The organism is Treponema sp. JC4 (assembly GCF_000260795.1).
In the GTDB taxonomy this organism is placed as follows: Bacteria; Spirochaetota; Spirochaetia; order Treponematales; family Treponemataceae; genus Treponema_D.
In genome coordinates, this window is the sequence record NZ_AJGU01000016.1 from 1 (window position 1) to 57,671 (window position 57,671).

At 40.1% G+C, this 57,671-nt stretch carries 42 protein-coding genes (1 of these 42 running past the window's edge); 9 read left to right on the forward strand and 33 right to left on the reverse strand.

What is annotated here, in order from left to right; all coding sequences use genetic code 11:
• Window positions 1-38: 38 nt before the first annotated feature.
• The 5 genes from MSI_RS07780 to MSI_RS07800 all read right to left on the reverse strand — a co-directional run bounded on the left by MSI_RS07780 (window position 39) and on the right by MSI_RS07800 (window position 3,901).
• Window positions 39-389, reverse strand: coding sequence for a hypothetical protein (locus MSI_RS07780; protein ID WP_009105527.1), 351 nt, complete (start codon window positions 387-389; stop codon window positions 39-41).
• Between the two features lie 51 nt (window positions 390-440).
• Window positions 441-755, reverse strand: coding sequence for a hypothetical protein (locus tag MSI_RS07785; RefSeq protein ID WP_009105530.1), 315 nt, complete (start codon window positions 753-755; stop codon window positions 441-443).
• 169 nt (window positions 756-924) lie between these two features.
• Window positions 925-2,235 carry an ATP-binding protein gene (locus tag MSI_RS07790; protein WP_009105532.1) on the reverse strand — a complete coding sequence of 437 codons (1,311 nt, stop codon included), beginning with the start codon at window positions 2,233-2,235 and terminating at the stop codon, window positions 925-927.
• Window positions 2,236-2,469: 234 nt separating this feature from the next.
• Window positions 2,470-2,694, reverse strand: coding sequence for a hypothetical protein (locus tag MSI_RS07795; protein WP_009105534.1), 225 nt, complete (start codon window positions 2,692-2,694; stop codon window positions 2,470-2,472).
• A 583-nt stretch (window positions 2,695-3,277) separates the two neighbouring features.
• A complete protein-coding gene (locus tag MSI_RS07800; RefSeq protein WP_009105535.1) occupies window positions 3,278-3,901 on the reverse strand; it encodes a flavin reductase in 624 nt (207 codons plus the stop codon).
• Between the two features lie 120 nt (window positions 3,902-4,021).
• On the opposite strand from MSI_RS07800, the gene pheT reads away from it, so the two are divergent.
• On the forward strand, window positions 4,022-6,334 hold the full coding sequence (pheT, locus tag MSI_RS07805) for a phenylalanine--tRNA ligase subunit beta (protein ID WP_009105536.1): 2,313 nt from the start codon (window positions 4,022-4,024) through the stop codon (window positions 6,332-6,334).
• Window positions 6,335-6,389: 55 nt separating this feature from the next.
• Here the strand turns inward: pheT and MSI_RS07810 are convergent, their stop codons facing one another.
• The 5 genes from MSI_RS07810 to MSI_RS07830 form a co-directional block, all read right to left on the reverse strand.
• The gene (locus MSI_RS07810) at window positions 6,390-6,902 is read right to left on the reverse strand and encodes a zinc-ribbon domain-containing protein (RefSeq protein ID WP_009105537.1); all 513 of its coding nucleotides are present in this window, start codon (window positions 6,900-6,902) and stop codon (window positions 6,390-6,392) included.
• Between the two features lie 70 nt (window positions 6,903-6,972).
• Window positions 6,973-8,070 carry a zinc-ribbon domain-containing protein gene (locus MSI_RS07815; RefSeq protein WP_009105538.1) on the reverse strand — a complete coding sequence of 366 codons (1,098 nt, stop codon included), beginning with the start codon at window positions 8,068-8,070 and terminating at the stop codon, window positions 6,973-6,975.
• A gap of 66 nt (window positions 8,071-8,136) precedes the next feature.
• Window positions 8,137-8,952 (reverse strand): KilA-N domain-containing protein, encoded by an 816-nt coding sequence (locus MSI_RS07820; RefSeq protein WP_009105550.1) that lies wholly within the window; start codon window positions 8,950-8,952, stop codon window positions 8,137-8,139.
• Window positions 8,953-9,009: 57 nt separating this feature from the next.
• Window positions 9,010-10,038, reverse strand: a complete 1,029-nt coding sequence (locus MSI_RS14005; RefSeq protein WP_081481370.1) for a GGDEF domain-containing protein — start codon at window positions 10,036-10,038, stop codon at window positions 9,010-9,012.
• Between the two features lie 67 nt (window positions 10,039-10,105).
• Window positions 10,106-10,855, reverse strand: coding sequence for a septal ring lytic transglycosylase RlpA family protein (locus MSI_RS07830; RefSeq protein WP_009105552.1), 750 nt, complete (start codon window positions 10,853-10,855; stop codon window positions 10,106-10,108).
• Window positions 10,856-10,962: 107 nt separating this feature from the next.
• On the opposite strand from MSI_RS07830, the gene MSI_RS07835 reads away from it, so the two are divergent.
• A complete protein-coding gene (locus MSI_RS07835; protein ID WP_009105553.1) occupies window positions 10,963-11,841 on the forward strand; it encodes an AraC family transcriptional regulator in 879 nt (292 codons plus the stop codon).
• Between the two features lie 30 nt (window positions 11,842-11,871).
• Here MSI_RS07835 and MSI_RS07840 read toward each other — a convergent pair whose 3' ends face one another.
• The gene (locus MSI_RS07840) at window positions 11,872-13,056 is read right to left on the reverse strand and encodes a TraB/GumN family protein (protein WP_009105554.1); all 1,185 of its coding nucleotides are present in this window, start codon (window positions 13,054-13,056) and stop codon (window positions 11,872-11,874) included.
• 13 nt (window positions 13,057-13,069) lie between these two features.
• Window positions 13,070-14,512 carry a lipopolysaccharide assembly protein LapB gene (locus tag MSI_RS07845; protein WP_009105555.1) on the reverse strand — a complete coding sequence of 481 codons (1,443 nt, stop codon included), beginning with the start codon at window positions 14,510-14,512 and terminating at the stop codon, window positions 13,070-13,072.
• Window positions 14,513-14,655: 143 nt separating this feature from the next.
• Here MSI_RS07845 and MSI_RS07850 point away from each other — a divergent pair, with 143 nt between their 5' ends.
• Window positions 14,656-16,443, forward strand: a complete 1,788-nt coding sequence (locus tag MSI_RS07850) for a hypothetical protein (protein ID WP_009105557.1) — start codon at window positions 14,656-14,658, stop codon at window positions 16,441-16,443.
• Window positions 16,444-16,463: 20 nt separating this feature from the next.
• On the opposite strand, the gene MSI_RS07855 is transcribed toward MSI_RS07850, so the two are convergent.
• From MSI_RS07855 to MSI_RS07885, 7 genes are all read right to left on the reverse strand, one after another.
• On the reverse strand, window positions 16,464-18,566 hold the full coding sequence (locus tag MSI_RS07855; protein WP_009105559.1) for a DEAD/DEAH box helicase: 2,103 nt from the start codon (window positions 18,564-18,566) through the stop codon (window positions 16,464-16,466).
• Window positions 18,567-19,065: 499 nt separating this feature from the next.
• Window positions 19,066-21,753, reverse strand: a complete 2,688-nt coding sequence (gene ppdK, locus MSI_RS07860; RefSeq protein ID WP_009105561.1) for a pyruvate, phosphate dikinase — start codon at window positions 21,751-21,753, stop codon at window positions 19,066-19,068.
• A gap of 230 nt (window positions 21,754-21,983) precedes the next feature.
• A complete protein-coding gene (locus MSI_RS07865) occupies window positions 21,984-22,856 on the reverse strand; it encodes a formate/nitrite transporter family protein (RefSeq protein WP_009105565.1) in 873 nt (290 codons plus the stop codon).
• Window positions 22,857-22,957: 101 nt separating this feature from the next.
• Complete coding sequence (gene nudC, locus MSI_RS07870) at window positions 22,958-23,707, reverse strand: NAD(+) diphosphatase (RefSeq protein ID WP_009105567.1); 750 nt, start codon at window positions 23,705-23,707, stop codon at window positions 22,958-22,960.
• A gap of 31 nt (window positions 23,708-23,738) precedes the next feature.
• The gene (locus MSI_RS07875) at window positions 23,739-24,560 is read right to left on the reverse strand and encodes a glycoside hydrolase family 16 protein (protein WP_192807747.1); all 822 of its coding nucleotides are present in this window, start codon (window positions 24,558-24,560) and stop codon (window positions 23,739-23,741) included.
• A 47-nt stretch (window positions 24,561-24,607) separates the two neighbouring features.
• Window positions 24,608-25,300, reverse strand: a complete 693-nt coding sequence (locus tag MSI_RS07880) for a putative ABC transporter permease (protein WP_237706495.1) — start codon at window positions 25,298-25,300, stop codon at window positions 24,608-24,610.
• 116 nt (window positions 25,301-25,416) lie between these two features.
• Window positions 25,417-37,557, reverse strand: coding sequence for a hypothetical protein (locus tag MSI_RS07885; RefSeq protein WP_009105570.1), 12,141 nt, complete (start codon window positions 37,555-37,557; stop codon window positions 25,417-25,419).
• Between the two features lie 253 nt (window positions 37,558-37,810).
• Here MSI_RS07885 and rsmI point away from each other — a divergent pair, with 253 nt between their 5' ends.
• The 4 genes from rsmI to MSI_RS07905 all read left to right on the forward strand — a co-directional run bounded on the left by rsmI (window position 37,811) and on the right by MSI_RS07905 (window position 40,961).
• Window positions 37,811-38,518, forward strand: coding sequence for a 16S rRNA (cytidine(1402)-2'-O)-methyltransferase (gene rsmI / locus MSI_RS07890; protein ID WP_009105571.1), 708 nt, complete (start codon window positions 37,811-37,813; stop codon window positions 38,516-38,518).
• Window positions 38,519-38,541: 23 nt separating this feature from the next.
• Window positions 38,542-38,832 carry a flagellar biosynthesis anti-sigma factor FlgM gene (locus MSI_RS07895; RefSeq protein WP_027728223.1) on the forward strand — a complete coding sequence of 97 codons (291 nt, stop codon included), beginning with the start codon at window positions 38,542-38,544 and terminating at the stop codon, window positions 38,830-38,832.
• A gap of 120 nt (window positions 38,833-38,952) precedes the next feature.
• The gene (locus MSI_RS07900) at window positions 38,953-40,101 is read left to right on the forward strand and encodes an iron-containing alcohol dehydrogenase (RefSeq protein WP_009105573.1); all 1,149 of its coding nucleotides are present in this window, start codon (window positions 38,953-38,955) and stop codon (window positions 40,099-40,101) included.
• Between the two features lie 26 nt (window positions 40,102-40,127).
• Window positions 40,128-40,961: a TrmH family RNA methyltransferase gene (locus MSI_RS07905; RefSeq protein ID WP_009105574.1), complete on the forward strand. Its 834-nt coding sequence runs from the start codon at window positions 40,128-40,130 to the stop codon at window positions 40,959-40,961.
• 59 nt (window positions 40,962-41,020) lie between these two features.
• On the opposite strand, the gene MSI_RS07910 is transcribed toward MSI_RS07905, so the two are convergent.
• The 7 genes from MSI_RS07910 to MSI_RS07940 all read right to left on the reverse strand — a co-directional run bounded on the left by MSI_RS07910 (window position 41,021) and on the right by MSI_RS07940 (window position 49,541).
• On the reverse strand, window positions 41,021-42,523 hold the full coding sequence (locus MSI_RS07910; RefSeq protein ID WP_009105575.1) for an HDOD domain-containing protein: 1,503 nt from the start codon (window positions 42,521-42,523) through the stop codon (window positions 41,021-41,023).
• 81 nt (window positions 42,524-42,604) lie between these two features.
• Window positions 42,605-44,050 carry a TrkH family potassium uptake protein gene (locus MSI_RS07915; protein WP_009105576.1) on the reverse strand — a complete coding sequence of 482 codons (1,446 nt, stop codon included), beginning with the start codon at window positions 44,048-44,050 and terminating at the stop codon, window positions 42,605-42,607.
• Window positions 44,051-44,083: 33 nt separating this feature from the next.
• Window positions 44,084-45,541, reverse strand: a complete 1,458-nt coding sequence (locus MSI_RS07920) for an NAD-binding protein (RefSeq protein WP_009105578.1) — start codon at window positions 45,539-45,541, stop codon at window positions 44,084-44,086.
• 227 nt (window positions 45,542-45,768) lie between these two features.
• Window positions 45,769-47,493, reverse strand: coding sequence for a carbon starvation protein A (locus MSI_RS07925; protein ID WP_009105579.1), 1,725 nt, complete (start codon window positions 47,491-47,493; stop codon window positions 45,769-45,771).
• A 40-nt stretch (window positions 47,494-47,533) separates the two neighbouring features.
• Window positions 47,534-48,052, reverse strand: coding sequence for a hypothetical protein (locus MSI_RS07930; RefSeq protein WP_009105581.1), 519 nt, complete (start codon window positions 48,050-48,052; stop codon window positions 47,534-47,536).
• Window positions 48,053-48,225: 173 nt separating this feature from the next.
• The gene (locus tag MSI_RS07935; RefSeq protein ID WP_009105583.1) at window positions 48,226-48,873 is read right to left on the reverse strand and encodes an epoxyqueuosine reductase QueH; all 648 of its coding nucleotides are present in this window, start codon (window positions 48,871-48,873) and stop codon (window positions 48,226-48,228) included.
• Window positions 48,873-49,541 (reverse strand): TetR/AcrR family transcriptional regulator, encoded by a 669-nt coding sequence (locus MSI_RS07940; protein WP_009105585.1) that lies wholly within the window; start codon window positions 49,539-49,541, stop codon window positions 48,873-48,875. Before MSI_RS07940 ends, MSI_RS07935 begins: the two co-directional genes overlap by 1 nt.
• A gap of 91 nt (window positions 49,542-49,632) precedes the next feature.
• Between MSI_RS07940 and MSI_RS07945 the strand changes: the two genes are divergently transcribed.
• Window positions 49,633-50,490: a GNAT family N-acetyltransferase gene (locus tag MSI_RS07945; protein WP_009105587.1), complete on the forward strand. Its 858-nt coding sequence runs from the start codon at window positions 49,633-49,635 to the stop codon at window positions 50,488-50,490.
• 2 nt (window positions 50,491-50,492) lie between these two features.
• On the opposite strand, the gene MSI_RS07950 is transcribed toward MSI_RS07945, so the two are convergent.
• The 7 genes from MSI_RS07950 to ilvY form a co-directional block, all read right to left on the reverse strand.
• Window positions 50,493-50,807 (reverse strand): hypothetical protein, encoded by a 315-nt coding sequence (locus MSI_RS07950; RefSeq protein ID WP_009105589.1) that lies wholly within the window; start codon window positions 50,805-50,807, stop codon window positions 50,493-50,495.
• Window positions 50,808-50,903: 96 nt separating this feature from the next.
• Window positions 50,904-52,886 carry a molecular chaperone HtpG gene (gene htpG, locus MSI_RS07955; RefSeq protein WP_009105591.1) on the reverse strand — a complete coding sequence of 661 codons (1,983 nt, stop codon included), beginning with the start codon at window positions 52,884-52,886 and terminating at the stop codon, window positions 50,904-50,906.
• A gap of 139 nt (window positions 52,887-53,025) precedes the next feature.
• Window positions 53,026-53,595 carry a hypothetical protein gene (locus MSI_RS07960; RefSeq protein ID WP_009105593.1) on the reverse strand — a complete coding sequence of 190 codons (570 nt, stop codon included), beginning with the start codon at window positions 53,593-53,595 and terminating at the stop codon, window positions 53,026-53,028.
• Window positions 53,596-53,731: 136 nt separating this feature from the next.
• Window positions 53,732-54,904: an SLC13 family permease gene (locus MSI_RS07965; RefSeq protein WP_009105596.1), complete on the reverse strand. Its 1,173-nt coding sequence runs from the start codon at window positions 54,902-54,904 to the stop codon at window positions 53,732-53,734.
• Window positions 54,901-55,545, reverse strand: a complete 645-nt coding sequence (locus MSI_RS07970; protein WP_009105598.1) for an HAD hydrolase-like protein — start codon at window positions 55,543-55,545, stop codon at window positions 54,901-54,903. The genes MSI_RS07965 and MSI_RS07970 overlap by 4 nt, the downstream gene beginning before the upstream one ends.
• A gap of 10 nt (window positions 55,546-55,555) precedes the next feature.
• The gene (locus tag MSI_RS07975; protein WP_009105600.1) at window positions 55,556-56,350 is read right to left on the reverse strand and encodes a hypothetical protein; all 795 of its coding nucleotides are present in this window, start codon (window positions 56,348-56,350) and stop codon (window positions 55,556-55,558) included.
• Entirely contained in the window at window positions 56,343-57,236 is an 894-nt protein-coding gene (gene ilvY, locus MSI_RS07980; RefSeq protein ID WP_009105604.1) for an HTH-type transcriptional activator IlvY, read from the reverse strand. Before ilvY ends, MSI_RS07975 begins: the two co-directional genes overlap by 8 nt.
• A gap of 66 nt (window positions 57,237-57,302) precedes the next feature.
• Between ilvY and MSI_RS07985 the strand changes: the two genes are divergently transcribed.
• Window positions 57,303-57,671, forward strand: partial view of a hypothetical protein gene (locus tag MSI_RS07985; protein WP_009105605.1) — the 5' portion only. It continues 462 nt past the right edge of the window; only the first 369 of its 831 coding nucleotides appear in the window; its start codon is at window positions 57,303-57,305; its stop codon lies off the right edge, out of view.

A 57,671-nucleotide genomic window follows, 5' to 3' on the forward strand; every position in this document is an offset into this window, starting at 1 on the left:
TCCTTTTACATATCCGTACAGCCGAAGTAGTTTCTGTATTATACAGATAATCTTTTTTCTATATTTACAGGTCTTTTCTGTTCAATATATCTCAAATAGCTGTTGAGATTAAAACTTCGCCTAAATAGTTCATTTTTAAAAACTTTTATTAGCTTTTTAGACATAATTCCGTTACTTACTTCTGCAGGAAGATTCTCATCAAGTTTATATAAAAGATTAGTGTAATCCCAAAAAGAAATTACAGTTTCTTTGTTGGCCTCAAAAGAATCAGTCGTATTTCTTTTTAGACGAATAAAAATTTTATCTATGGTTGAAATAATAATAAAAGCCGAAGTTCCAGAAAGCTCTTTGTGATTATCTTTTCTACAGAAAAATTTTTTATATAACATAGGCAGGACTCCTTTTATATCATTATTTAGCAGAACATACCGATGATGTATCTATATAACATTAGGAGTCTGGCATTTCGTGGGAGTGTAATTCTTTTTTTTGAGCTTTTCTTCAATTTCTTTGATATTTGATTCATGAATATCCAGAATATACCCCTCATCGTTTTCTTTTTCTTTCTCTTTCTCTTTTTCTTTTTCTTCTTCTGTTGTTATCGAAACAGTAACAAGATCTGAATAATAATGTTGCCGTCTATAAGAATTCCCTCCAGTTCCAGGACCTCCATATGATTTATCATTTTTGCAAATCATATATGCAAAACCAAAAATTACGAGAATAATTCCGCCAAGAATAATGTATAAAATCATACTTAAAGATTTTAATGAATGCCTTTTTCATTTCATGATAGAGTGGACATAAAAGAAGCAAGTAAAAAAAGCCTCCAAACTCTCTCCAATGACCAGGTTTGGAAGCTTTTTGATTGTGGGGGGGAGCGTAATGTTCATCACGCCCGCAATTCTTCTAATATTTATCCAACTATTTCAAAAACATTCTTATCATCGGGAGTGCATACAAAGGCACATCCTTCAGTACACCATGATTTACATAATCAGATAAAGAAAATCTAAAGGCGGTCTCTGGGCTATAAGTTTCGCGGTATTGTTTCAGACTTTTTGCCTTTAAGTTAATTCTTGCCTTTACTTCAACAGGAATAATTTCGTCTTCATTCTGGAAAATAAAATCAATTTCCGCTGTAGCGTCTTTTGAAGACCAGTAATATGGGGTAATTCCAAATTCGCTTATCAGCTGCTGGCAGACAAACTGCTCTGTAAGAGAGCCTTTGAACTCAGTAAAGAGTTTATTATCTTCAAGCAGAACTTTTGCACTAAGATTTGTCATACTGCATAAAAGGCCGGTGTCCAGAATAAAAATTTTGAATGCATCTAGGTCTTCATAAGCTTTAATCGGAATTCCAGATTTATTTATTCTGAAAACCTTTGTAAGCAATCCGGCATTAGAAAGCCAGTTTATTGCATTTTCATATTCACGAGCACGGGCGCTTTCCTTTACAACAGAATATAAGAATTTCTTATTCTCTCTTGCAAGCTGACTCGGAACTGAATCCCAAACCTGTTTTATCTTGTTTGCCATTTCATCAGAAGTATGTTTTGAAACATCATTCTCATAAGTTCGCAGAAGTTCTTTTTGAACTCGGCGCACTTCATTAAAATCTTTTGTCTCAATCCATGTAGAAACAACTTCCGGCATTCCACCAATGAAAAAATAATAGCGAAGGAATTCTGTAAAATCAGCTGAAAATGATTTTATAAGTTCTGCATCAGGATTACTTGAATTGATTAATGCAGCATGCTGTTCTTTTCCAATCGCCATCAGAAATTCTGAAAAAGAAAGCGGATAAAGATTCAGAAAATTAACCTTTCCAACTGGAAATGATACGCCTTCATGCAGTGAGACTCCTAAAAGTGAACCAGCACAGATTATGTGATATTCCGGAGCCTGTTCATAAAAAAACTTAAGGGCTGTAATTGCCTTTGGAATATCCTGAATTTCATCAATGATGATAAGAGTTTTTTCAGGTTCAATTTTGAATCCGCACAAAAGCTGAAAACCGTTCAGAAGCCGCTCTTTATCAAATGGAGCTTCAAACAGATTCTGTAGGGTCTGATTTTCCTGGCTAAAAAGATATGCAGTATTCTGATATTCCATTCTGCCGAATTCCTTCATAATCCAGGTTTTACCGGTCTGCCTTGCCCCCTGCAAAATCAGAGGCTTTCTGTGCTGAGAATTCTTCCAGTTTTTCAGGTCTTCTATAATTTTTCTGTACATAACACTCCAATATTATCACGAAAATCTAACGTATTTACATATTTATCATCACGAAATTCTAACGATATTTTACATATTCGCTCACGAAATTTCAACGAATTTTGTCTCATTTGAACCATATGCAAGCCTAAAGAACTTGGGAGGTTCATCATCTAATCTTTAATCCCAAGCCCTGAAGACTTCTGCTTTTTCAGGATTACTGTTTGCGGTCTTAACAGCACCCATACCAGACACCTATATCACCCCCTGTATTTGATTTTTATTTGTAGTGAGGCTGCACTTTTTCCGCCTCATCAAATGCTCACAATAAGCTGTATTCAGCTTTACAGGCTGACCTTCGTACATCGTAAGAGTTACACAGATATCACCGTATGTTTTTTCACAAGCAGTTTTTTTCAGATACGCAGAAGCTTCTCTCACAGCCTCTTCCACAGACAAACCTCTCATCTCACCATTCATATTTTTTAATTCCTCCTTAAGCAGTATTAATAACCCGGATAACGTTTACTAAGAGTTTACATTTCCAGATTTATCCCCAAACTTTTTTTTAATCTGCTCATATAATAAATCAAATGGTGTGTACGGGAAGGCATATGTTTTAGTACCCAGAGGCATATATATTAGTACCTTTCCGTATATTTTTTTAAATTTTTATTCCTGACTTGCCTAATCCTACGTAGTAAAATTCTTATTTTTCAACAAGTAAACTTCAGCAAAAGAAAACTAAAAAACGTTATTGCTTAATCATATACACGTTAATACTAACGATTGTACTAAAACTGAAAGATACTCAATTACAATCAAAATAATTCAGTTGCATAACTCAAGATACTGAACTAAAATACTATTAAGACATCTATAACTTGACTATCACTGACTGATTTTGAAATAAACCGCGAATTCCTGCGGAGGTGGGGGTCGCACGTTCGAATCGTGTCAGTCTCAAATAGAAAAGGCTTACAAGTGATTGTGAGCCTTTTTTGTTTTAAAACTAAAGTATTAAAAATCCAGAACACGATTCGAAACGTAGTGAGCACGCCTCCTACTCCTCATACACCGGTTCAAAATCTTCGGCAGGATGACCGCAAATCGGACATTCAAAGTCAGCTGGTAATTCAGAACCTTCGTAAACATATCCGCAGATTTTACATTTCCAGGCAACAATCTTTTTAGACGGCGCTGGTGTATCAGATTTTTTAGGTTTTACATTTGCCTGATAGTCAGCATAGGTTAAAGGCGGATTCGTGCTTACAACTTTTGCATCTGTAACTTCTGCAACAAAAAGGGTATGACTTCCTAAATCCTGGCTGGAAAGAACCTTACATTCAAAAACGGAACAGACCTGCGAAGTAACATAAGGGCAGCCGTTTGAATCCAGGGAATGCTCAAAATCTGCAAATTTATCTGCATCGCGGCCACTCTGGTAACCAAAACGAGAAATTGTATCAAAAGTACAGGTCTGATCCAGAACTGAAAGCGAAAATACCCCCGATTCCTTTATCATCTGGCAGGTAAGATTCTGATTAATACAGGAAATTGCCACCCTTACCGGGTTCGCAGCTGCCTGAAAGCAGGTATTTGTAATGCAGGCATTAATTTTATCGCCCGATTTTGTTCCAAGAATAAAAACGCCGTAAGAAAGATTATAAAAAGCTTTTTGTTCCATAAAGACCTCCACATTAATTTTACACCGACCTTTTGGATTTTTAAAGAAGTCGAATTGAATTAACCCTCTCTTTTAACTATAATAATTTATCTATATAGAAGATTTTTTAAGGATTTTAAAATGCCAAAAATTGAATGTAACGAAAAACTGTTTTTTGATGCTATCGGAAAAAAATACACTTATGATGCACTGGAAGATGTGCTTCCCTGCGCAAAGGCTGAACTTGACGAAAAGCCAGATATGTCGCTCCCAGAAAACGAGCGCGTTGTAAAAATTGAATTGAACGATACAAACCGTCCTGACCTCTGGTCAACAAACGGTGTTGCCCGCCAGATTAAACTTCACGAAGGCGGAAAAACTGTTGATTACATGAAGCTGATGACAAACCGCGGAAACAATGATTATGCTGACCGCGTTGTTGACGTTGATCCAGAGCTTAAAAATATCCGTCCTTACATGGTAGCATTTATGATTGCCGGAAAACCAATCGACGATCCGATGCTTAAGGACATTATCCAGACACAGGAAAAACTTGCATGGAACTTCGGCCGCAAGCGTAAGTCACTTTCTATGGGTGTTTACCGTATCGACCAGATTAAATTCCCTGTAAAATATCATGCTGTTGACCCTGACAAAACTTCATTTGTTCCTCTTCAGTGCGAATCTCCTATGACTTGCCGTCAAATTCTTACAGATCATCCAAAAGGAAAAGACTTTGGCTGGATTCTTGCTGACAAGTCTAAGTTCCCTCTTTTGAGCGACGCTAAAAACGAAATCCTTTCTATGGCACCAATTATCAACTCTGCAACTTTGGGTGCCGTTCAGGTTGGCGACAAAGACCTTATGGTTGAGCTTACCGGTGATAATATTGAAAACCTTATCCTTTCTGCTAACATCGTTGCCTGCGACTTTGCTGATCAGGGCTACGAAATTAAACCTGTTCTTGTTCGCCATCCCTATGACACAGGACTTGGAAAGGACATCATGGTTCCTTACTACTTCCAGCCGACAACAAAAACAACTTTGGGCGCTATCAACAAGCTTTTGGGTTCTGATTTTGACATGCCAAAGGTTGTAGACGCTCTTACCCGCATGGGAAGCAGTGTTGAAGTTAAAGGCGAAGAAATCACTCTCAGCCCGGCTCCATACCGCAACGACTTCCTCCACGAAGTTGATATCATTGAAGACGTTATGATTGGTGCAAACGTTGCAGCCTTCCCGCCGGTAACTCCATCTGACTTTACTGTTGGACGCCTTCTTCCACTTACAGAGTTTAGCCGCAAGGCAAAAACTTTGATGGTAGGTCTTGGCTATCAGGAAATGATTTTTAACTATGTAGGTTCTAAAAAAGACTACATCGACAATATGAGAATTGACGGCTCTAAGGTTATTGAAATTGCAAACCCTATGAGCGAAAACTATCAGTTCATCAGACCGGAAATTCTTTCTTCACTTCTTCGTGCAGAAAGCGGAAGTGCAAATGCCGTTTACCCTCACAAAATCTTTGAAATCGGTAAGGTTGCTTACCTCAAGGATGATGAAGTTACAGGTACAATCACACGCCAGCACATCGGCTTTATTACAAGTGCCGCTAACGCAAACTTCAACGATATGGCAAGTGAAGTTTCAAGCCTTCTTTACTACCTTGACCACGAATACAAGGTTGTAGAAACAGAAGATCCTCGCTTTATTGTAGGACGTCAGGCTGGCGTTACAGTAAATGGCGAAGTTGTTGGTGTATTCGGCGAGATTCACCCACAGGTTCTTGAAAACTGGGGAATTACAACTCCTTGTGCCGGCGGTGAACTTGACCTTGAAAGCCTTATGGCAACTGCAGATACAAAAACTGACGCTCAGAAAAAACAGGAAGCAAAAAAAGCCGCAGGTGACGCTGCTCCTAACGGCGGAAACCAGAAGTCAGAAGCAGAGACAAATCCTGCAAAATACTTCAACGAGCACATTGAACTTCTCGTTGCAAAAATCACAAAGGTTGAAACAAACCCACAGGGCGACAAGCTTTATATCGAAACTCTGGATGACGGTTCTGGAACAGAGCGCATTATTCAGAGCGGTCTCCGCCCATATCTTAAGGAAGACGAGCTTCTTGGTCAGCATGTAATCATCGCCGCTAACCTTGCTCCACGTAAGATGAAGGGTGTAGAAAGCCGCGGAATGCTTCTTGCCTGCGACTACACAGAAGATGGAAAAGAAAAGGTTGAACTTCTTACCGCTCCTTGGGCTGCTCCAGGAACAGTAATTCAGCTTGAAGGTAACGAATACACAGGCGAAAAACCTGCAAAAATCGATATCGACCACTTCTGCAAGGTTGAATACCGCGTAAGCAACAAATGCTTTACAATCGCCGGAATCAAGGCCCTCGCAGACGGCAAGCCTGTTACAACAAACAAAGCAGATAACTGCGAGGTTTGCTAATTTGGCAATTATAGCCTGAAAAAACGAACGCCTGGTAATTATGCCAGGCGTTTTTTTATTCTATATATTTCCATCCGTATCCACCAACGCTATCTTTTTTACCTTTACAAACAGATGTAATATTTGAAGAACTTTTAAATCCGCAATCTTTTGCTGCTTCTGTTATGGAATTGTATATTTTTTCAATTTCTTTTGTTTTCAGATTTATTCTTGCAACTTTCTTGCATTTATTATGCCAAAATCTATCCATAGCACATTTGCGGCAGCCTGTTCCGTTTACTCTACTAGCAATTGTTGCTTCGTATTCATTACCACAATCTGGACATATCCACCAAGCCTTAAAATGAGTTCCACAAGAAAACATATATGGTGTAGCAGGATAATTTTTTTGTGTATGCCATTGTTTTGCTAATTCAGGATATAATTTTCCAAATGAATTTGTATATTCTTTGTCCATATTTTTTGTAATTTTAAATTTATCTTCTTCGATATTTATCTCATACTTATCACAACCTAAGAATTTCAATAAATCATAAATTGTCTTTTCTAAAATTTCGTGTTCCCACATTGTATAAAAAACAAAGTCACAACTCTTTAAATCAGAATCTTTTTCTTTGTTTCTTTTAATCGAATTAAAGTTATTCCATTTTCTTTACATATAAGATATTTTCTTTTTCTCTTTCGAATAAGATTTCTTTATGCCAGGCTTTTCCATCGTATTCAATAGCAATCTTTTTTTCTGGAATATAAATATCAAGTTCAAAATCATTAAGAAATGAATCTTTATATCGATTTATTGTATTTGGAAAACTCTTTTTTACATAAAAAAATACCGCCTGTTCAGCAAATGAAGTATGTCTTCTTGCATCACATATAGGACAACAGTTCCCATTACCTTTTTTCCTTGTCCTATTCAGAATTGTTGATTGATATTCATGTCCAACCGGACATATCCACCAAACTCTTTTTGCATTTCCATAAGAAAATTGAGTAGGTTTCAAATTACCATTTTTTGTTGGGTGCCATTGTGCTGCTATATCAGGATGTGTTGTTTTTAAATCATTAATTCCTGCAATAACAACTCTGTTTGTACATACTGGACAATATAATGCTTTACTTCGATTGTTAATTCTATCTTCAAATTTGTAATGACAAACATGGCACTTCCACCATACTTTTTTGTTTGATGATGGCGTAAAATCTGATGGTGTTAGAGGATAATTTGCATCATAATCCCAATCTTCAAGTAATTTTGGATTTGAAATGCATCCAGTTTCAATTAATTTCTGTTTATATCGCTTTTTCCATACATTTTTACGTGCACATGATGGACAACCTGTCTTTTTTGATCTGGTTCGATCCCGAATACTTGTTATCCATTCTGATTTGCAAATATGACAGATCCAATGAACCCTAATTGGTGAACCTTCTGTAACATCATCAGGTTTTAAATTTCCATTTTTTGCAAAATCCCAATCTTGTATTAACTCTGGATGTGTTGTTTGAAGATCATTTTTCCCACGATGTAATCGTCGATTAGAGCATATTGGACAGTTATAACCATCTATTCGTTCTTTTAAAGTAGCATGCCAAGAATGATTTTTTTCACAGATCCACCATATAGGTTGTTTATATTCTAAGGAAAGTTTTTCTATTTTAATTTCTTTATTTTTTGAATGGTCAAATTCCTTAGAGAGAAAAGGATATAATTCTATGATAGTAAAATCTAAAAACAACTTAAAAGACTCTTATTCAATAAAATAATAATCAAAGATATTTATAGATAAGGATACAAGTTTCAATTATTCTGTCAGTAATTTCCTATCTTCAATATTTTCCAGAACTTCCATTTGCTGAATTGCGATTTTATTTAGTTTTTCAAGACGTTCAGTTTGTGGAAGTCCATCATTTATAAAAACTGCATTTAAGTTTTCCATATTTGAAAGACATATTAACTGATTTATTGTTGCATAATCGCGAATATTACCTTTTAAATCAGGATTAGATTCTCTCCACTCTTTTGCTGTCATTCCGAACATAGCAACATTTAACATATCAGCTTCATCAGAATATACAAAAGATATTTGTTTTGATGTAAGTTCAGGAGGTATAAGATTTTGTTTTATGGCATCAGTATGAATACGATAATTTATTTTTGCCAGTTCGCGTTTTGCAGACCAGCCGAGTTGTGCTTGCTCAGCATCCTTTAGTCGCTGAAATTCTTCAATGAGATATAACTTAAATGGAACACTAATTGCAGAACCAAATTCAAATGCAATATCTTTATGAGCATAAGTTCCGCCATAACGTCCTTTTTTGACAATAATTCCAATCGCATTTGTTTTTTCAATCCATTCACTACAACTTAATACAAAAGAAGGTAAACCTGCCTGCATTTTAAAGTGGTCAAATTCGACCACTTTAAAATCTGGATTATGTATCATTTCCCAGGTTCCAAGAAATTCAATAGTATATCTGTTTCTTAGCCAGTTCTTTATGATATCTGCAGCACGACTATCATTTTCTTTAGCACCAGCCATATCAGTAAGACTGATATAATCTCGTTCCTCAAAATTGATAACTGTAATATCTGTATTTTCAACTGTAATTTTTGCCATTATAACTCTCCGATTTTATTTTAATAAATATAACTATATTATATAAAATCGAAAAGCTTATCTTACCACGCAGTTCTTACCGTGCCGCTTGCCGTAATAAAGCTTATCGTCGGCCTGGCGGATAACGGATTCGTAATTGGTAAGGTCGTTGCCGGTGCACATGCCGACAGTAACTGTTACGGAGATATTCTGCTCATCAAAAGTCACTTTGGTATCGCTGATTTTTTGGCTTAGGGCAGTCAGGATTTCGTAGGCGCGGTCGCCGTTTGTCTGAGGCATGTAAAGGATGAACTCTTCGCCACCCCAGCGGACTGCAATATAATCATCTTTTGCATTTTCTTCTATTAAATTGCTGACAACTTTCAGTACACAATCGCCGGCATGATGACCGTAAGTATCATTTACCTTTTTAAAATCATCAATATCAAAAATAGCGATAGAATATTCGTTTTCATTTTCACTTTTATTACGCTGCATGATAAATTCAAAAAAGCGGCGGTTAAAAAGTCCGGTCAGCAAATCATGATTACTGAAATAATTAAGTTTTTCGTTAGCAGAATTAAGCTCGAAGATGTACAAGTTGAAAATATAAAAAAGCGTGAAAAGAGTAATGCAAAGGTTTAAAAAGCCAATTTCCCGGGCGCATCCTTTAATAATTTCGGAATATTCAGGGAAAAGGCAGACATCATTCATGTACATAACGTAAATTGCAATCGCATAAACAATTCCGATTACCTGAAAAAGATGCTTCATGCGTTTTTTAGGTGGCAGCAGATAGCAGACAACAGAAATCATTCCGATAACGTAAAAAATATAGCAGAAGACTCCACCAGCAAAAAGTTCACTCAAAAAAGAAAAGGTAATTATTTCAAGATAGGAGAAAATAATGTAAAAATCCGGGTGCTTTTTAAAACTCAATAAAACTACGGCGTAAAAAATCGTGCTGAAAACATTCAGAACTGTAAAAGGATAGAGCCCCAGATAATAAAAAAGGCAGGCATTAAAAGCATGCACTATAAGGCACATGATCAAAAAAAGCAGAGTTTTCTTTTTAGAAAGGAATTCCAGAAATTTTTCGCCCATCATTACTCCAAAATCCTACCACCGCATAACATTATTTTATCACAACTTGCAGATATTTCAATTTTTTGTTTTAGCGGCGCTTTACCAGATAGTCCTTAAAGCCTTTTTCTTCCAGCCGGTTCAAAACAGACTGCACCTGGTCAGTTGCCAGATCGCGGATTACAACACGGGTAATTGCTCCAGCCTTCTGATAAACTACATTTTTGAATCCAGCCTTCAAAAGCTTCTGTGCCAGAGCCTCAGCATTAGCGCGCTCTCCAAAAGAGCCCACCTGAATATCCCATCGCAACTCCTCCACAGGCTCTTCCTTAAGCACGGCAATTTCTTCTGTGACATCATCTTTAGATGATGAAGGCGCCGGCTTCGCCGCCGCGGTAGGATTAGGCTCCCTTCCAGAACTTCCACTTGGAACACTTGTTGCAGCTTTTTTTGCCGTAGCAGCAGAAAGTGCAGTTTCAGCCCCCTTCTGCAATATTTCTATACTAACCTGGGCAGTTCCGGCACCAAGCATATCAAGCTTTTCCGCAGCCGCTTTAGAAAGGTCAATTTCCCTTCCTGCAACAAAAGGCCCGCGGTCATTTACGCGCACAGTAACACTCTTTCCGTTAGCAATATTGGTAATCTTAAGAATTGAATTAAAAGGCAGCGTTTTGTGAGCCGCCGTAAAATCATACATATTAAAAATTTCGCCGTTTGCAGTCTTGCGCCCATGAAATTTGTCCGCATAATAAGAGGCTTCAACATTAGCCTTATACATTTCAGCAAAAATTCCTGTTACGCCTGCCAGGCAGATCAGTAAAAATAAAGTCAGCTTTTTCATATTTTCTTTATCGGCGATTTGGAAAATCCATTTTAGAAATTTATTAGTAGTATTTTGTGGCAAAGCGTGTTAAAATCATTGATAATTAGTAGTATTTTGAGAAATCTATGCAGATAGAAACTAATGCCATACAAAAAGAAACAAAATCTCACGGAAATTATAATTTTCCGGTTCTCGTAAGCCACGAAAGTCTTCGTAAATACGAGTCAGGTTCTTTTTTGTGGCACTGGCATCCGGAAATTGAACTTACCCTCATCACCAGCGGAAAAATGCGTTACAAGGTGAACAATGAAGAGTTTATTCTGAAGGAAGGCGATGCCATTTTCTGTAATTCCGGCGTTCTACATTCCGGCTCCATGATTGCCCTGGAAAACTGCGATTATATCGCTACTACCTTTGATCCCAAGGTGATTTATGGTTTTGAGAACAGTATCGTCTACACAAAATACGTAAAACCCGTTGTTCAGGATTTTTTCTTTCCGGTTGTTGTTTTTGACGGCTCTGAAGACTGGCACAAAGAAGTCATTTCTATAATTAAAGATTTAATCGAAAAAAACAAACTTGAAACAGAAGAAAAGGAACTGGAAATAATCATCTGCCTGCAGAAGTTCTGGAAGCTGCTCTTTCAACACAGAAAGTCCTTTATTAAAGCTGAAGTGGAAACAAACCTTGATTTTGAGCGCCTGCGCTCAATCATCACTTATATCGAATTGAACTACGAAAACCGCATCACCCTTGATGATATTGCGGGAAAAATAAATCTCTGCAAGGAAGAATGCTGCCGTCTTTTTAAGCGCTGCATGAACACCAGCATTTTTGACTACATCATTCAGTTCAGAATAGAAAAAAGTGCCCGTCTCTTAAAAGAAACAGACACTTCTATAACAGAAATTGCTCAAAATGTAGGGTTTAACGACGCCAATCATTTTGCCAAGATTTTCCGCCGCGAAAAAGGCATGTCACCCACACAATTCAGAAAGGGATAGGACTTATCAACGTCCCCTTCTTACACCAGCCTAAACTGCTTCGCTAAACTGCCTGATTACATCCGCGCCGCCGGCAAAAGTTCCGATTGAACTTCCTACCGATGACAGAATAAATACCAGAAGCACGCGGAGAATGCGGTTGCGGTAAAAGCCCTTGATTGACTGAACGTCTACGCTAAGATTTTCCATATCACGAACGCGAGGCTTACAGATTACTGCCTGTACAATTCCGCTCACAAAGCCCACGCCAATAAAAGGGCAGAGGGAAGTAAATGGCGCTGCCAGGAAGGAAACGATAATTGTAACCGGATGAGCAAGCGCTACAATAGAAAGCACCGCACTTGGAATACCGTTCCACAGCACCCAGGTAGAAAGCATTGCTGTTCCCGCCTTGCGGCCACCGTAAATAAAGCCTGCAGCAATAAAACCAATAATAACGGCAGGAATAAGCCAGCCTATAAACTTTGCAATAGATTTCTTTGCAGGAAGCTCGCTGATTTCTGAAACGTCGCTGCTTTCACCACCAGCTGCAATCTTATTAAGGTGTGCTTCAACACCTGCAAGATGACCGGCTCCTAAAACTGCAACAATATTATTTCCCTGTGATTCCCAGATTTTGCTTGCCAGGTACTTATCGCGCTCATCAATTAAAACTTCCTTAATCACAGGCATTTCTTTTGAAAGCTCGCCCATCATACTGTCCATTTCGTTTTTCTGCTTAAGCGCTTCAATTTCGGACTCATCAATGTCTTCTTTTGAAAAGGCACTTGCCAGCAAAGAAGCCAGAAGTCCCATCTTCCCCATAAAGCCGTTTTTTGCCCAGGCGCGGCGCAAGGTTGTCTGAACAGGCCGGTCTACCATGCTTGTAGCAATGCCCATTTCTTCGGCAGTTTTAATTGCCGCAAGCATTTCGTCTCCAGGTTTTACCCCGATATTCTGTCCCATGCGTTTCTGAAAACTTGCCAGCATAAGGTTTGCAAGAACCAGGAAAACCTTGCCCTCGCGGATTACCTTTACAATATCAAGGTCGCTGTATCGCTGATCATTCTGAATTGAATCGGCCCGCTTTTCATCAAGCTCTACCGCCACACAATCCGGCTTAAGCTCTTTAATTGTATTTGTTACTTCTTCAATACTCTGCGCACTTACGTGAGCGGTTCCCACCAGAGTAATTTTCCGTCCGCCCAGTTCCAAAATTTTTTGTGTCTGACTCATCTAAGATGCCTCTTTACTGTGCATTAGCCTGCTTTTCTTTCTGGGCTTCAAGACCTGCCTTCATTCCCCATTCAGCAATTCTGAATTCAAAGAACATTGGAGCCTGCATTGCGGCAACTTTAGAATACATTTCTACAGCACCATCTTCACCACCCATAATTTCATAGAAGAGACCCATATAAAACTGCATCTTTCCTTTTTTCTGGCTGTTTTCTTCCTTATTAATACGCTGAACAAGTGCTGCTTCTGCATTGCGGTTAAAGTTATCAACCCAGAAACGAGCCATCATATACTCAAGGCTTTCGCGATCCAGAGTTTTAAGAACTGGATTCAAAACATTCTTTGCATCCAGAGGCTTTTTCAACTTGTAATAGCAGGCTGCGATCATCAGTTTGTAAGAAAGACTCTGGCTGTATTCATAGGCTTTTTCAAAATACTTGATTGCTGCCTGGTAATTTCCTGCATGATACTCAAGAATTGCAGTTTCTTCGTAGGCATAAAAATATTTTGGATTTGTCTGAATTACCTTATGGTAGTTTTCAAGTGCCTGTTCAAACATATCACGCTCATCATAAACACCGGCAAGATATGCATAGGCAAGGAAGTAAGTAGGGTCAAGGCTGGCAGCTTTCTTCCAGGCAGTAGTAGCCGCATCATATTTTCCCTGAGAACGAAGGTAGCTTCCCAAATCCATATAAAAATCGTAATTAGAAGGTTCAAGCGCAATAGCTTTTTTTACAAGACTTTCAGCCTTAAGATAATTCTGGTCTTCTGCAGAAAGTTTTCCCAGATAAGAATAGGCAATTGCACTTTCCGGATTCTGATTAAGAAGGCGTTCGAATGATGATTTTGCAGTCTGCATATCATCCAGGTAATAGCACATCTGGGCAAAACCAAAGAGGGCATCTTCATTTTTGCTGTCGCCCTTCAAAGCCTTTGCATAACTTGTGCGAGCCTGCTTGTATTTTTTTGCAACTGCGTAATCCTGCCCCTGCTGAATATTTACAGAAGGATTATAAGGGTCAACTTCAAGAATGCGCTTTGCAGTTTCCTGATAAGTTTTTCTATCACCCTTGGCGTGAGCTGCCATAGAAATCAGTTCCAGGGCTTCAACATTTTTGCCATCAATCAAAAGAACTGCTTCCGCACTTGAAATTGCCTTATCATACTGACCGTCTGAATAATAAAGTGCGCCCAAAAGATTTTTGAGCCCTGTATCATTCTGAAGGCTTGCAGGCATTTTTTCAAAAAGGGCAATTGCTCCCTTAAGATTATTTGCGTTCAATTCCTTCTGAAGTTGATTTGCAAACCGTACATTTGCAGACTGTCCAGCAGCCCCACCCTGAACAAAGTCAACACTACCCGAAACGCTTTCTTTTACTTCTGTAGTCGAAGCGTTAGCTGCAAAACAAAGTGTAAAAAATGCAGCACATGCTAAGATTTTGCTTTTTTTCATATCTTCCCCTTGACAGAAAATTCGGCTAAACTGTAATAACTATGCAAATTCGTGTTATCAGAAAAGCCTTAAGAATGCTTCTAGTCGATTTCGTTATAATAATCGGCATTTTTATTCTTCAATTTAGAACAGATTCAAGCATAATGGAAAAAATAAGAAATCTCCATATAACTTTGGAAAAATCTGATGAAAGCGGGGCAGAATTTCCGCTCAAGAACAGAATGCAGATTTCTTACAATGGTCTCAACCTTTTTATTGATGACCAGAATCCTGCTACAATTACCAAAGCGGGAACAAATCAGAAAACTCCCGTACGCCTTAAATACTGGGAAAAGGACGATGATTCCTTCACCCTTTATTTTACTGATGATGTAAAATTTTCTGCAGGCCTGAACATTTCTGATAATGAAGAGGCAAATGCAAACGCTTCTGACACATCATCTTTTTACGCCTTTGCAGAACTGCCTGAAAATATTTCAACTCTTTACATTCCATTTAAATTCAATTCCTACATGAAGATTGAAGGAAGTGAGGGAACAAAAACTATACTTTCCGGTAAAAAAATGATGTGGGAGCTTAATACTCCACTTACAAATGAAAAACTTATCGGCTTTTCAAAGAATAATTCCCGCATTTCCTATGCAATTCACAATAACGTTAAGAAGTTCAGCTTTGACTCTATTACAGAAGTTGCACTTGCCAGCCAGGAGCTTTACCACGATTCCCGCAGCGCAATTAAGTCTAATTTAATCAGTGCCTTCAAGGCAAATACACAGGAAGCAAACCTCAGCGAACAGGTTGCCATTTCCTATGTAGCGGCTCAGGCCGAAATCGGTAACTACACAAGCGCCATTGAAGAAATTCCTGTTTCCCTCAAAAAGAGTAAGACAAGAACCTACCTTTCAACACCATACTTCAACTCGCTTGTTGATATGTATAAGATTCTTGAAACTTACATTGCCAGCACAGAAGTTCAGATTTCCAAGGCTGCCGCAACTAATTCCCTGGATCTCTTTACCGTCCGAAATATCGCCTGCTTCCTCTGTATCAGTTCAAACAAGGCTGCTGTAGTTCAGATTTTACAGAATGCCGCTGCCGCAGATATTTCTCACGCTTCTCTTGCTCAGGCAACCGGAATCATTCAGACTTACATTGATTTGTACAAGCTTTTGCCTGAATACGCCGCTCTTCTTCTTCCGGCAGTAGAAAATTGTGTTTCCCGCATTGCAGACGCATGTAATTACGACGGAAACGCCCTTACAATTTCAGAAAACGACACCTTTGTTTCTGTAATTCAGGCCGCAGAAACCGGAATGGCTATGCTTCGCTATGGTCAACTTTCTCAGAATCCTGTTTACGAAAAATCAGGCTATGTAATCGTAAACTCTTATCTTAACGGAACAAATTCCTTTGACCTTCGCACCCTTGCAAATCTCTATCCGATTTTGTTCTATGATAATTCTTATTATCCACATTTTGCTAAAATTGACCTTACAGACGGCAACTGGACCTGGGCCTGGACCTGCGCTCAGGATATCCGCTATAAAAAGGATACAGACGGCTCTATCACGCTTTCAATCGACTTCCCGACAACCTACACACATTATCTTATTATCAAGGGAATTCCACGCTTTACTTCTATTTATATCTATGATATCAGCTTCCGTACTGACCCTCGTTTTGAAAACTACAACTCTTCAGGTTATGTTTATCAGCCAGAAAGCAAGACTCTTCTTCTTAAATCCCGCCACAAGCAGGCTACAGAAGATATCCGCCTTGATTACACTGTGCGCCCTGTTGTTGTTGAACCGGAGCCTCGCCCTGGCGTAATTGATATTTCTCCGGAAGCTGCTTCTGAATCAGACTCTGAAAATGAAGAAGCGGAGCCCTCTGATGAAGACTCCGCTATAAATGAAGATCACTTACGTTAATTCGCTAAATCTTTACAAGGCTAAAATCTTTCAGCTTTTTTTCCGCTCTTCACAAATGCGCTTGCACCTTTACGACTTGCGGCGCGTGGTGAATTACGTTCTGTGTGGGAATGTGTATTAGGACGTGAAGAGCGGCTTCCTTCGCGGGCTTCTCGACGGCCACGTTCACCAGAAAATCCTTCGCTGCGTCTGCGTTCTCTTCCACCAAAATCGCCCTTAGCACGACCACCAAAGTCATCGCGTCCACCACGTCGGCTTCCACGACCTTCTTCCTTGTTATCAACGTGCATATGAGGCAGGCTTCTATCCGATTTAGAAAGTTCAATTGCCTTTTTTGCCGACGCAATAGGAAGACTTACAAGACTGAACTGCTGAGCAACATCAATCTGATCAACCATGCGTCCCGGAATATGAAGCAGCTTGCTGAAATAATCTGCAATTTCTTTTGCCCGGTAACCGTCTTTCTTTCCCAGAGAAATAAAAATACGAGTCTGATCGCCGCGCGGTGCAAAATCCCTGTCCTTAGAAACAGAAATGCGTCCGTAATGCTTTGGCGAAAGTTTGTCGCCGTACATAACCGAAAGCACAGCCGCCAGCACCTGATTAGCCTCGCGACCATTGTTAAGCTCTTCTGCCAGACGGATAAAAGCAGGATTTACACCAGAAAGATCAATATTTTGGAGAGCCGACTCACTTCCAGCGTTCAAAGTCTCCTCTCCAGCGGCAGTATCATCACCTGTGCGACTAACCTCGTCACCAAGAGCGCGACCGTCTTCTACATTTACAAATATTTTCTTCCTAAGTTCTTCAAAGAGACGGTTCTGTTTTACACTTAAAACTTCTTCTACAGTCGGAATTTTACCGTCTTTAAGTTCGCCCTTACTTGCCTTTGCCACAGCCTGAGTCAAAAAGCGCAGCTTTCGTCTTTCTTCCGGGCGAACGAATGTAACTGCAACACCTTCTTTACCTGCTCGTCCTGTACGACCAATTCGGTGAACGTAAGTTGCAGCGTCAAAAGGAAGTGAATAGTTTACAACGTGAGTCAAATCTTTAATATCAATACCGCGGGCAGCAACGTCAGTTGCAACAAGAATGCGGGTCTTTTTCATCTTAAGGCGTTCAAGTACCTTTTCGCGCTGATTCTGCATGATGTCGCCATGGAGGGCGTCTGCCTCGTAACCGCGCATATCAAGCTGGCGGGTAACGTTATCAGCATCCATCTTGGTCTGAGTGAATACTACACCGTAAAAATCAGGTGAGATGTCGATAAGGCGGACAAGAGCTTCGATTTTTTCGCTTTCCTTTACAACCCAGTATTTCTGGTCAATAAGAAGCGGTTCTTCTACAACCTTTGCTTCCTCAATGATGTCGTATTCGCCCATAAAGTCAGCAGCAATTTTAAGGATTGGAGCCGGCATTGTAGCACTGAACAAAAGAATACGGGCATCCTGATTTGCCTGCTGGAAAATCTCACGGATATCGTCGATGAAGCCCATATCAAGCATTTCATCGCCTTCGTCCAGAATAAAATATTTGATTTTAGAAAGGTCTAATGTTTTGCGTTCAAGATGGTCTTTAATTCGGCCTGGAGTTCCTACAACAATTTCACAGCCCTTTTTAAGCTCGCGGATCTGAGAAACGTAGCTTGCACCACCGTAAAGCACTGTTGTGCGTGGAAAGCTTTTTGAAGCAAATGACTGCATTTCTTCGCAAGTCTGAATTGCAAGTTCGCGGGTTGGTTCAAGAATAAGAGCCTGAACTTTATCTGATTTTTCTTTGATTGACTGAATGATTGGAAGTCCGAAAGCGGCTGTTTTACCGGTACCTGTGCGGGCACGGGCAATAAGGTTTGTGTCACCGTTCAAAAGGCGAGGAATTGCCAGCACCTGAATTGGAGAAGGAACTTTAAATCCTTTCTTTTCTACGGCTTTAAGTGTATCTTCGTCGAGGCCAAGGTCTGCAAAGCTTACTTCGCCGTCGTCATCTTCATCTTCTGTGTCAGCGTCTTCGCTGTCAGCCTCGTCTTCCTGTAATGGAATAACTTCATCGTCTTCCAAAAGCTCTGAAGACAATACAACTTCGTCAGAAGCCACTACAGCTTCATTCATTTCTTCGATTTTCATAAATACCTCTGTTCGTGCAGGAATTTCCCTGCGTAATCCAATCGAAAGCAAAGTTATTTATGAACTCTCTGAAACAAAAGAACCTCGCTTCCGTGCCGCCCCTCAAACAATTTTGGCAGCGAAGTTCACTATAAAGGAAAGTAATGAATATTACAAGCAAATATTAGAATATTTCGCATTTATTGTTAAATATTTGCAAATTAGAAGCGCTCAAGCATAGCTTGAGCGAGCGCAATTAGTAGGTAAATCCTAAACCGACCCTATTCGGCTCGGCTTTTAACGGATTTCCTATTTTGCGCATTTAATAACTGCCTGTGCGCCTGATGATAATCGAAAATCCGTTAAAAAAAGGTTGCCAGTGGCAAGCTTTTTAGGATTATCGATAAAACATCTCGCCAGATTAATCTGGCGGCGACCCGACAGGGTGACCGGAGTTCAGGCAAAAAAAAAGCGCTTTCCATTTCTAGAAAGCGCTTTAATTAAGCAAATTTATCTAAACTTATTTAGAAGCCTTAATAACTGCCTGAGCTCCGGCCAAACGAGCAGCTGGTACACGGAATGGTGAACAAGATACATAGTTCAAACCAAGCTTGTAGCAGAGAGCGATAGAAGCTGGGTCTCCACCGTGCTCACCACAGATTCCGAGGTGAAGGTCAGATTTAACTGAACGTCCCTTTTCTTCTGCGAGGCCGATCATTACGCCAACACCATCTTCGTCCAAAGTCTTGAATGGGTCCTGAAGAAGAACTTTCTGATCCAAGTAAGAATCGATGAACTTAGAGTAGTCATCACGGCTGAAGCCGAATGTTGTCTGTGTAAGGTCGTTTGTACCGAATGAGAAGAAGTCTGCATATTCAGCAATCTGGTTAGCTGTAGCTGCAGCACGTGGGAATTCGATCATAGAACCAATCTGGAACTTGAGTGAAACTCCGAGTTCTTTGTTTACATTTGCGATTACAGCTTCTGCCTGAGCACGAATCTGTTTCAATTCAGCGAATGTAGTTACGTTAGGGATCATGATGCGAACGTCGTGTTTAAGACCTTCTTTTTCAGCCTGAGCTGTTGCACGAGCAATAGCTTCAACCTGCATTTCATAAATCTCTGGATATGTGATAGCCAAACGACAACCACGGTGACCGAGCATTGGGTTGTGTTCGTTAAGTTCAGAGTATTTCTTGTTGATGAAGTCAACTTTAACACCAAGTTTCTTAGCCAAAGCTTTAGCCAAGTCTGGAGTTTCAGCCTGTACGAATTCGTTAAGAGGTGGGTCAAGAAGACGGATTGTTACAGCGCGTCCTTCCATAGTCTTAATGATTCCGTAGAAGTCTTTCTGCTGAAGTGGAAGGATAGCAGCAAGGTTAGCCTTTCTTTCTTCAGTTGTATCAGAAATAATCATCTTCTGGAATGAAGTAAGTTTTGGTTCTTCGAAGAACATGTGTTCTGTACGGCAGAGACCAATACCAGCAGCACCAAAGCGGAATGCCTGTGGAGCTTCGTTCTGTTCAGCGTTAGCAAGAACTTCGAAACCTTTTACAGTTTTTCCAGATGGAGTTGTGCGAACAGATGCAGCGCGAACTTCGTCAGCCCATCCAAGGAATGTTTCGAGGTCGCCAGAAACTGAAGCAGGAGTTACAGGGATAACTTCACCGTAAACTTTACCTGTTGAACCATCGATAGAAATGAAATCACCTTTCTTGAATTTCTTTCCGCCGATTGTTACAGCATCTTTTCCTGTAAATACAACGTCTGAACATCCACATACACAAGGTGTACCCATACCACGTGCAACTACAGCTGCGTGTGATGTACGTCCACCAGTAGAAGTCAAGATACCCTGAGCAACATACATACCAGCGATATCATCTGGAGATGTTTCTTTACGAACGAGGATAACTTTCTTTCCTTTCTTGTCTTCTTCAACAGCTTCTTCTGCAGTGAATACGATTTCACCACAACCAGCACCTGGTGAAGCGTTAAGAGCAGCTGCCAAAGGTTTAGCAGATTTAAGAGCCTTAGCTTCGAACTGTGGGTGGAGGAGCTGATCAAGCTGATCTGGCTTAACGCGGAGAAGAGCCTGTTCTTTTGTAATCATTCCTTCAGCAACCATGTCTACAGCCATCTTAACAGCTGCTGGACCTGTACGTTTACCATTGCGGCACTGGAGCATAAAGAGTTTTCCTTCCTGAACAGTGAACTCCATATCCTGCATATCATGGTAGTGAGCTTCAAGGCGGTCACGGATTGTAGAAATTTCCTTGAAGATTTCTGGCTGCTGTTTTTCGAGAGCAGAAATATCCATTGGAGTACGGATACCAGCTACTACGTCTTCACCCTGAGCGTTGATAAGGTACTCAGCCATGAAGTGGTTCTCACCAGTTGAAGGGTCGCGAGAGAATGCTACACCAGTTCCTGATGTATCACCCATGTTACCGAATACCATAGCCATTACAGTAACAGCAGTTCCCTTAATTACGTTTTCATCAATGTTGTTGAGCTTGCGGTAAATGATAGCGCGTTCGTTCATCCAAGAACCGAATACGGCACCGATAGCACCCCACATCTGAACCTGTGGATCCTGAGGGAAATCTTCACCTTTTTCCTGTTTGTACATTGCCTTGTACTTCTGAACGATTTCCTGGAGTTCTTCAGTTGTAAGATCAACGTCTTCTTTGATTCCGCGGTGTGATTTTACTTCGTCAATGATAGCTTCAAATTTGTCATGATCAACACCCATAGCAACGTTACCGTACATCTGGATAAAGCGGCGGTAAGCATCCCATGCGAAACGTGGGTTGTTTGTCTTGTTAGCAAGACCAAGAACTGATTTGTCGTTAAGACCGAGGTTGAGGATTGTATCCATCATACCAGGCATAGATTCAGCAGCACCAGAACGAACAGAAACCAAAAGTGGATCGTTTTCATCACCAAGTTTCTTTCCGAAAGTTGTCTCAAGTTTGTTAAGGTATTCTGCAACTTCCTTATCAAGTCCTTCAGGATATTTCTTACCGAGTTTGTAATATTCCTGACATACGTCAATAGAAATTGTGAATCCAGGTGGAACTGGAAGACTTAAAGGAGCCTTTGCCATCTGAGCAAGGTTAGCACCTTTACCACCGAGAATTGGACGCATTGATTCATCGCCTTCTGCGTCACCGTTGCCGAAAAAGTAAACATACTTTGTAGCCATCGATTTTTCTCCATTTATAAAAAAAGATTTGCTAATGTTAATAGAATTATTTTATAGGTTTAAAGAGATTGTTACAAGTGTCGGCCGGTCAAATAGACCGGCTAAATGATAAGCGTTGAGAGAAGATTATTTCTTAAGTTTACAGCAGGCACGCAAAATTACAGCAGTTACTGCAACGCCGGCAAGTTCAGCAAGCAGTACAAGCAGAGTTATACCTAAAACATGAAGCATTATGCCACCTCCTTTGATTTTCCATCGATTACAGTTTTATTTCCATTGCTAATGTTCAGATAAACAAGCGGAAGTCCAAGACAAAGGGCCCCGCCGATAATGTTTCCAAAGGTTACCGGTACAAGATTTCCGATTAAATAAGATTTCAGATTAAGAGCCTGAAGGCTTTCGGCAGTAAGACCATAGTGGTCAAGAAAAACCTGAATATAATCAGTCTGATGAGCCGCAATCAGACCTGCGGTAATGTAATACATGTTTGCAACACAGTGCTCAAAACCTTCTGTAACAAAAAGCATGATTACAAAAAAAATTGCAAGAAGCTTGCCGGTAACATCCTTTGAAGCGCCTGCCATCACAATTGCCGCACAAACAAGAATATTACAGAGAATTCCAGAAATCAGGGCACTTGTAAAAGAAAGATTTACCTTTCCAAGAGCCACCTTTATAGAATAAGCACCAAGAAGACCTGCTGAATAATTAAATTGTCCGCTTAAAAAGGCTCCAAAGGCAACAAGGCTTGCTCCTGCCATATTTCCAAAATAGACAATAGCCAGAACTTTGAGAATATTGCTTACAGACTGTTTTTTAGTCATACAGCTCATAGCCATAAGACAATCGCCGGTAAAAAGTTCACCGCCGATTAAAACAATCATCATAAGACCAACAGGGAAAACAACAGCGCTTGCTACTCGGGCAAGGCCAACATTAGAGATAGCATGAGAAGCAACATTTCCGGCACAGGCACCAAGTGCAATCATTGCGCCGGCTAAAACTGCTTTAATGAAAAGTTTTGAAAAAGGGCATTTTACTTTACTTTCACAGCCGCAAATATAATCTTCAACGACCTGCCCAACATTTTTTAATCCGTCCATTTCTTCACTCTTTTTAAATTTCTTGGGCAGATTTTATTCTTAGAGAAGGTCTTTCTCAATTCTATTTGAAGTTAAATAAGTAAAATAAGTATTTAAAGCGCTTAAATCTCTCCGTGAATAAGCTGATAGGCGATTGAGCCCGGTTTTGGACTTGCAGGACAGTTATTCCTGTCAAACCACTGGGCATCAGAAAGTTCTTCCTTCTGTAAAACTATATCGCCGCTTTCGTATTCAGCTGTGAATCCAAGCATAAGCTGGGCAGGGAAGGGCCAGCTCTGACTGCCACGGTACTGAATGTTTTTTACACGGATTCCGGTTTCCTCAAAAATCTCGCGTGCAACTGCATGCTCGGCAGATTCTCCGGCTTCAATAAAGCCCGCAATACAGGCATAAATATCCTGATTTCGCTGAGTATGACGGGCAAGAAGGATTTTTTCACCTTTTGTAACAAGCACGATAATGCAAGGTTCAATGCGTGGGAAAAAGACGTTTTTGCAGGAAGGACATATTCTTGCAGTTAGCAGAGGATGTTCATCAAGCTTCTGACCGCAGAAGTGACAGAATTTTGCAGAAACCCGCCAGTTCAAAAGTGATTTAGCCCTGAAGGTCTGGAATCTGATTTCATCATCAGCATTTTCTGCAAAAAACTCTCGCATAGGAATTACTTTATAAGAAGCATCAAGTTTTTCTGCAGAAGAAAGTCCAAGAACCTTAATTCCTGTATTTTTTTCTTCAAAATACTCAAGAAGCGGATTATCTGTCTTTATTTTTTCAAATTCAGAAAACTCAGGCAAAGAACCGTCAGCCTTCAAAACAATATTTGAGTCACACAAAACAAAACATCTATCCATTGTAGTACCTCGATTTTAGGCAAACTCTTTATTATTGATAAACCCTCACGTAATCAACTTCCATCTGGCAGCTTTTTAATTTTTCCGGAATATCCATGCCCAAAGTTCCGCCCATAGCTACATTCATAATAATGTAGAATGGCTGATCATAAGGCCAGGCCTGCCAGGCATCTTTTTCATTATGAGGATTTTTGTATTCTGTAAGGAATTCTCCGTCGTAATACCATTTAATTGAATCTTCTGTCCACAAAACAGCGTAAGTATGCCATTTTCGAACGTCAGAAATTTCGCGGTAATCGCTGTTAACGGCATTTCCGCCAGATCCGGCCTTACAGTGAACTGTTCCGTATGCTTTTTTACCCCAGAAGTTTGTTGCATATTCCATTACATCAATTTCACCGCTGCGAGGCCACTGACCGTAAGTTGTAAACTGTGGCATCATCCAGAGTGCCGGCCAGGAACCTTTTTCTACAGGCAGTTTTGCACGGAATTCAACATAACCGTAAGTAAAACTCTTTTTAAAAGAAGTGATAAGGCGGGCACTTGTCCATTTATTTTTTTCATTTTTGTGGGCAACAATTTTAAGAGTTCCGTCACTTACGAAAGAATTTGTTCGGTCGTTAGTATAATACTGACGTTCACCGTTACCCCAGCCGCCGCCACCGGTATTGTAATCCCAGAATTCAGGATTTGGCTCTGCAGAGTCACCATCAAACTCATCAGCCCAGACAAGAGACATATTTTCCTTTACATAATCAGGTCTCATATCCTTTTCGCGGGAAGATGACAAAAGGCTGCAGGAAGTTAGAAAGCCTGCGGCAAGACATAATGCGATAAAATAGTTTTTCTTCATACTTTCAATATAAGTTAAAATTTTCATAAATTCAAAATTTTTCAGATTTACTTTCGGATTTTTTCAAAAATCACGCGAAGATGTTCTGGAAGCTGGATTTGCTCGGACTTCATGGTCAACCAGAAGTGAAGTTTTTCCTTGTTTTCTTCGTTTTTAAGGCGAATCTGCTGCTGAAGCTCAACCAAATGAATGATTGTTTTGTTTTCGCGGGCAAAGTGACGGATTCGGGTCATGATTCGCAGGGAATAAGTAAGGTCAACGCAAAGGACTCCGTAGAAGAAGCCGACTACAAAACTGAACTCGATGTGATTTGTAAACCAGAAGAGCCATTCCAGGATTTTTGGGTGAATCAGAAAGTAGTAGATGGCACTCAAAAGCCACCAGTAGAAGGTAAACTGCGGACAGATAATTCCTTTGATGTTGCCCCAGTTTTTGGAATAATCCCAGAGGCGGATTTTCATGCCGACAATAAAAATCATTCCGGCAATGAATTCAAAAAAGGTGATGCAGAGAGCCATAAGGCCAAATAAAACCAGCTTCTGCAGATGGGGATTTTCTATAAAACTTACATCAATATAGGAAAGCAAAAACAAAATCACCAGGCTGAAGCCATAAAGCGGAAGATAGGGGCCTGTCAAAAAGCCCGGATTAATCCACTTCCGCTCCTGATTATTTGCCGAAAAAAAGCGGCGGAATACCAGCTCAATTCCCCAGCCAATCAGACTGCCAGCAAAAAACAAAAAGTAATTACCAAAAAGAATTTCATAGTTTATCTCCGCTCCTATTATACCCCCAAAATCTCCGCAGACCAAAAGAAAACTGACGTGCGGAGAGGATGGGGCAGAAAAGAGCGATTTTAGCGCATCTGGGCGGTTTCGATAGCGTCGGAGCTTGAACTTACCTTAATTGCGTATCCCAAAACTGCGTTACTTGTTCCGTTTCCGTATACAAATCCATAAGAAGTTGAGTTATAACTGTTAGGATTATTTGTATACGATGAAGTTCCGCTTGTGCTTTCTTTTACGACACCTGTTGAACTGTTCTTCCATACACCAACATTAATCTTGTTGTACTGGTTACTCTGCATATTTACACTGCTTTCTGTAGGAACAACGCTACATTCCCAGGCTCCTGTATAGACTTCATCATCTGCTCCTGCTGAAGCTGTAGAACTTGTATTAACGAGGTATGCAAGTTTAGGACGGATACAACTTGTTGCATAATAACCAATACGTGGAATTGCGTTATTACTTGAATCCAGAGCAACATCAATTGTAAGGTTAGAACCAATTACACCTGAACTGTCGACAACACAAGTAACTGGATTTGCTGAATAGCTTGAAAGATAAGCATAAACCAAATCACAGTTTGTTCCGTCATAAGCCGCAATATGAATACCACCTTTTGCATCTACCGCAAGCTGACAGTATTCACCTGCGTTTTCCATATCACCTGAGAATACCTGAACTGGATCGCTCCAGCCAGAGCGGTCTGTTGTACCATTGCGGTCTGTCAAAGGTGATGTGTTATAGCTGTACCAGAGCACGCGGCTTGTTTCATCATACCAGATTGCACAAACTACATCAGTTGTAGCAGTACTTCCAGAAACTACTCCAAGACTTATATAACTTCCAGCACCGTAAGATGTACCGTTACCAGCAAGCATACTTACTTTTTCATTACGATATATATAAGGAGCTCCTTCTGTATCATAATCAGTAAATGAACCAAATCCTGTAGTTGATGTAGAGTTTGTAGAACCAGCCTTAAAGCGAATTTCATCATTCATGGCATCATAGTAAGCAAGATAAACATTGGTATAATTATTATGAACAGAAGTTGTAAGACTTGGAGATTTTATACGCTGCTTATCAAAATAGTATGTTGAATCACTAGTATTAGATTTTGTTCCCTTCATACCAATAGACTCAAGACGCAGGGAACTACTGCTGCTGTAAGAACCATTCTGTGCACGGCTAGCTCTTCCCCATCTGCTTGTCATGAACTGGAATTTATCAGCACTACTTGAGTTAATATCACCACCGGCTGCAACACCATAAGTGTAACCAAGACTGTCGTAAGCAAAACCTACAGAAGTAAAGAAATCGTAACTTCCCATCCAGTAATCATAAGAGGTCTTTGTGTTATCTTCTGTGCTGCCAGCCATACTAAAGTACAAAGGACCATTTACAAAGGCAAAACCAATTTGACCAGTTATCGGGTCAATTGCCATGTGAGGCTGTTCTATTTTTCCGCTGATTGGCACAACTGCATCGCTGTCAAATGACCAGACATCCAGTATAAGGTCATCTGTCAAATTATTGTTGTTATCATTATTCGGCTGACGGTTATAGTAATTGCTGTAAATTGTATAATCACCGGTTGAAGCAGCTGTAGTTGTTGTATAAGCTCCTGATGAAGCATTGTCATTCTTGTTGTTCAAGGAAATTACGCCATTTACAGTTACGCTGACTTCGCCAGAGGTAAAGTCTGAAACACTTGCTTCATAAGCATTTGGATAAGTAAAGTATGAGGAACTGTACCAACTGTAAGTTGTTGAAGGCGTTACTTCACTCAGATTTACTGATGTATTTGCACTGTCACTCAAAGCTCCTCCGGCAAGGTTAAATCCATAAAGGTAAACTTTATCTTCACTTCCTGTCGGGTAATGACCGAGTGCGGTTCTGTCATAAACAGAGCTATTTTTCTTTTTGAGTGAAGAAAGACTTGTCTTTACACCAGCAACATATGGAACTACGTCAACTTTGTAATAAGCAGTAGCCTTGCTACTTGAGGTCTGTGTTGTGCCAGGAGTATTATTCTGCGCGCTTGTATAAGCTGGATCAGCATAGTAAGTAGTTCCATCAATACTTAAATTGCTTGAACCACTTTCGGCACAGGTTGGAATACCCTGATTATATGCTACAACTTGAATAGCAACATCTGTAGCAGCAACTGTGCTTATCTTAGAAGAATCCCAGTAAAGTTTCCAACTGACATCATGTCCGCTATCTGACTGTGCATCACTTGTAATTTCCAGTTTATAACCAGAATCATCCCAGTCATCTGTTCCTTCAAGTTTTTTATTTTCGCTGCTATATGAGGCAAGCTGATAGAATACTGTTCCACTTATGGTTTTAGTTGTACTTCCCATAGTCATACCAGGAATACTTACATAAAGATAATCAATTCTCTTATCATCATGAGAAGTTCCTTCAATAACAATCTGTCCTGAAACTTTAGGATCACGATCATTAACTCCTGTAGCAGAAGTTGTAAACGTATCAGGCAAATCACCTTCAAGTTCTATATGGCCGTTAGAGGTGCTGTTACCATACAAACTGTTTGAAGAACTTGAATTCCAATAGAAAGGAGTTATTTCTACTGTTGGCTTACTATTTTCTGCTGCATTGATTGCAAGATATACGGTTAATGTAGCTGTCTGACTGTCGTCAAATTTTTCTGTACCATCTGTACTATCCCAGAATGTAAATTTAAAAGGAACTCCTGTATCAGAATCTCCAATCTTAAGCAAATCTCCAAGTTGAATATTGATTGGCGTTACATCATTAATTGTATAATCTGTACTTCCTTCAGTAACAATTGCGGTTGAATTTTGTCCAGAAAGTGTATTTGTTCCAGTAACATTATATGCATAATAAATTTCTCCATTGCCACCAACAATTTCCGGTGTAATTGTAGTATATCCTCTGATCTTTTTTATTGGCGCCGATGTAGAACCCGCTTCTAAAGATGTTAAAAGAGGATTTGTTGTTGATTTTCCTGTAGGCTTTTCAAAAGGATTATATACATTTTTTGAACCACTTGTTCCCGTTACAGAAGCCGTTGAAATAGCAGCAGCATTGTAATCGTTATAGGTTTCATCCATTTCGTTATCGCCGTCATAATCTGTTTGCAGAATAAAACCTGCCATACGAGGCGCATTATTACTTACAAACGCGGCTGCTGCAACTGAAGAATCTTTATAGTTTGAAGCTGAAGTCTGAATTCCATTATATGTAGAATAAGATTTATCAACATAAAGAACATTACTTGAATCACTTGCTTTTAGCGTAGAGTAATCAGATCTATCATCTGTTAATGCATAGTTTTCAGTAGATGTAGAAGCAAACAGACTTTCCAGCATATTTCCCATAATGCCAATAGAATAGTTTCCAGCCTTATCAAATACAACGTAGTGAAGTTCAACAGGACCATCTGGAATATTTGAAGAAACAATTGATGCAGACCATGTATAATTTGAACTTGATTTTTCTACATATTCTACCATGCCATCTCCATCATCATTAGTGATTGATGATGGATAACCATAACCATCTGTATCTGTTTTTACAGTGCTTCCACCTGTTTCCTGGATTGTATTATTAATTGTAAGTGCATAAGCAAAATATGCTTCTGTATAATCAATTGATGGATAACCGTCTAATGTAATTGTACTTCCGCTTATTGCCGAAATCTTATAGAATGCACCGCCTATTTTTACAAGGCCATTTACTCTTATATCAGAATCTACATTTGCTGTAATAACATTGAGATTTGATGAATCACGTGTTACCGTTTGTTTTTGCCAATACAAACCTGAATCGTAAATCAAAGAAGATGACAATGTTGTTGCCTTTCCACCTTTAATCATTGGATTAAAAATAGAATCAACTTCACTTGTTCCCTTAATATTTCTTCGCATAAAGAAGAATGCTACACAGTCAAAACCACTCTGAGAATAAGTTCCAACGGCAGCTTCAGTTGCTAAGGAACCAAAAGAATAATAGCCGTTACTTTGCTGTACATTTGGATTTATTGCATACGATGAATTTTCTGCACCAGCAAGTACAGGTGCAACATTATCAAAGTTTACTTTGATTGTAGAACTTGTTTCTCCAGCAGTTCCTTCGGCTGCATCTATTACATCATATATTAATGAAATAGAACCCACACTTGTTGAAGTATCCAATTTATACTTAAAGTAAACTTTAGGATAAACTGCTGCTGTTACATTCTTTGAACCATCATCTTCATCCGGGAAAGTTTTTGAGGTTGATGTTCCTGATGTTACGACCGCCCAATTACTGTTAGTTTTTATTTCTCCATTTTTAATAAGGCTATCTGTTCCGATTTTTAAGGTTTTGATAGCATCATTATCTTCCACACAACCTGTCAGCCACCATTCACCTTTAACAAACATATCTTCCTCATACTGACGGGAAGCTGTTGCACTATAATTTGGTGTATCCGATGTTACAGAAAGACTATTGTCTGATGTTTGAATTAAATACAAATTACTTATTACAGGATTTGATGAATCAAAAATAATATACTTATCAGTATTTATACTAAATTTTCCATCGTTATCCATTGCATAAACACGGATAGCAAGACTGTTAGTTCCTGAGGTTTCCGGATTAAATTCATTCTTAGAGTTAATTGTTAAACTCCATGACGAACCAGAAAGTGTCGCAGGAATTGCATAATTAGAAGCACTTGCTCCATCTGCAATTGTTCCACTGTAGGCAGTATGAGTACTTTCTGTTGCATAACTCTTCATGTTGTAAAGGGTATAACCAGAAGCCAGAAGATAATCCAAATCGTTTTTGCTAGGAGTGAATGCAGTAATTATATTATCTGTCTGTGTAAAGGTTCCAAATGTAGTTTCTCCAGTATATGCTTCATATTCATGAGAAGAAGAAATAATCTGTACCCATACCTGATTTACACCTATATTCGTTCCGCCAGTATCTTCCGCAGAACCGGCAATACGAACTTTTCCTCCCAAAGTCTGTCCATCTACTGACGGATAAGAAATACTTACAGTTGGTCTATCTCCCTGAGGGTCTAGCTGAACTAAATGTGCTGTTTCTGAATAATTTCCTACGCTATCTACAGATTTTATCCATACATATAAATTAACAATTGTTTCAAATGCATTTGTTGTAGATTTTAGTTCATCATTTGTGGTAATACCAAAATTTACAAGATAGTCATTTAATGTAACAGAATGAGTAGTCTCTGTTGCAGATGTTGTATCTCCATCAAAGTAAACAAACCAGGAAAGACTGGCATCTTCAATCTGCGTATAAGAAACCTTTGAAGCAATATCACTTATTATTCCCGAAGTTGCATTACCATCAGAATCTTTTCCAGACCAGGTTGTTATAGCAGTAGTTTCATCAGGTTTTACTTCATTTGAAGTAGAAACTGCAAAATATGTTGTTGCTTCACAATCTACAGTTCCGTAAATTGTTATGCTTCCACTAGAAGTATTAGAACTTGAAGGACCTGTAACTTTTATAACAGGAGCCGTATTATCAATTGTTACATAAATACTGGTTGGTGTAGTTTTTACACCATCAGAAACTGTAACTGTAAAGCTTCTTGAACCACTTGCTAAAGATGAAATATCAATTTCACCTGATCTCCATTCATAATAAGTGTTTTCATTAAGTGTTTTTGTAGTTGACTGTTTTGTAAATTCATATGTATAAACTGAATCACTTTCATCTTTTTCATTAGATGCAATTGTTAATGTTACACTTTCAACATCATTTGCATCATAAGCATATTGATGAATATAGAAGCTACTGTTTGTTCCTCCGAAAGTTTGTGAAGAAATTGCCGTACTCCATTCTGCATTATCTGCACTTGGATCAAGACAATATTCAATAGAATCTACACTTGGCGCTATTGTGTCCACCTTTATATAACTAACTGTTGGTTTAGTGTAAGTTACTGTACTTGTATCTTTATATCCATATTTGTTAGTACCATCCGTAATTTTTGGAGACGAAATATTATATTCATCCTCAGCAGAGGATATAAAATCATTGCTGTTTACATCAGTTACCTTAAAATAAAGATTCTTTTTTCCATCTTCATCAAATGTCAAAGTGAAAGAACCATTATTTAATGTAAGAGTTTTCCATCCAGAATCTGTCAAAGCAGAATCTGATACTGCTGTTTGATATGCGAGGGTTAATCCTGTAACTCCGTCATCATCACTAATTGAACCGTATAGTTCATTTGTATCAAATGCTAAATAAGAACTTGAAGACATAGATTCTCCAAGCGTAAGGTTTGTATATCTGATTACCGGTCTGTCTGTATCCTGACTCACAAAAACCGGCAGGCTTGCTGAATAGCCGATATTACCAGCCGCATCCTTTGCTGCAACCCGGATATAGTACTGTTTTTCATCTGTAAGTTTTGTTGTGTCAAATCCAGTTACTGTATAGCTGTAAGAACCAGAAACTGCATAATCTGACATTAATTCTGTAGTAACATCCGACCAGTTTGCAGTATCTGTAGAATACTGAACTGCATAAACTGCGGAATCTGGCAGTGTATTTGCATCAGAAATAGTTCCTGTAAGACTGATTGTGCCGTTAATCTGAGTTCCGTCTGTATCAGAATCTGCATCAGTTGGAGTTGAAAGTGTTACAGTTGGAGCAATTGCATCCAAAGTAACCGTTGCAACACTTACAGTCTTTGAATTTCCATCACCGGCTTTATCCGTTAACTTTGCATAAACCGAAACATTACCGCTCGTAAGGTTACCAAAGGCTGCAGGTTTGATTATTACCTTCCAGAAGGTATTTGTTTCGCTCAAAGTCTGGCTGCTGCCTCCAAGATTTTCACTTTCACTTTGTTTTATTGTTAACGTTCCATATGTATCAGATGAAGTTGAGATTTCATTACCATTTACTGTGAAAACAATGCTGCTTATTCCGGCAGCATTATCTGTTGCCAGACCCCACAAGGTAATGTAGTCGGCTTCTGCTTCGCCTTTATTTGAATAAAGAGTTTCACTAAGAAGATTATCAGCCGCTGTAGATTTATTTGAATAAACACTATCGCTGATTTCAGGAACTACTGTATCAACATTTATAGAATAGTATTCCAGTCCATTTCCGGAAGTATCAGTTCCGTTCCACTTGCTTGTATAATCACTTTCACTTGTAGTCGTAGAATTGTTTACAGAGTAACCGCTCAGAGTATCCGCACTTACGTTTCCTACATTATCAACTGCAAGAAGAACCAGATAATTTTTTTCGTTATCAAATCCTGAAATTGTAGAGTCAAAATTTGAAGGTACGCCGCTTATTGATGTTTTTGTATCAGATGAATCTGTATAAATTACCCTTCTTATCTTTTCTGATGAAAGAGGTGAAAAATAATTTGGAAGTGATTTATAACCTGTTACCAGCGCTTCAATTTCTTCGGCGGTCGGAGCACTACTGAAAATCTTGTAATAAATCATCTTAAGGCCACTGGAAGCTTCTTCAAAGTATCCGCGGATTTCGATTGTTGAGGAATTTCCGTAAGTTCCGGCAGAGTATTTTCCTCCGACATCTTCATCTAAGTCTGAATCCCAGGTATTGCCTGCTTCATTAACATAACCCGAAGAAGAACTTGCCGAAGCTGTCTTTTCGTTATCTGCATTTCCTATTCGGAAATAAATATCTTTATCATTTTTATCTGCCCAGTGTTTTGCCAGAGGAGCTGTTTTATCAATATTAAGTGTAATACTCTGTTCCTGAGCATTTCCGGCAAGGTCATAAGCGGTAACTGTTGCTGTTGTGGAAGCTGCACTTACAGAAGTCAAATCAATTCCTGTAAAAGTCCATTCGCCGCTTGTAGAAACTTCGTTTGAATAGTTTTCTACTGAAATTGCTACCTTAGACACACCTTTATCATCTGTTGCAATTCCGCTGATTGTAAAAGTCTGATTTTCGTTATTCAGATAATATGTATAAGTATTTGAATCAGGCTGATATACCGAATAAGCTGAATTTGAAGTTGCCAGACTAATATTTGCGAGACTAGGTTTCTTTGAATCTACGCTGATAGTAAATGCAGGAAGTGCATACGAACCTCCCGCTCCGTTAGTTCCCGTTGCAACAAATTTTCCACTGACTATTGATGAGGCCGCAAATGTTGCCTTCCAGGTTTTTATGCCAGTTGAATCATCAAAATCTGTTAAAGCGGCAAAAGCACCTTCTTCAACCGAACTTGCTGCTTCTGCCGTAGTTATCCAGGCTTTTGTATTTTCACCAGATTCATTTACAGTTGATTCTGTGCTTGAATAATATAGTTCCGAAGGACTTACTTCATTTCCATTCATTGTAAATGTCAGTCCAGAAATTCCGCTGTCATCATCGCTTATTGTTCCATATACAGTAAGATCTTTTGTTTCAATTCCACTTATGTAAACTGTTCCGCTAGCTTCGGCAGTTACATCTCCTGTTTTATACCAGAGGCTTTCAAGCTCCGGAGCTGAAGAATCAATTTTAATAACAATTCCGTCTATTGCAGTGCCCTCTGAATCTACCGTCTGGAAGACTGAACTTTCATTTCCAATTACGTCGACTGCACGAAGATAAAGTTTGTGTTCTCCATCATCTTCAAATTCTACATTTGCACGATAAGTTCCGCTGGAAATCAGGAAATCCTGCCAGCTTTCTTCATCTGTATTATCTGTTGAATACTGAACAGCAGAAAGACCTGAAGCATTGTCGCTGGCAGTTACAATAACAGTTACAGTATTTGAAGCGTACCAGCTTGTTGAATTATCTGTGGCAGAAGTAATATCTGTGTTATTAATTTTTACACTGTCGATTGTTGGCGCCGTCTTATCAAAAACAACAGTCTTTGTTACTGTAGTTTTTCGACCACTCAATGCACTCTCTCCAGAAAGACCGTTACCTGAAATATCTTCTACACTAATTACAATTGTATAAGAACCTTCTGTCGAAATATCATCTGAAGTCCATACATTGCTGTCATCAGTTTTTGTAAGGGTGAATTCCGTATTATCAACACTGTTAACTGCGCTTACAGAAGAGATTCCGTTTGTATCAGAGGCATAAACAACAAATCTGAACAAATCGGCATCAGAAATATCGTAGGAAGATAGTGATCCAAGAGCTGTATAAGAATTTTCTGAATCACTCTCACTTTCTGAATCAGATTTTTTTGTTTCCATTAAAACAGCAATTGAAGGTGCATTCTGATCAACACAGAAAGGTACACTTATAATATCACTTTCATTATTTGCCTGATCCACAGCATATACATAAAGATAATGAGTTCCCTCATAAAGTGTGTCAGTATCAGTACCGCTTCTTCCATTTCCTAAAGGTAGAGAAAAAGACCAGTTTCCGCTGCTTGTTTTTGATTTCTGTGTCCAGATTGAATTACCGTCAGAATCAACTTCATCTTTAGCAGGAGCAGTCGAGCTATCAGTAATAACATAAGAGTAATACTGCATGCCAAGGCCTTCACCATCACTTACACTTCCACGGAAGGTAGCTGCATCTCCGTTTAAAGAACCTTCTCCAAAAGCTGAATATTCTGGAGTTACAGTATCGCTTGAACTGTCAGCAGAATCTGGAGCTGTAATCGTAATTACTGGTGCCTCACGGTCAATTACAACTGAAAGCGTTTTTGCAGTAGCATAACTGTCCCCATAATCTTTTATAGAGAAGGTATATGTATAAGTTGCAAGACTTCCAACATCAGGCAGGCTGACACCACTTCCACTTGAATCACGTGGTAAATCTTCTATATACCAGCTTCCATCAGTAGAATTATAAACAATTCCACCATCAGTATCTGAATCAAGTGTAAGAGTATTTGTGCCATCAGACTGACTGACAGAAATCTGTTTTATTCCAAAGTTATCACTTGCTGAACCAATAAGTTTAAATGCCTTACCGGTATTAAAGCTTGCTGAACCGCTTGTACTTGTGGTTATAGAAAGAGAGCTGCCAGAATAATTTCCATCACTATCTGCTGAAATATAACTGTCGATAGTGAATTCCGGCGCAGAAGTATCATAAATCCAGCTGTCTGAAGAATAAAGAATTGTTGAAAGGCCAACTTTATCAAGAGCCCAGATTAATACTGTTTTATAACCTTCCTCATCAAAAGCACCGCCTTCCGGCAAGTCTGATGCAGAAAATTTATAAATCCAGCTTTCAGTTCCAGATGCGACAAGGTCTCCTGTTGTTTTTGTTGAATCTGTATTATCCGTAATTCTGATATAAACTTTATCTATTCCTGAAGCTGCATCACTTACACTTCCACTAAAACTGAAGCTGGATAAAGCTGTTTCTGAAGTTGATGGAACAGAAACGCTTCCGGCAACAGGAACTTCATTATCATATTTAACATTGACAGTCTTTGTATTTGAAGCTGCAACATCTTCACCTAAGATACTTATAAATTTATAAACAATTGTTGAAGCATAAGTTCCGTCAGACTCTTTCAAATCTTCAACCGAAATTTTATCTGTAAAACTTACATCAGTACCAGCCGGGAATTCATATTTTTCATCATCAGTCTTTGTATCATCATAATCTACTTTTTCAGCATCCTTACTTCCAATAGTTCTCATCAAATAAGCTTTACCATCATAAGTATAAGTAAGACTTACTTTAAGAATTTTATTATCTGCATTTGCAGCTTCATTTACCGACACATATTCCGGAGAAGATGAAACTGTCGTTTCGATAATACTTGCGCTTGAAGAAAGACCAAATGCATAAATTTTTGAATTATATTCAACAACTTTCAAATCATTATCATCATAAGCACTTACACAGACTCGATATAATTTTTTTGTAGTAGAGTTGTAAGTTTCAATAGCATAATTTTCAGTACTGATTGTACCTGTTGTAATAACATAGCTTGAATCGCTGATTGTAACAGAACCCTGACCTTCAACTAAAATCCATTCTGTTCCTGTTGAATTAAGATAGGTCGTAATAAGAGGAATTTTTTCGCTTCCTGTAATGTTTCCTGAATCATCACATTCCATTAAATATACAGAAAGCGGCTTTTCTTCATCATCTGCATTAATAGAAATTTCATCGCGACCTGGACTTATTGTTACAATAAGCTCTTTTGATTTATTTGTAATTGAACAGCCTGTAGACAAAGCTCCTGCAGAAGTAAGAAGACTTTCTCCACTTACAAGTTTACCGGTTCCCTCAACCGTAAAAGTTGGGCTGTTGTCAGGATTTAAGCTGAATTTACTAACAGTAACTTCATTAGCGGCAAGTTTTTCCTTTACTGCTTCAATTGTGTCAGTCTCGCCATCATAAGTTCCGTTCTGCATTTTATAAATACCGGTACTCTTATAGGAACTGATTAATGTTGAAATATCACTGTAAAGGTAATAGTTTGTTGCACAGTTTCCATCTGAACTTGCTTCACTTTCTTTCAACGGATAATATGCGGCGCCATCGTAAGCTTCTAACTTACAGTAAAAAGTCTTTGTTTCTTTCTTGTTCTCATCGTAATCGCCGTAAATCTGATAATAATCATTACTTGTATTTCCAGCCTCATAAGTTGCAACATCCATTTCCATATTTGCCGGAACATTCGAAAGTTCAATACTTTTCAAAAGATTTGTACAATCCTGGTCACTGTAAACCTTTACCAGAATTTTGCTTACATCATTATCATCAACTGCCTGGCCTTTTAAAGTAAAAGTCTGACCAAAAACATCTGCGCTGGCAGCATTTGCCTTTGTTGAAGGACGCTGAAGTACAATAAGAGGAGCCGTATTATCGATTGTGTATGAACGGGTAAGTGTAGTTGTATGGCCACCATCATCTTTTAATACAACTGTTGCAAGATAGGAACCGTCAACAATTGGCTGGGCTTCATCATTTGGATCAATTTCGCAGTACCATTTTCCATCTTCTATTGTTGCTGAATATTCTGTTTTTGTTTCTGTGCTTGTATTCTGCAAGGTAATTGAAACCGAACTGACACTTCCATCATCAGTCCAGGTACCCTGAATCGCAAATACACTGCGGATTATTGCGTCAACATCAGGACTTGAAATTGCACCTTTTGGTGCCTCCGTATCCACCGATTCACCGAGTCCTATTTCACAGGATGAATAAAGAAATAAGGCAGCAAGACCTGCCAGACCAATGATAACTCTCTTCACCTTGTTTAATTTGATTTGCATATGTTCTCCAACTTTTTTGAATTTAAAACACACACCGATAGTTAGCCCAATATATCAAATTCAAATCTAATGGAAGTATAGAGAAATTGCATACAAAATTTTTGTTATATCTATAATAATTTTAACCTTCTTACAGAAGATTTATAGTGCTATAAGACTATTCTTATCATTCCCTTATTATTAAAGCAAAAATCCCAGTGACTATTAAAATATATGATTTGCGCTTTTCTTCCATATAGAATATAATAGTTGCGTGGCAAAGCTTTACGTTATTGGAACTCCGATTGGAAATCTTGGTGATATTACCTACCGCGCGGTTGAGACGCTTAGAAACGTTGATTACGTGGCGGCAGAAGATACCCGCCATACTCTCCAGCTTTTGAATCATTTTGAGATTAAAAAGCCGCTGATTTCCTGCCGGGCTCAGAACGAAAAATTTGCTTCGGAAAATGTAATTAAGCTGCTTAAAGAAGGACATGACGTTGCCTATGCAAGCGACGCGGGAACTCCTGGAATCAGTGATCCGGGCGCAGTTCTTGTGGACTTTGTGCGTGAGGCTGGCTTTGAAGTTGTTCCTATTCCGGGACCAGCTGCCTTTGCAACCTTAGTTAGCGTTGCCGGTTCGGGCGGAAAAACTCTGGTTTTTGAAGGCTTCCTTTCTCCAAAACCGGGCAAACGTAAGAGCCGCGTAAAAGAACTGATGGACAGTGGAAATGCAATAATTTTTTACGAAAGTCCCTTCAGAATCGTTAAGCTTCTTAAAGATATTTCCGATACTGAAAGTAGCAGACGTATTGTAGTTGGACGTGAAATGACCAAACTGCACGAAGAAATCACCAGCGGAACCGCACAGGAACTGTATGAGGATTATGCTTCAAGACAATCCATAAAAGGAGAGTTCGCAGTTTTCATTTCTGGTACAAAAAAAGATAAACATTCGGAAGAATCTGCCGATAATTAAAATAGGTATAGGGGAAGGAAATTATGATGATTAATGGAATTAATTCAATCAATCCTTTGAACAATGTTCAGGAAACTCGCAAATCTGAAAGCGCAGCAAAAGTTCGTTCAACGGAATCAGATTCAATTTCAGTTTCAAAAGAAGCTGAAAAAATGGCAGAAGCATATTACCTGGACAAGGTTGCAGCAGAAACCCCGGATGTTCGTGCTGACAGAATTGCTGAAGTAAGAGAAAAGATTAAAGATCCTTCTTACTTGAATGATTCAGTATTCGGTTCTGCCGCAGACAAATTCCTTACTGCTCTTGGACTTTAATTGACTGTAAAAAAGGAATTCAAAAAATCGCTTAATTAAGCTATTATAAGGCGGACGCATTGTCGTTCCGCCTTTTTTTGTTTAAAAAGTTAGGGCTCCCGGCCCGCAGGAGAGTTTAAAATGTCTGACTTTGTTTTCAGAATTAATCCAAATATCATAATTGGTGACTATACAGTTTCGCGACTTGGTCAGCAGGTTCGTGAATGGGGCACAAGATTTTTTGTCGTGCTGGACCCGATTTTACGTGAGGTAAAGCTTGCCGAAAAAGTGCAGCAGGCGCTCAGCGAACACAAAATTGAAACTATCGTTTATTCAGAATTGACTGACGGGACATCTACAAAGGCCGTTGCCCGCGCCCTTAAACTTGCCCGCGAGGCTCACGTTCATGGAGTTATTGCTGTTGGCGGAATGAAGGCTATGACTATCGGCCGCGCAGTTGCCGCTTACTATAATGAAGTCCACGATTTCTACACATTTGTAGGAGGCGCACAGCCTAATGCCCAGCCGATACACTGTATCTGCGTGCCTACGGTTTTCCGCTTTCCATTTATTTTTACATCAGATTTACCGATTGCAGACAGCCGCAATCATCAGATAAAAATTCTGAAAATCCAGCCTAACGTATGTAAGCTTGCCCTGGTTGATCCTAACCTCATGCTTTCTTTGACTGACAATCAGAAGGCAACTTTATCTCTGGAACTTTTAGGAATGGCAATTGAAGCCTATATTTCTCAGAAGGCAAACTTTTTCAGCGATATGTTTGCAGAAAAAGCGGTTGAAATTCTGAATTATGCTTTCAATGGTTCTCCTTCCATAGAAATTACAACACCGGAAGAAGTGCTGCTTGCTCAGGCTGGTGCAATGGTCAGCATGGCAGCCTCAACTTCCGCACTGGGAATGAACACCCTGCTTTCTATTGGAATTAACGCCCGCTATCAGATTAAAAAGCCTCTACTTGCTTCCATTCTGCTCCCTTTTGCAATGGAAGACGCAGGAAAATTCAAGGCTGCAAAGCTGGAAAAGCTTTCTCATCTGCTTGGTGCTGCCACAGAAGAACAGACCGGCGAAGAAGCAGTTTCTGCTTTTATTGATTATGTACGCCAGAGAATTGCCGCTGCAAACCTGCCGACAAGACTTAAGGATACAAAGCTTACAATTGAACAGCTTGCCGTAGTAATTGAAGACATTAAAGACACCGAAATAATGAATCAGCTTCCGCGCAGCATGACTGCCGATGACTTATTCACCTTTATTAAGCAGGCCTACTAGGGCAGCTTGCCCCGCCCGGAGATTTTATGATTGAACCAGGAAAACTCTTTCAGCTGGAAGGCGGTCAGAAACGCCGTAAGCTGGCTTTAACTTTTGGAGCCCTTGAACGAGACATTCAGGGAATTGCCGAAAAGGGAACTGAATATAATTTTACAAGCATGACCCGCGCTGAATACGTGCGGGAAGTAACAAAGGTTCTGCTTAAAGACCCAAAACTGCCTCAGGGCGCCGCCAACGAATTAAAGCGCCTTCTTGCTGCCCAGCCTTTTGATGAACTGCGCCTGTGTAACTGCGCCAGAAATCACCTTTTAGCATTAATAGGAACCTTCCCTGCCGAATGGGACTTAGTAATTGCGCCTCACGCAGCCCCTGTAGAGGAAGACGGCACTGTCCGCCAGCGGGATTTTTTCCCTGGCGTTGCCGTTTACGCAGAAGATATCCGCTCACCTTTTAACCTTGGCTCAATTTTCCGCTCTGCCGAAGCAATGGGTGCCGAAAAAGTATACATTTCGCCATTCTGTACTGACCCGGAACAGCCCCGCGCAATCAGAAGCGGTATGGGCTGCATTGAAACTATGGGCTGGGAACGCTGTTCTCTGGGCGAATTGCCTCAAGACCTGCCAGTTTTTGCCCTGGAAACAGGCGGCACTGATATAAATGAGTTTGAATTTCCAGAGCGGGGAATCTGCATTATAGGTTCAGAAGAGTTAGGCGTAAGCCCCGAAGCCCTTGCCAGAGCCACTTACGGCCGCGTCACAATCCCAATGAAAGGCCTTAAAGCCTCGCTGAATGTCGGTGTGGCATTTGGAATATTAATGCAGAAGTGGGTAGAAGCGCTGACAAGAAACCAGAAGAATTAATAATTGCAAAAAAGACGGAAGGAACAGGACGTGTGCCAAAAACACTCTTAACTGATTTTTTAGAGTTTTTCTTCCGGATTTTCTTCAGCAAAAGCATCATTCAGCTTATTAAGCACATACACAAACTGATCTTCCGTAAAAATATCAAATTTTGCCAGCTGCTTAGGATCAATCTGATAGAAATCCAGCTGATTTTCGCTGTAAGCCAGAAGAACTTCGGCAATATAAAGCGGCGGCAGGAACTGCTTGATTTTATCAGAAGCAAGCTCCGGATTATTCCAGCCGTGAACAAGACTTAAAGTTTCGTCTGAGAATTTCAGTTTTTTCAAATAGCCGTAAGTAATAAAAGTACCTGCATTTCCCTGATAGAAGGTTTCGCGGATTTTTTCAGCTTCTTCGTACTGCTCGCTCAACTCAGTAATATATTTTTCCTGAGTCTGAGTAGGATTACGCAAAAGTTCAAATCCGATATTGTTAATCAAACCAATTGAATAATATTCTTCCGGCGAGAAAATAACCTGGAAATCAGGCTGATTTTTGCAGAGGTTATAAGCGTAGTAGGCAACCTTCTGCGAATGCTGCTTTGAAGTTTCCAGATCTTTAAATTCCATTATTTCAACTTCTTTATTTTCAGAAGAAATAATTTTGCGAAGTTCATCATCACTAAACTGGGCAAGAGCTTTTTTCAGATTCAACTGCTCGCGGTTATGATCTACAGTATTTTTCAAAATCAGAAGCGCCAGCGTATCATCATGCATGACAACTTTCAAAAGCGCATCGCGGTCAATGGAAGGCTCATTCAAAAGGGCCTGAACCTGACGATAGGTAGCAAGGCGGATTGGAATCTGTTCCTGAAGATTAATATACTCGTAGGTAAGCATCTGCACTGCCGAATAAACCACTTCGTTACATGGCAGAATGATTTCTGTAATTGTTTCTTTATCAGTTGAATAGCATTTATAGCTGTCTTTTCCAAGTCCAGCCTTCTGAAGCATAAGGATGATGATGATAATACCCAGTCCCGCACCTTCAGAGGGGTCAAGCGCCTTAGCGTAAACTTCTTCAATACTGTTGAACTTTTTGGCGTTTTGAATTTTCTGCCTGATTCTCTGCTCTTCGTCCAGTGTGAGCACAGCCTTGTTTTTTACCTGAATTTTTAAAGTGCGGCCGCAGAGCTGGAGTACAAGTTTGATATATAAACCTGCTTTTTTCTGGAGTTCAAGATAATGGTCGATATTTGAAAGAGTATCTATTTTAAACTCATTCATACCGCGTTCATATTCTTCCGGATTGTTGATGTTTAATCCCTTTTCCTTAAAATAAACGCGCTTTGTATTGGCTTTTTTTGCATTGGTAAGAAGTTCGCCCAGACAGTATTTTAGATTTTGAATCAATTGCTCCTGATGACATTCTTCAAGGAACACGGTAAGGATATCATAGATATAAATCTCCATGTTGCGTGAAAGAGTATATGTCGTAATTTCAAGAGGCATTTGAAGTCTGACTGAGTTGCGGATTTTCTCTCTGTCTACTTCAAGCTTTTCATCAAAATCGCTTACCATTATCTTATTAATTTTAATCTAATAATTTATTTTTGTAAAATATTTTGGCTAACCACTCCGAATATCTTTTTGTTATAATTTTTATCTTTCCCAATATTGAGGAAGGAAGAACATAATCATTGTATAAAGCTCAAGACGACCCGCCAGCATTGCAAAACAGTACCACCATTTTACAAAATCTGGAAGAAATCCAAAATTTCCGCTTGGGCCTAAAAAGCCTGCGGCAGGACCTACATTTCCAACCATACTAAGAGCCCCGGTGAAGGCTGTAAATAAGTCAAGCTGACCAATGCAGCCAACCAGCGTTGTAAGGGCAACAAGGAAAAAGTAAAGTGTCATAAAAGCAGTTACGCTAAAAACTACATCCTTGCGGCCAACCCGGTTATTTAATCTGATTGCAAAAATTCCGTGGGGATGAAGCATTCTCTTAGTTTCATTACCAACCTGCTTAAATAAAATTACCCAGCGAACAACCTTAACTCCACCGCTTGTAGAACCTGAACATCCGCCGATAAAGAAAAGTGCAAAAAGGAAGAACTGAGCTGCAGGAGTCCAGAGGGTAAAATCAGCAGTAGAAAATCCCGTTGTAGAAAGAAGGGAAACTACATGGAAGGCTGAATAGCGTAGCTTCTGAGGGAAGGCATTATATATTCCGCCAAGACTGAGCGCAACTGCAAGAATTGCAAAAATTACGATGGTAAGATAAGCCTTAAACTCAGAATTTTCGCGGATATCATCAAATTTGCGGACAATAATATAATAGAAAAGACTGAAGTTTATCCCTGCAAAAAACATAAATACAGTGATGATTACATCAATTGCGGCAGAATTATACCAGCCGATACTGGAATCCTTTGGAGAAAAACCGCCTGTTCCCAAAGTAGAAAAAGCATGAGAAAAGGCATCAATCCAGTCCATTCCGGCAATTTTAAGAAGGATTGCTTCGGTCAAGGTAAATCCCGCGTATATAATCCAAAGATATTTTGCAGTTGTCGTAATTCGCGCGGTAATTTTTCCTTTTTCCGGTCCGGTAGTTTCGGCCTTAATCAATTGAAATCCACCCACACCCAAAAGCGGAAGCAGGGCAACAGTCAACGTTACAATTCCCATACCGCCAATCCAGTGGGTAATACAGCGCCAGAGGTTTATAGAGCGGGGTAAATCTTCAAGATGACCGCAGACAGTAGAACCAGTAGTTGTAAAACCGCTGGCACTTTCAAAAACGGCATCGGTGATGGAAGGAAAAGCGCCTGCCGCAAAAAGCGGAATTGCGCCAAAAAGACTCATAAAAATCCAGGAACCGGCAACAATAAGGTAGGTCTGGCGGGTATTTATGCTGATTTTAACCTTTCTTGTCGGAAAAAAAACTGCCGCAAGAATCACAAAACTTAAGAGCATTGGAAGTAAAAAAGGAAGTATTACGCTCTGCTCACCAAGTGCAAGTCCCACTCCAAGCGGCATAAGCATCATAGCACCGACAATGGCAATAAGAACTGAAATTATCTTTAAAAAATATATTGCAAACAAAATACGCTCCGTATAAAAGCCGTTAACCAGGCATTAGTCGTCATCGCTTCCGGCAAAATAAGACAGCACTTTTTTGCTCTGTTCGCCAGGAACAATAATTACAACGTGGTCACCGGCATAAAGCTTGGTGTTTCCGTCAACAATCTTATATTCTTCTATGCCGGACTGGCGGCTCAAAAGCACAAGGAAAAGTCCAGGATTTGAAATCTCTTTAAGGGCTTTTGCGCAAACCTTAGATTTAGCCCCGATTTCACATTCTACAATCTCAAGCTGGCCGTTTGTTACTGTGTGGATTTCCTTTACAGACTTTCCGCGCAGATGGCTCATAATTGAGTCTACAACCGCATCGCGAAGGGCAACCGGAACATCAACACCAAGTTTTATGGCAATTGTTTCAAAGGCTGAACTTGTAACAAGGCTGATTGTCTGACCAACTCCCAGTGATTCAAGATAGGCCGCAAGAACCATATTAAGTTCATGATTATGGGTAGCGCAGATTGCAAGGTCGTAGGAAGTAATTCCTTCATCGCGCAAAAAACTTTCATCTGTGGCATCAGCGCACATTACGCGGGCATCAGGGAAACGCTCTGCCGCAGCTTTAGCCAGGGCATCATGGGAATCAATAATTACAAAATCCTGGGTACGTTTTTCTACAAAAGCACTGATTTTTTTGAGGAATCCCTTCTGCACATCAGTTTTTTCTGGATTTAAGAATTTATCTGCAACAATTGTCCCGATTCTTCCGGCACCAATCAGGGCAACCTTACGCATTTCCTTAGGCGAAGTTCCGCAAAGCTTCATCACGTTTGCAAGCTGCTCTTTCTGAACAAGAACACCAAGAATATCGCCTGCATTTACAGAGCTGTCTCCGGAAGGAAGTGAAGTTTTTCCATCTTTTTCTATGTATACAACAAGGAATTTAATATCTGTTTTTGAGCGTATTTCTTTAAGGCTGATTCCGTCAAAATCCGATTTTTCATTTACTGTAATTCTGGCAATTTCCAGATTTGAATTATCAAAGGTAAGGACATTTCCTACGGCACCGTTTTCAATTGCCTTTACAATTGCGTCCGCAGCTTCAACATCCGGGTTTATCATATAGTTGATGCCATAGAGTGGGCGGTGTTTTGCCCCAAATGTGTCGCTGTGTTTTTTTTCAGCAGAGGCAGTATTTACGTAGTAGGCATAGTTACGTACACGGGCAATTTTCAAAAGGTCTGGATAAACTGCATCCACAAGGGAACAGGTAATCATGTTTACTTCGTCTGAGCTTGTTACGCAGACAAGGGCATCTGCCTTTTGAATACCTACGCTTTCAAGTGTTTCAAGGTTATTACCATCTGCGCACAAAACCGTACAGTCAAGCTGATTCTGAGCATGGCGGATTGTATCTTCATTATTGTCTATTAAGGCAACCTGATTTTTTTCATTGATGAGAAGTTTAGCGAGCTGTATGCCGGTAAAGCCAGCGCCCACAATTACAATTTTCATAATGATTTATTATAAAGCAGATAAGGCAGGAATTCTATATAAAAATGAAAGTAGGCTCCCGGGCGGGTGCATGGTTCAAAACCGCGCGATATCGCGCTACACGTTGTTTGTGGTAAAGAAACTATAGATTTGGCCGCTCTCGCGGCCGCCAGAAACAAAGTGTTTTTGAACCACACACCCGCCCTCGCGCCTGTTTTACTTATATAAAGCGTTTTCTATCTTTATATTCAAGCAGCAATAGCGGCCTTTTTACCTTTGCGCTGTGTAGCGAAAGTTTTTACACCTTCAATTACAAGAACAACAGCAAGAATAGCCATTGCAGAAGCAAATACCAGCTGGAACCAGTTGCCCCAGTGGAAAGCCTTTGGAGCACCAGCGCTCATTGCAGAAACTTTAGTAATTACAGTGCGTACAAGCTGTGTAAGTGTTGCAGCAAGCATAAATACAGTTGGAATGATGAACATTTTATTGTTCTTTCCAACCTGGCCAAGCCATGCAGCAACTGCCATCAAAGCAATTCCGGCAAGGAGCTGGTTTGCAGCACCAAAGAGACCCCAGATCTGAGAAAGGCTGAGACCACCAAGAACACAACCGATTGCAACCATAAGGAAAGTTCCGAACAATGGGAATGCAAGCAGTTTGCGAACACCTTTTGCATCCTTATAAGAACGTTCATTATCCTTAAGGAAAAGTTCAGAGAACATAAAGCGGCTGAGGCGGGTACCTGTATCAAGAGATGTAAGGGCAAAAACAGAAACTGCAAGAGTCAAAAGAGCGTAAATTGCGTTGTTCTGATCTGCAAATCCGAACATTTTTGCAACACCTGATGCAAATGCTACCGGAGGAGCACCTTTGAAAGCGCCGTCTACAATAAATCCTTTAGAAACCATACCAACAGCGATAAGTGAAATAATTCCCAAGGCTGATTCAATAAGCATTGAACCGTAACCAATTGCTTTTGCATTCTTTTCACTGTCCAGCTGCTTAGAAGTTGTACCTGTTGCAATCAAAGAATGGAAACCAGAGCAGGCACCGCAGGCAACTGTAATGAAGAGGGCTGGGAACATTGGTCCGATTTTTGTTGTATAAGATGTAAATGCAGGAAGCTCAAATGTAGTATTTCCTGTAATGGCAGCAACAATAATACCAACAAGAGCCAGAGCCATCATCGCATACAAAAGGAAAGAAGAAAGATAATCACGTGGCTGCAGCAAAATCCATACAGGAACAAGAGAAGCAATTGTAATGTAAGCACCGATGAATACAATCCATGCTGTGCGGCTCATTGCAAAACCGTAGTTCAAACCGATTACAACAGCAAGAACGATTCCAGCGATTCCGGCAATTGTAGCAGGAAGAGTTTTTACGCCCATGCGGTTTGTAAGGATTCCATATCCGATTGCAAGAACGATGAAAAGCAGAGAAATCATAGCAGTTGTCTGGCTTCCGGTAGGATTAGCAACAATACCAAAGCGTCCGTCTTTAGAAAGGAAAGTTCCGGCAACAACGTTTACAAAAGAAGCAATTACAAGGATTAAAACGAGAAGAGCAAAAATGATGAAAAGGCGTTTTGAAGTTTTTCCCATTGAATCTTTGATGATTTCACCAACAGACTTACCATCGTGGCGGGCAGAAGCAAAAAGAGAGCCAAAATCCTGAAGACCACCAAAGAAAATACCACCGATTACACACCACAAGAAAACCGGTACCCAGCCGAAAACTGCGGCCTGAATAGGGCCGTTAATTGGACCAGCTCCAGCAATAGAAGAAAAGTGATGTCCCATCAAAACCGCTGGTTTTGCCTCAACATAATCCACACCGTCAGCTTTTTCTACGGCAGGAGTTTTTTTTGCAGGGTCAATTCCCCACTGCTTTGCAAGCCAAGAGCCATATCCAACATAGCCGATGAAAAGCAGAGCGAGAGCAGCAAGAATAATTAATAATGCTGTCATTTTTTTGTTCTCCTTTTTCCATTTACGGAAAGTTACTTTTTTATAGCGTGCTTACCAGCTTTTTGAGGACGCTGCCGTGACGGTTAGTAACGGTTCGACCTGTAGAAGTTTCATAAGCTAATGCCCTGAAGTTACTCCAGCCATGAAGGCTGAATTTATATGATTTTGATTTTTTTTCTTTCTTGATAAAGCGGAAGGCGTTGTCCGAGATTTTATTTGCAAGAATGATAAGGGTTACGTCTGAATTACGGTGGCCGCTGTAAGGATGAACGCGGGAAAGACCTTCTTCCCAGGCTTTTTGAGCAAGCTGTTCAAAGAGGATATAATCCAGTTCTTCTTCCTCTGCAAAAAAAACATACTCGTTGGAATCTATGTCTGCTACGTGTGCGGATTTTACTAGAAAATACTGTTCACTGTGGGAATGAAACTCTGCTTCTGCAGAAAAAGGTGCGACAACACATTCCTCGCGGACGTTGTAATAACGTTCGAATGAATGAAGAAGCTTTTGTAATATGCTTTCGGAATTCTGAGCTTCCTGTGCGCCGCCATTGACTTTCATAATACTTAATAATATTCAGTATAATTAAAGTTGTCAACTAAATGCTGGCGGTGTTAACAGACGCAAGTGTTTTGGATTAGTCATTATGACGCTGGCTAAAAAGGCTGTCCACAACTTCCGGATGCAGTGAGCCAGCTGGCACTTGCGCGAGGCGCAAGTGGTTGGGGTGAATACTATTCTTTACGTGCCGAATACACACAGCCGCAGTACTGCTGGCGGTAGAGGCCGTATTCTTCGCTGATTTCAAGACTTCGTAAAAAACCGCTTTTCTTCTTAAAATCGGAAGGAAGCCATTTTGGAGCAGCTGGCGAAGTATCCCCCGCAGTAAGGTTTTGGCCAATTACATTGATTTTTTCTGCATCCTTAAAAGGACTTATACTCAGCGTTGTACAAAAATAATCAAAATTATGTTCAGCAGCATACTGATATGCCCGTTTCAAACGCAGTTCATAGCAGCGGCGGCAGCGTTCCCCTTTTTCAGGCTCTCGGGCAAGCTCGGGCTCCTTATCAGTGCCCACAGCCTCATAAAACTGAGCCGGCTGGTATTCCGCCTTTACAAGCTTTACTTTTCCCAGAACCGCCGGGCTAAAACGCGGAAGAAAATCTTCCAGTTCGCCAAGCCTGCGTTCATATTCTTCCTGAGGATAAATATTAGGATTGTAATATAGAATGGTAATGTCAAAAAATTCCGTCAAATACTCAATGACATAAGAAGAGCAGGGACCGCAACAGGCATGAAGCAGCAAGGTCAGCTTTTTTCCGCTTTTTTCCAGCGAAGAGAGAAGTTGATCAAGTTCCTTTTGATAGATAGATTTAGCCACTAAAATCCCAGATATTTTTTCATCATTATTTCACAGGATTTTGTAATTTTGTTCAACGCCTGACCATCGGTAGGAAGGGCAAATAGACTTCCAGCACCGCTTTCCGGATTCTGTCGCACAATTTCCTTGCGGTTTGCAATGTAAAAATCGCGGTTATGAATTATAAAGGCGCTCAAAACGTTTGAAGTTTCGGCAATTTCCTTGTCTTTTACTTTCAATTTTCCAACTGCGTTAAAGGCTTCAATAATATGGAAGATATCATCATAAATCTTTTTATTTTCCGCGCGGACAATTTCCAGAGCCTTAATATTAAAATACTGCTCGGTTCGCACAAAGCTGTACATTTCAAAAAGCGGTTCGTTTTCAAAAAGATTAAAAAAGCGGGTAATCAGTTTTTTAAAAAGCACGTTTGGTGAAGTCTTATTTTTAATGATTGCATCAATAGTCTGCTCGGTTTTAAAACCAACCTTTGCAATTTCAGAGGCACAAAACTCAAGAGTTGCATCGTACATTGCGTCGCGGCTTTCAAAATGATTGTAAAGAGAGGCCTTTTTTATTCCCAGCATATCGCTGATGTCGCTGAGTGAAGTTGCACCAGGGCTTTTTTCAAAGGCTGAAGATATGAATGACTGTATGATTTTTTCCTGTGAGATATTCTTTTTGCTCATAGAAAATTTATCGGGAACTAACGGGTATTAGTTTAGAGCAAAACCTTTATTAGTTGATTTTTTTTTTGATTTGCTGGACAGTTATAAATAGATGCAAATTATTCCCGCAGAGCAGCTGCCTCCTGCCCTCATTCAGAATTTTCTAAGTCCTCACGAAAAAATGTGCGTTCAGCTTTCCTCTTACGTGCGAAAAAACCGGGGAGACATTTATGCCATAAAGGATAATGATGAAGAAATCTGCGGCGTCTTCTACGCAAAAGGCACTCTTTTGCACTGTATACCGAGTTTCTCCGCACACGCAGCGGAGCTTACTCAGGTCTTAGGCAACTTTCTTCTTACCCACCCCGTCAAATGCGTCAACGGTGAACTTACTGTGTCAGAAAGCCTGAAAGCTCTGGTGCAGTCTACCCAGGCCTCAGTGCCGCCTGCCGGTCATCAGCCTCAAACTAATCGTTACAAACTCATGTGCCTTTCTCCGGCCGACCAGCTTACCCCGCCGCCAGAGCCCCTTCAGCCCGGCGATGAAATCCGCCGCATGGCAAATCCCGAACACGATGCAGAAATTATTTTTGACCTGCAAAAACACTATATAATGGAAGAAGTTGCTCCTGCGGGCAAAAATCCCGGCGATTTAGAAATCAACGTAATTCTAAAGCAAATCCTTAAAAACCAGATTTGTCTTACTCTCTTTAGCGACGGAGAGCCTGTAGCAAAGGCAAACAGCAACGCCATCGGCTGGAACTGCGTGCAGCTTGGGGGCATTTACACAAATCCTCTTTACCGCCGTAACGGCTATGCCTGCCAGCTTGTTTACAACCTCTGCTCCCGCATTCTGCGCACTGGTCGCACCGTTACCCTCTACGTTAAAGAAAAAAATACCCCAGCCCTTGAATTATACAAAAAGCTGAGGTTCAAAGAGTGCGGATCTTATTCCATCACCTATTTTTAGTTCTATTTAAATACAAGCGTTATTACACCAAAAGCAGCAATTAAGAAAAACATGTAAGCAAGGCCAAGCGCCGCCGCAATCTGTGGAAAACTTAATAGCATTAAGCCCCAGACAAGAGTTAGAGCTCCAAGCGAAATTGCAGTCATTCCGCTTCCCTTAGCCCTGAATGCATTTTTTCTTTTGCTTTCTTCATCTGCCGCAGAACTTGCATTCAATTTTTCAAGGAAACTTCCGGAGAGAAAGTAAATTCCTGTCCCGATGAAGGTCAGCCCTGCAAGAAAAGCTAAAATAATTAGAACTACAATTTTAATACTCATAAATCTCTAAAAACGGCAAAACAAAGTTTTGCCGAGCCATTTTCACGATGAACCTAAACTGACCCTTTCGGTTCAGTTTTTAACGGTTCTTCGATTTTAGGCATTGCTCAAAAGATTGTTAAGGTGTTTAACAAACTCAGCTGGTTCTTTAAGCTCAACGCCTGCAATCAGCAGAGCCTGATCAAGAAGAACTTCTGAAACATCAGCAATCAAAGCTTCGTCGTCACTGTCCTTGATTTTTGCAAGGATTGGATGATCGCCGTTTACTTCAAGAATTGGCTTAAGCTCTGGACCTGGCTGACCCATTGCCTTCATCATCTGAACCATCTGATAAGATGGGTCGTTTTCATCAACAACGATACACGAAGGGTTTTCGCCGCTCAAAGTCTTAGAAAGCTTAACTTCCTTAACTCTTTCGCCAAGAGCCTTTTTAATCTTTTCTACAACCGGTTTGAACTCTTTTTCTTTCTTTTCAGCTTCTTTCTTGTCGCCGCCAAGGTCTTCATCAGAACCAGAGCGGTTTACAGCCTTAAGTTCAAACTCGTTCTTGTATTTGCCAAAGCCTGGAATTACGATGTCGTCAATGTCATCGTCCAAAATCAAAACTTCAAAGCCTTTTTCTGTGTAAGCTTTAACAAGAGGGTTTGCACGAAGGTTCTTTTCGTCGCTTCCGCTGATGTAGAAAATTGCCTTCTGGTCAGTCTTCATACGCTGAACGTAGTCTGCAAAGCTTGTGTAGTTGCCGTCGCCTGTACCGCTTGCATCTGTAGACTTAAAGCGGATGATTTCTGCAATTTCATCGCGGTTTTCGTAGTCAGAATACAAACCTTCCTTCATAGGACGGTTGAAGTTCTTTACAAACTTGTTCCAGTCTTCAATTGCTTTCTTTTCATCATCAGAGCGTTTGTCAGCTTCAGTTTTGCGGGCCTTGTCTGCATCTTCGCCCATCTTTTTGAATTCACCAAGAAGCTTCTTTACAGACTGCTTTTTGATGTTTTCAAGAATTCTGTTCTGCTGAAGGATTTCACGGCTTACGTTCAATGGCAAATCTTCTGAGTCGATAATACCGCGTACAAAGCGCAGGTAAGATGGCAAAAGTTCACGGTCATCATCAGTGATGAAAACGCGTTTTACATAAAGTTTTACGCCGCTCTTGTAATCAGCCTGGTACATGTCAAAAGGAGCATTCTGTGGAACATAGAACAAAGTTGTATATTCCTGAGTTCCTTCTGCGTGTGTGTGAACGTAGTGGAGAGGGTCGCTGCCGTCGTGGCAGTTTGTTTTATAGAATTCGTTGTAATCTTCTTTTTTAAGCTCAGATTTAGAGCGCTTCCACAAAGCCGATGCAGAGTTTACCTGGTCGATTTTGCTTTCGCTTCCAGTTTCTTTTCCTTTGTCATCATATTTTTTCTGCTCATAGTGAAGGAAAATTGGGAATGCAATGTGGTCTGAATATTTTTTGATGAGCTCTTCAATCTTCCATCTTGAAGCATATTCCTTGCTGTCGTCGTTCAGGTGCATTTCGATTGCAGAACCGCTGAGTTCAGGCTTATCAAAACCGTATTTTTTAGCTACAGCGCTGTCTGCTGCAACTTCATCAAGTTCGTAAGAGTTTGTTCCGTCGCTTGCCCAATGCCAGATTTTTCCGTCGCCTGCAGCCTTGCGTGAATAAACGTCGATTTTTTTAGCAGCCATGAATGCAGAGTAGAAACCTACACCAAACTGACCGATAAGGGCAGAATCTTTAGCAGCGTCGCCTGAAAGTTTTTCAAAGAAGGATTTAGTTCCAGAGCGGGCAATTGTACCGATGTTATTTGTCAAATCTTCATCATTCATACCAATACCAGAATCCTGAACGGTAAGAATGTTTTCTTTTTCATCAAAAGTAATGTCGATGCGCGGTGTAAAATTAATTGATTTGTAAGCGTCATCAGAAACTGTAAGATACTTAAGCTTATCCAGAGCATCCGATGCGTTAGAAACGATTTCGCGCAGGAAAATGTCTTTGTTAGAATAAAGTGAGTGAATCAGAAGCTGCAAAAGCTGGTTAACTTCTGTTTTAAACTGATGTGTTGCCATTTTATAACCTCGATTTTGAAAATCTAATTTAAATTCAATTATAAAAATAATAACGAAGTTTATAAAAGGGCAAGAAAAAAAAGCGGATTTTCATGCCACCTTAGAACCCGAAAATCCGCTTTTCCTATATTCTTATGACTTAATTTACCTTTGAAAGAACTCCTGTTCCTCCAAGGATACCTGTAATAATACCGCCGACACCCAGTCCTACTCCGCCACCGATTAAAGCTCCGGTTGCGGCGCAGGTACCCATCATCCATAAGCCTGGACCTGCTGCAATAAAAGCAATCATTGTCGAACCAATTGCAGCACCAATTCCTGTACCAATCAAAGCTGCACCGACAACAATAGCAGCTCCAACAGCAATAGCCTTCCAGTTACTCTTGAACCAGTCGCCAACATCTCCCCAAAAGCCGCCACCTGCAACATTTTCAAGTTCGCCTTCTGTAAGTTCAACCGGCTTTTTTTCCTTATATTCTTTTGCAGCAGTTTCAAGCTGATCACGGAAGAAGTTCACCTGTTCTTTCATTTTTTCAACTTCAAGCTCAGGATAAGCTTTATGAATTGCTTCAAAAGCTTCTTCTGGAGTATTTGCTTCTTCTACTATTTCTGAGATTTTTTCAGCATCAAATCTTTCCAAAACTTTATTTGTATCTTCAGCAGATACACCCATTTTTCCAAAAGCTTCTTTCAATTCTGCATTTGTCATAATCTGCCTCCTTATGGCTTTATCAGAAACTAAATAATTCTAACACGGAATTAGAATTATTAATAAATTTTTCATTCATATATTTATACGAATGAATATTAAAAAGAGACAATTGGAAATGAAAAAATACTGGCTTTTAAATCAGATAAACCACAATTCCCAAAATCACCAGCAGGACTACATTGTAAAGCGTAAAGGTTGCGAAGTAGTTTCCGCCGGCCTGGGCTTTGGCTTCGTCGCTGGCAGAATAGAGTTTGAAGGAAATTACACTGGCCATAGAAGCAATCAGAGTGCCAAGACCGCCGACGTTTACTGCAAGCAGCAGCATAGCGCCATTCTGGGTAAAGCCGCTTAAAAGAAGGGCAGCCGGAACGTTACTGATTACCTGACTTGTGATAATTCCTGTAAGGTAGGTTGAAAGCTGGGTAGAAAGCATTGAATTAATAAAGTCAGAAAAGGCTTGCACGGTTGAAAGGGTTTTTGTGAAAATGAAAAAGCCTGCAAATGTAAACAGAAGGCTGTAATCAACTTTTTTGAAAAGGCGGAAGTTGCAGACTGCCATAACTGCGGCGGTAAAAATCAACATGTAAAGATAATTGATTACGCGGAAAACAGCTAAAAGACAGATGATAAAATCTGCAATGTAAAAGAAAGTGCGGAAATCAATTTTGATAAAGGTAAGCTGATTTTGTAAAACGTTTCCCGAAAGTTCGTGAGGCTCTTCGGCTCCACCGTGGGCCGCAAGCTTTTTTCTTGTAAGGAATAAAATCATGGCTGCAAGAATAAAAAGCGAAGGCAGGGCAATTTTTGCAGTAAGGGCAAAAAATTCCAGGGCAGAAAAACCATAGTAAGAAAAAAGATAGAGGTTCTGCGGATTTCCCATAGGAGTGATGCAGGAACCAAGGTTTGCAGCCAGAGTTTCCAGAACAACCAGCTTCATTGAAGGAAGTTCGATACGTTTGAAAATCAAAAGGGAAATAGGCACAAAGGTCAAAAGGGCAACGTCGTTTGTAACGAACATTGAACTGAAGAAGACCAGGTAAGTAAGCAGAAAATAAAGCGAACGGCGGGTTTTACAAAGACGCAAAAGTTTTGCCGCAATAAAATCAAGGTAATTCTGACTCTGAAAAGCCTTAATTACAATCATCAAAGAAAAAAGAATTGCGATTGTACGAAAATCAATTGCTTCAAGGCAAAGACCTGGGGCAGGGCGGACAGCAGCAACAGCCACCACCGCAAGAAAAAGAGCCGCAAAAAGAACTGGCTCCTTTTTAATAAAGTTTATAATAGAAGAAAATGCCTTTTTCATAATAATTTTTCTAAATCCTCTGGATTTTCAACAATATAATCAGCACCGGCAGCTTCAAATTCTTCACGACTGCCATAGCCAAAAAGAACTCCTGCACATTTTAATCCTGACTGATGAGCGCCTTCTACATCAAATTTGCGGTCGCCAACCATAAGAAGTTTTGAGCGGTCACTAATTCCATTCAGTTTAATTGCATATTCAATTACATCAGTTTTTTTACTTCGGCTTTCGTCCGGCAGACTTCCGCAGATATGGTCAAAATATTTTGCAATATCAAAATGCTCCATAATCTTGATTGCAGTATGCTCAGGCTTGGAAGTTGCTACAGAAAGCTTGCAGCCAAGAGCTTTAAGACGCTGCAAGGCTTCCGGAATCCCCTTGTAAACGCGGTTTTCCATATATCCCTGATTATCATAATAGGAACGGAAGACTTTTACGGCTTCCTGCAGTTTTTCACCGCTAAAGCCAAGGGTCTGACCAACAGTCAAAACAAGTGGAGGCCCGATATATGTTCTTAAAACCTCGTATTCAGGTTCTTTTATTCCAAAATGCTTAAAAATACTTCTGAAAGAATTTAAAATACCATCCTGGGAATCGGTAAGTGTACCGTCAAGGTCAAAAAAGATGTATTCGTATTTCATTTGTGCTATCCTAACCGAAAATCTCTTTTTTATGAAGTTCCCCAAGAGAATGAATATTATGCAAAAGAGTCTCTGAACCCGCAGACTTTCCTTCTACGTAGTCCTTAAGGTCAATCGTAAAGCGGTTCATGGAAAAATGCTGAAAAACATAAACATTATTCCAGACCTTAGGATTGTCAGCCTTGTAAGTTTCAAAAAGTCTGTCGCGGTAAGGAACAAAAAAGTGCTTTTCCTTGAGTTCGGAATAGCCTACAAGCCAGAGTTCAGGTAGTGGGAAAACTGAGCCAGAAACACCACCTTCAGCGCCTTCTACCAGCGCGCAATGCAGTCTGGCCGTCTCTTCCGCCATCCAAAGCTGACTTTCTTCTACCAGGCGGCAAATTTTTTCGCCCCCGTCTTTCATTATTTTTTTCAGCTGGGCAGTTTTGGCACTGTGAACCGGGGTTTTATTCAGGATAATTACGTTTTTTCGGAAATCCGTCTCTAATTCAGGATTCTTCTTAAAAAATCCGTCGGCAATTTTTCCGGCCTGGCCAACAAGGTAGCGGTTATTTTTTGCAAGCTGCTCGTCTTTTCCAGGATTATCGCCAATCACAATCAGGTGAATGTCATCCTCCTGAGTAAGACGGTCTAAATCGCGGTTATAAACTACGCTTGTTTCAAAAGGATAATCAGGAGTATTTGCAGCCTTAGCCGCTTCCCTCTGCAATTCAGTCAGTTCCGGCGCAAAAGCCTTCCATTCTTCAATTTTTGCCTTAAAAATTTCTTTAAAATCGCAGAAAGCCTGCCACTGTTTATTAGTCATAAGAATTAAGCACCTTTACCATTGCATCAAAAATCTTTTTATTTGTGATTGTACCAGAAAATTCAGACTTGCGGATAAAGCCTACATTGTAGTAGCCAAGAATGTTTCCGGCAGTAAAAATTTCAAACTCATTTTTATAAGGCCCGTTTTCCAGAACAATCTGAGGAACAAGCCCGATTCCAAGCCCGCTGGCAGCAAGCGCAAGAACCGCCTCGTTTCCTTCAGTTTCGGCAGCAATCGTTGGCTTTACGTTTCGTGAGCGGATCCATTTATCAAAGCGAACGCGGGCAAGTCCTGTTTTTGGAAGAACCAGAGGCACAGAAGAAAGAATATCCTGAGGTGAGCCCTGCAAAGAAGTGTAAGGGCCATTTTTTGCAGCCGCATAAACAAGGGGTGTTTTTACAACAGATTTTGTTTCCATCATAGAAAGTCCGCTTTCCGGGATGGCGGCAACTGCAATCATAGCTCGGTTTTCTTTTACAGCCGCAATGGCACCAGCAGGGTCACCGGTTTCTACAGAAAAGTGAATTTTCGGGTAGCGGGTTGTAAGTTTCTGGATAAATTCCGGCAGAATCGTATAGCAGGCAGTTACCGAAGCGTAGGCGTGCAGGGTTCCTTCAATTTCATCACCAACATCGCTAAGTCGCTCGTCCAGTTCCTTACGCTTATCAAGCATTTCCTGGGCGTATTTTTTGAATATTTTTCCTTGTTCCGTAAGCAAAACCTGCCGATTATTTCTATCAAGGAGAACTGTATTGGTTTCTTCTTCCAGGCGGGAAATAATTCGGCTAAGGGCAGACGGACTCAGGTTCATTTTGTCAGCCGTTTTTCCAAAGTGGAGAAGTTTTGAAAGGGTTATGAACGATTCCAGTTCGTAAAAATTCATAAAATCTGCTTTATTCCGCCTTGTTTATACTATAAAATAAAATTACAAAGCATTCGAGAGGTATGTATGAAAAAACTAATTTGTTTTGCAACAGCTGCACTTTTTAGCTTTCAGATTTTTGCCATTGATATTTTCACCACTGGCGCTGTAAGCCAGACCGGAAAAGTTAAGAGTTTTACCCGCACAGATTATTCTGTAACTACAAAATTCGGAAACTATTTCAGAACTCCGGCTGCAAAAACCACTCATAATTTTACAGATGGAAAAGAAACTGAAGAAATCCACCTGACTCCACGTGATGTTGTTATCCGCAAGGTTGTCTTTACTTATGATGATAACGGTGATTTGAGCGAAAAAGTATGTTCAAACGCAGAAAATGATCTTGAATGGAAAACTGCAATGACTTATAAAGACGGCGTTCAGCAGGATCATTCT

Coding starts and splice junctions, on each gene's coding strand:
- MSI_RS07780 (WP_009105527.1), bottom strand. CDS start 389: ATGTTATATAAAAAATTTTTCTGTAGAAAAGATAATCACAAAGAGCTT.
- MSI_RS07785 (WP_009105530.1), bottom strand. CDS start 755: ATGATTTTATACATTATTCTTGGCGGAATTATTCTCGTAATTTTTGGT.
- MSI_RS07790 (WP_009105532.1), bottom strand. CDS start 2,235: ATGTACAGAAAAATTATAGAAGACCTGAAAAACTGGAAGAATTCTCAG.
- MSI_RS07795 (WP_009105534.1), bottom strand. CDS start 2,694: ATGAATGGTGAGATGAGAGGTTTGTCTGTGGAAGAGGCTGTGAGAGAA.
- MSI_RS07800 (WP_009105535.1), bottom strand. CDS start 3,901: ATGGAACAAAAAGCTTTTTATAATCTTTCTTACGGCGTTTTTATTCTT.
- pheT (WP_009105536.1), top strand. CDS start 4,022: ATGCCAAAAATTGAATGTAACGAAAAACTGTTTTTTGATGCTATCGGA.
- MSI_RS07810 (WP_009105537.1), bottom strand. CDS start 6,902: ATGTGGGAACACGAAATTTTAGAAAAGACAATTTATGATTTATTGAAA.
- MSI_RS07820 (WP_009105550.1), bottom strand. CDS start 8,952: ATGGCAAAAATTACAGTTGAAAATACAGATATTACAGTTATCAATTTT.
- MSI_RS14005 (WP_081481370.1), bottom strand. CDS start 10,038: ATGATGGGCGAAAAATTTCTGGAATTCCTTTCTAAAAAGAAAACTCTG.
- MSI_RS07830 (WP_009105552.1), bottom strand. CDS start 10,855: ATGAAAAAGCTGACTTTATTTTTACTGATCTGCCTGGCAGGCGTAACA.
- MSI_RS07835 (WP_009105553.1), top strand. CDS start 10,963: ATGCAGATAGAAACTAATGCCATACAAAAAGAAACAAAATCTCACGGA.
- MSI_RS07840 (WP_009105554.1), bottom strand. CDS start 13,056: ATGAGTCAGACACAAAAAATTTTGGAACTGGGCGGACGGAAAATTACT.
- MSI_RS07845 (WP_009105555.1), bottom strand. CDS start 14,512: ATGAAAAAAAGCAAAATCTTAGCATGTGCTGCATTTTTTACACTTTGT.
- MSI_RS07850 (WP_009105557.1), top strand. CDS start 14,656: ATGGAAAAAATAAGAAATCTCCATATAACTTTGGAAAAATCTGATGAA.
- MSI_RS07855 (WP_009105559.1), bottom strand. CDS start 18,566: ATGAAAATCGAAGAAATGAATGAAGCTGTAGTGGCTTCTGACGAAGTT.
- ppdK (WP_009105561.1), bottom strand. CDS start 21,753: ATGGCTACAAAGTATGTTTACTTTTTCGGCAACGGTGACGCAGAAGGC.
- MSI_RS07865 (WP_009105565.1), bottom strand. CDS start 22,856: ATGGACGGATTAAAAAATGTTGGGCAGGTCGTTGAAGATTATATTTGC.
- nudC (WP_009105567.1), bottom strand. CDS start 23,707: ATGGATAGATGTTTTGTTTTGTGTGACTCAAATATTGTTTTGAAGGCT.
- MSI_RS07875 (WP_192807747.1), bottom strand. CDS start 24,560: ATGAAGAAAAACTATTTTATCGCATTATGTCTTGCCGCAGGCTTTCTA.
- MSI_RS07885 (WP_009105570.1), bottom strand. CDS start 37,557: ATGCAAATCAAATTAAACAAGGTGAAGAGAGTTATCATTGGTCTGGCA.
- MSI_RS07895 (WP_027728223.1), top strand. CDS start 38,542: ATGATGATTAATGGAATTAATTCAATCAATCCTTTGAACAATGTTCAG.
- MSI_RS07900 (WP_009105573.1), top strand. CDS start 38,953: ATGTCTGACTTTGTTTTCAGAATTAATCCAAATATCATAATTGGTGAC.
- MSI_RS07905 (WP_009105574.1), top strand. CDS start 40,128: ATGATTGAACCAGGAAAACTCTTTCAGCTGGAAGGCGGTCAGAAACGC.
- MSI_RS07910 (WP_009105575.1), bottom strand. CDS start 42,523: ATGGTAAGCGATTTTGATGAAAAGCTTGAAGTAGACAGAGAGAAAATC.
- MSI_RS07920 (WP_009105578.1), bottom strand. CDS start 45,541: ATGAAAATTGTAATTGTGGGCGCTGGCTTTACCGGCATACAGCTCGCT.
- MSI_RS07925 (WP_009105579.1), bottom strand. CDS start 47,493: ATGACAGCATTATTAATTATTCTTGCTGCTCTCGCTCTGCTTTTCATC.
- MSI_RS07930 (WP_009105581.1), bottom strand. CDS start 48,052: ATGAAAGTCAATGGCGGCGCACAGGAAGCTCAGAATTCCGAAAGCATA.
- MSI_RS07940 (WP_009105585.1), bottom strand. CDS start 49,541: ATGAGCAAAAAGAATATCTCACAGGAAAAAATCATACAGTCATTCATA.
- MSI_RS07945 (WP_009105587.1), top strand. CDS start 49,633: ATGCAAATTATTCCCGCAGAGCAGCTGCCTCCTGCCCTCATTCAGAAT.
- MSI_RS07950 (WP_009105589.1), bottom strand. CDS start 50,807: ATGAGTATTAAAATTGTAGTTCTAATTATTTTAGCTTTTCTTGCAGGG.
- htpG (WP_009105591.1), bottom strand. CDS start 52,886: ATGGCAACACATCAGTTTAAAACAGAAGTTAACCAGCTTTTGCAGCTT.
- MSI_RS07960 (WP_009105593.1), bottom strand. CDS start 53,595: ATGACAAATGCAGAATTGAAAGAAGCTTTTGGAAAAATGGGTGTATCT.
- MSI_RS07965 (WP_009105596.1), bottom strand. CDS start 54,904: ATGAAAAAGGCATTTTCTTCTATTATAAACTTTATTAAAAAGGAGCCA.
- MSI_RS07970 (WP_009105598.1), bottom strand. CDS start 55,545: ATGAAATACGAATACATCTTTTTTGACCTTGACGGTACACTTACCGAT.
- MSI_RS07975 (WP_009105600.1), bottom strand. CDS start 56,350: ATGACTAATAAACAGTGGCAGGCTTTCTGCGATTTTAAAGAAATTTTT.
- ilvY (WP_009105604.1), bottom strand. CDS start 57,236: ATGAATTTTTACGAACTGGAATCGTTCATAACCCTTTCAAAACTTCTC.